General features: G+C 60.2%; 54 protein-coding genes and 1 pseudogene (1 of these 55 only partly in view). 42 read left to right on the top strand and 13 right to left on the bottom strand.

What is annotated here, in order from left to right; genetic code table 11:
• A protein-coding gene (locus NANH_RS26665; RefSeq protein WP_074920833.1) for a winged helix-turn-helix transcriptional regulator crosses the window boundary here: on the bottom strand, positions 1 to 311 show its 5' portion. 61 nt of this gene lie to the left of the window's left edge; 311 of the gene's 372 nt are visible here — the first part of the coding sequence; it begins with the start codon at positions 309 to 311; its stop codon lies beyond the left edge, outside the window.
• Positions 312 to 437: 126 nt separating this feature from the next.
• Between NANH_RS26665 and NANH_RS0119955 the strand changes: the two genes are divergently transcribed.
• The 6 genes and pseudogenes from NANH_RS0119955 to NANH_RS0119925 all read left to right on the top strand — a co-directional run.
• On the top strand, positions 438 to 1,250 hold the full coding sequence (locus NANH_RS0119955; RefSeq protein ID WP_027263659.1) for a DODA-type extradiol aromatic ring-opening family dioxygenase: 813 nt from the start codon (positions 438 to 440) through the stop codon (positions 1,248 to 1,250).
• A gap of 32 nt (positions 1,251 to 1,282) precedes the next feature.
• A complete protein-coding gene (locus NANH_RS28665; protein WP_009820029.1) occupies positions 1,283 to 1,420 on the top strand; it encodes a hypothetical protein in 138 nt (45 codons plus the stop codon).
• Positions 1,414 to 1,902 (top strand): luciferase domain-containing protein, encoded by a 489-nt coding sequence (locus NANH_RS26660; protein ID WP_036050122.1) that lies wholly within the window; start codon positions 1,414 to 1,416, stop codon positions 1,900 to 1,902. Before NANH_RS28665 ends, NANH_RS26660 begins: the two co-directional genes overlap by 7 nt.
• 105 nt (positions 1,903 to 2,007) lie before the next feature.
• A complete protein-coding gene (locus NANH_RS28095; protein ID WP_161631377.1) occupies positions 2,008 to 2,439 on the top strand; it encodes a transposase family protein in 432 nt (143 codons plus the stop codon).
• A 64-nt stretch (positions 2,440 to 2,503) separates the two neighbouring features.
• A protein-coding gene (locus tag NANH_RS28090) for an IS630 family transposase (RefSeq protein ID WP_211237068.1) occupies positions 2,504 to 3,464 on the top strand; the annotation gives its coding sequence in 2 pieces (ribosomal slippage) (positions 2,504 to 2,848 and positions 2,850 to 3,464; 960 coding nt in all).
• 14 nt (positions 3,465 to 3,478) lie between these two features.
• Positions 3,479 to 4,681: pseudogene (locus NANH_RS0119925) on the top strand (ISL3 family transposase); the annotation flags it as partial.
• Positions 4,682 to 5,089: 408 nt separating this feature from the next.
• Here NANH_RS0119925 and adhP read toward each other — a convergent pair.
• The 4 genes from adhP to NANH_RS0119905 form a co-directional block, all read right to left on the bottom strand.
• Positions 5,090 to 6,124, bottom strand: coding sequence for an alcohol dehydrogenase AdhP (gene adhP / locus NANH_RS0119920; RefSeq protein ID WP_027263657.1), 1,035 nt, complete (start codon positions 6,122 to 6,124; stop codon positions 5,090 to 5,092).
• 13 nt (positions 6,125 to 6,137) lie between these two features.
• Positions 6,138 to 7,658: an acetaldehyde dehydrogenase ExaC gene (gene exaC, locus NANH_RS0119915; RefSeq protein ID WP_027263656.1), complete on the bottom strand. Its 1,521-nt coding sequence runs from the start codon at positions 7,656 to 7,658 to the stop codon at positions 6,138 to 6,140.
• Between the two features lie 133 nt (positions 7,659 to 7,791).
• Positions 7,792 to 8,748 (bottom strand): GAF domain-containing protein, encoded by a 957-nt coding sequence (locus NANH_RS0119910; RefSeq protein WP_027263655.1) that lies wholly within the window; start codon positions 8,746 to 8,748, stop codon positions 7,792 to 7,794.
• Positions 8,749 to 8,985: 237 nt separating this feature from the next.
• Positions 8,986 to 10,053, bottom strand: a complete 1,068-nt coding sequence (locus NANH_RS0119905) for a hypothetical protein (protein ID WP_027263654.1) — start codon at positions 10,051 to 10,053, stop codon at positions 8,986 to 8,988.
• A gap of 226 nt (positions 10,054 to 10,279) precedes the next feature.
• Between NANH_RS0119905 and NANH_RS0119900 the strand changes: the two genes are divergently transcribed.
• Entirely contained in the window at positions 10,280 to 11,176 is an 897-nt protein-coding gene (locus NANH_RS0119900; RefSeq protein WP_027263653.1) for a recombinase family protein, read from the top strand.
• Here the strand turns inward: NANH_RS0119900 and NANH_RS0119895 are convergent.
• Together NANH_RS0119895 and NANH_RS0119890 are read right to left on the bottom strand one after the other, a co-directional pair.
• Positions 11,160 to 11,555, bottom strand: a complete 396-nt coding sequence (locus tag NANH_RS0119895; RefSeq protein ID WP_017467198.1) for a PIN domain-containing protein — start codon at positions 11,553 to 11,555, stop codon at positions 11,160 to 11,162. The two genes, NANH_RS0119900 and NANH_RS0119895, sit on opposite strands and share 17 nt — an antisense overlap.
• Positions 11,545 to 11,772, bottom strand: coding sequence for an AbrB/MazE/SpoVT family DNA-binding domain-containing protein (locus NANH_RS0119890; protein WP_009815510.1), 228 nt, complete (start codon positions 11,770 to 11,772; stop codon positions 11,545 to 11,547). The genes NANH_RS0119895 and NANH_RS0119890 overlap by 11 nt, the downstream gene beginning before the upstream one ends.
• Positions 11,773 to 12,085: 313 nt before the next feature.
• On the opposite strand from NANH_RS0119890, the gene repA reads away from it, so the two are divergent.
• The 3 genes from repA to repC all read left to right on the top strand — a co-directional run bounded on the left by repA (position 12,086) and on the right by repC (position 15,699).
• On the top strand, positions 12,086 to 13,273 hold the full coding sequence (repA, locus tag NANH_RS0119885; protein WP_027263652.1) for a plasmid partitioning protein RepA: 1,188 nt from the start codon (positions 12,086 to 12,088) through the stop codon (positions 13,271 to 13,273).
• Complete coding sequence (repB, locus tag NANH_RS0119880; protein WP_027263651.1) at positions 13,270 to 14,286, top strand: plasmid partitioning protein RepB; 1,017 nt, start codon at positions 13,270 to 13,272, stop codon at positions 14,284 to 14,286. Before repA ends, repB begins: the two co-directional genes overlap by 4 nt.
• A 177-nt stretch (positions 14,287 to 14,463) precedes the next feature.
• The gene (repC, locus tag NANH_RS0119875; RefSeq protein ID WP_027263650.1) at positions 14,464 to 15,699 is read left to right on the top strand and encodes a plasmid replication protein RepC; all 1,236 of its coding nucleotides are present in this window, start codon (positions 14,464 to 14,466) and stop codon (positions 15,697 to 15,699) included.
• Between the two features lie 131 nt (positions 15,700 to 15,830).
• On the opposite strand, the gene NANH_RS0119870 is transcribed toward repC, so the two are convergent.
• Positions 15,831 to 17,033, bottom strand: coding sequence for a Fic family protein (locus NANH_RS0119870; protein WP_027263649.1), 1,203 nt, complete (start codon positions 17,031 to 17,033; stop codon positions 15,831 to 15,833).
• A 277-nt stretch (positions 17,034 to 17,310) separates the two neighbouring features.
• On the opposite strand from NANH_RS0119870, the gene NANH_RS0119860 reads away from it, so the two are divergent.
• From NANH_RS0119860 to NANH_RS0119845, 4 genes are all read left to right on the top strand, one after another.
• Positions 17,311 to 17,796: a hypothetical protein gene (locus NANH_RS0119860; protein WP_036050114.1), complete on the top strand. Its 486-nt coding sequence runs from the start codon at positions 17,311 to 17,313 to the stop codon at positions 17,794 to 17,796.
• A gap of 41 nt (positions 17,797 to 17,837) precedes the next feature.
• Positions 17,838 to 18,776, top strand: coding sequence for an ArdC family protein (locus NANH_RS0119855; protein ID WP_027263647.1), 939 nt, complete (start codon positions 17,838 to 17,840; stop codon positions 18,774 to 18,776).
• 45 nt (positions 18,777 to 18,821) lie between these two features.
• Positions 18,822 to 18,944, top strand: a complete 123-nt coding sequence (locus NANH_RS29605; RefSeq protein ID WP_281171033.1) for a hypothetical protein — start codon at positions 18,822 to 18,824, stop codon at positions 18,942 to 18,944.
• Between the two features lie 244 nt (positions 18,945 to 19,188).
• A complete protein-coding gene (locus tag NANH_RS0119845; RefSeq protein WP_161631376.1) occupies positions 19,189 to 19,734 on the top strand; it encodes a c-type cytochrome in 546 nt (181 codons plus the stop codon).
• Positions 19,735 to 19,951: 217 nt separating this feature from the next.
• Here NANH_RS0119845 and NANH_RS29840 read toward each other — a convergent pair whose 3' ends face one another.
• Both NANH_RS29840 and NANH_RS26650 read right to left on the bottom strand, forming a co-directional pair.
• The gene (locus tag NANH_RS29840; protein WP_254774032.1) at positions 19,952 to 20,119 is read right to left on the bottom strand and encodes a hypothetical protein; all 168 of its coding nucleotides are present in this window, start codon (positions 20,117 to 20,119) and stop codon (positions 19,952 to 19,954) included.
• 4 nt (positions 20,120 to 20,123) lie between these two features.
• The gene (locus NANH_RS26650) at positions 20,124 to 20,417 is read right to left on the bottom strand and encodes a hypothetical protein (protein ID WP_367889532.1); all 294 of its coding nucleotides are present in this window, start codon (positions 20,415 to 20,417) and stop codon (positions 20,124 to 20,126) included.
• 243 nt (positions 20,418 to 20,660) lie between these two features.
• On the opposite strand from NANH_RS26650, the gene NANH_RS0119835 reads away from it, so the two are divergent.
• The 12 genes from NANH_RS0119835 (at position 20,661) to NANH_RS0119775 (ending at position 31,619) form a co-directional block, all read left to right on the top strand.
• The gene (locus NANH_RS0119835; RefSeq protein ID WP_027263645.1) at positions 20,661 to 21,050 is read left to right on the top strand and encodes a DUF3768 domain-containing protein; all 390 of its coding nucleotides are present in this window, start codon (positions 20,661 to 20,663) and stop codon (positions 21,048 to 21,050) included.
• A 156-nt stretch (positions 21,051 to 21,206) separates the two neighbouring features.
• Entirely contained in the window at positions 21,207 to 23,189 is a 1,983-nt protein-coding gene (locus NANH_RS0119830) for a ParB/RepB/Spo0J family partition protein (protein WP_027263644.1), read from the top strand.
• Between the two features lie 72 nt (positions 23,190 to 23,261).
• Positions 23,262 to 23,855, top strand: coding sequence for a hypothetical protein (locus NANH_RS0119825; protein WP_025042408.1), 594 nt, complete (start codon positions 23,262 to 23,264; stop codon positions 23,853 to 23,855).
• Positions 23,855 to 24,508 carry a DUF6927 domain-containing protein gene (locus NANH_RS0119820; protein WP_027263643.1) on the top strand — a complete coding sequence of 218 codons (654 nt, stop codon included), beginning with the start codon at positions 23,855 to 23,857 and terminating at the stop codon, positions 24,506 to 24,508. Before NANH_RS0119825 ends, NANH_RS0119820 begins: the two co-directional genes overlap by 1 nt.
• A gap of 125 nt (positions 24,509 to 24,633) precedes the next feature.
• On the top strand, positions 24,634 to 24,960 hold the full coding sequence (locus NANH_RS0119815; protein ID WP_027263642.1) for a type II toxin-antitoxin system PrlF family antitoxin: 327 nt from the start codon (positions 24,634 to 24,636) through the stop codon (positions 24,958 to 24,960).
• Positions 24,957 to 25,475 (top strand): type II toxin-antitoxin system YhaV family toxin, encoded by a 519-nt coding sequence (locus tag NANH_RS0119810; protein WP_027263641.1) that lies wholly within the window; start codon positions 24,957 to 24,959, stop codon positions 25,473 to 25,475. Before NANH_RS0119815 ends, NANH_RS0119810 begins: the two co-directional genes overlap by 4 nt.
• A gap of 100 nt (positions 25,476 to 25,575) precedes the next feature.
• Positions 25,576 to 25,740 carry a hypothetical protein gene (locus NANH_RS28980; protein ID WP_169730253.1) on the top strand — a complete coding sequence of 55 codons (165 nt, stop codon included), beginning with the start codon at positions 25,576 to 25,578 and terminating at the stop codon, positions 25,738 to 25,740.
• Positions 25,730 to 25,882 carry an antitoxin PaaA2 family protein gene (locus tag NANH_RS26645; protein ID WP_009819682.1) on the top strand — a complete coding sequence of 51 codons (153 nt, stop codon included), beginning with the start codon at positions 25,730 to 25,732 and terminating at the stop codon, positions 25,880 to 25,882. The genes NANH_RS28980 and NANH_RS26645 overlap by 11 nt, the downstream gene beginning before the upstream one ends.
• Before the next feature lie 100 nt (positions 25,883 to 25,982).
• A complete protein-coding gene (locus NANH_RS0119795) occupies positions 25,983 to 30,245 on the top strand; it encodes a strawberry notch-like NTP hydrolase domain-containing protein (protein WP_027263640.1) in 4,263 nt (1,420 codons plus the stop codon).
• 121 nt (positions 30,246 to 30,366) lie between these two features.
• Positions 30,367 to 30,753, top strand: a complete 387-nt coding sequence (locus tag NANH_RS0119785; protein ID WP_027263639.1) for a DUF6878 family protein — start codon at positions 30,367 to 30,369, stop codon at positions 30,751 to 30,753.
• A 1-nt stretch (position 30,754) separates the two neighbouring features.
• Entirely contained in the window at positions 30,755 to 31,216 is a 462-nt protein-coding gene (locus NANH_RS0119780; RefSeq protein WP_027263638.1) for a DUF6915 family protein, read from the top strand.
• 100 nt (positions 31,217 to 31,316) lie between these two features.
• The gene (locus NANH_RS0119775; RefSeq protein ID WP_027263637.1) at positions 31,317 to 31,619 is read left to right on the top strand and encodes a hypothetical protein; all 303 of its coding nucleotides are present in this window, start codon (positions 31,317 to 31,319) and stop codon (positions 31,617 to 31,619) included.
• Positions 31,620 to 31,660: 41 nt separating this feature from the next.
• Here the strand turns inward: NANH_RS0119775 and NANH_RS0119770 are convergent, their stop codons facing one another.
• Complete coding sequence (locus NANH_RS0119770) at positions 31,661 to 32,641, bottom strand: IS110 family transposase (protein WP_027263636.1); 981 nt, start codon at positions 32,639 to 32,641, stop codon at positions 31,661 to 31,663.
• Between the two features lie 275 nt (positions 32,642 to 32,916).
• Here NANH_RS0119770 and NANH_RS0119765 point away from each other — a divergent pair, with 275 nt between their 5' ends.
• The 11 genes from NANH_RS0119765 (at position 32,917) to NANH_RS0119715 (ending at position 47,859) form a co-directional block, all read left to right on the top strand.
• The gene (locus NANH_RS0119765; protein ID WP_027263635.1) at positions 32,917 to 33,645 is read left to right on the top strand and encodes a DUF736 family protein; all 729 of its coding nucleotides are present in this window, start codon (positions 32,917 to 32,919) and stop codon (positions 33,643 to 33,645) included.
• A gap of 155 nt (positions 33,646 to 33,800) precedes the next feature.
• Positions 33,801 to 34,337 carry a hypothetical protein gene (locus NANH_RS0119760; RefSeq protein ID WP_240504184.1) on the top strand — a complete coding sequence of 179 codons (537 nt, stop codon included), beginning with the start codon at positions 33,801 to 33,803 and terminating at the stop codon, positions 34,335 to 34,337.
• Positions 34,338 to 34,484: 147 nt separating this feature from the next.
• Positions 34,485 to 35,066, top strand: a complete 582-nt coding sequence (locus NANH_RS0119755; RefSeq protein WP_027263633.1) for a rhomboid family intramembrane serine protease — start codon at positions 34,485 to 34,487, stop codon at positions 35,064 to 35,066.
• Between the two features lie 15 nt (positions 35,067 to 35,081).
• A complete protein-coding gene (locus NANH_RS0119750) occupies positions 35,082 to 36,320 on the top strand; it encodes an AAA family ATPase (protein WP_245601475.1) in 1,239 nt (412 codons plus the stop codon).
• 3 nt (positions 36,321 to 36,323) lie between these two features.
• On the top strand, positions 36,324 to 38,813 hold the full coding sequence (locus NANH_RS0119745) for a S8 family peptidase (RefSeq protein ID WP_027263632.1): 2,490 nt from the start codon (positions 36,324 to 36,326) through the stop codon (positions 38,811 to 38,813).
• Between the two features lie 736 nt (positions 38,814 to 39,549).
• Positions 39,550 to 40,479, top strand: coding sequence for a DUF2493 domain-containing protein (locus NANH_RS0119740; RefSeq protein ID WP_027263631.1), 930 nt, complete (start codon positions 39,550 to 39,552; stop codon positions 40,477 to 40,479).
• A 132-nt stretch (positions 40,480 to 40,611) separates the two neighbouring features.
• Positions 40,612 to 41,628, top strand: coding sequence for a nucleotidyltransferase family protein (locus tag NANH_RS0119735; protein WP_245601474.1), 1,017 nt, complete (start codon positions 40,612 to 40,614; stop codon positions 41,626 to 41,628).
• Between the two features lie 539 nt (positions 41,629 to 42,167).
• Complete coding sequence (locus NANH_RS0119730) at positions 42,168 to 42,374, top strand: hypothetical protein (protein ID WP_007120662.1); 207 nt, start codon at positions 42,168 to 42,170, stop codon at positions 42,372 to 42,374.
• A 562-nt stretch (positions 42,375 to 42,936) separates the two neighbouring features.
• On the top strand, positions 42,937 to 43,530 hold the full coding sequence (locus NANH_RS0119725) for a helix-turn-helix domain-containing protein (RefSeq protein WP_027263629.1): 594 nt from the start codon (positions 42,937 to 42,939) through the stop codon (positions 43,528 to 43,530).
• Positions 43,517 to 45,850 carry a relaxase/mobilization nuclease domain-containing protein gene (locus NANH_RS0119720; protein WP_027263628.1) on the top strand — a complete coding sequence of 778 codons (2,334 nt, stop codon included), beginning with the start codon at positions 43,517 to 43,519 and terminating at the stop codon, positions 45,848 to 45,850. Before NANH_RS0119725 ends, NANH_RS0119720 begins: the two co-directional genes overlap by 14 nt.
• Before the next feature lie 8 nt (positions 45,851 to 45,858).
• Entirely contained in the window at positions 45,859 to 47,859 is a 2,001-nt protein-coding gene (locus NANH_RS0119715; protein WP_027263627.1) for a type IV secretory system conjugative DNA transfer family protein, read from the top strand.
• A gap of 116 nt (positions 47,860 to 47,975) precedes the next feature.
• On the opposite strand, the gene NANH_RS0119710 is transcribed toward NANH_RS0119715, so the two are convergent.
• A complete protein-coding gene (locus NANH_RS0119710; RefSeq protein WP_139236550.1) occupies positions 47,976 to 48,704 on the bottom strand; it encodes a hypothetical protein in 729 nt (242 codons plus the stop codon).
• A gap of 100 nt (positions 48,705 to 48,804) precedes the next feature.
• Between NANH_RS0119710 and NANH_RS0119705 the strand changes: the two genes are divergently transcribed.
• The 3 genes from NANH_RS0119705 to NANH_RS0119695 are packed head-to-tail and all read left to right on the top strand — an operon-like array spanning position 48,805 to position 52,325.
• Positions 48,805 to 50,049 (top strand): CBASS cGAMP synthase, encoded by a 1,245-nt coding sequence (locus NANH_RS0119705; protein WP_027263625.1) that lies wholly within the window; start codon positions 48,805 to 48,807, stop codon positions 50,047 to 50,049.
• Positions 50,050 to 50,085: 36 nt separating this feature from the next.
• Positions 50,086 to 51,849, top strand: a complete 1,764-nt coding sequence (locus tag NANH_RS27565; protein WP_051372515.1) for a ThiF family adenylyltransferase — start codon at positions 50,086 to 50,088, stop codon at positions 51,847 to 51,849.
• Positions 51,846 to 52,325 (top strand): Mov34/MPN/PAD-1 family protein, encoded by a 480-nt coding sequence (locus NANH_RS0119695; RefSeq protein ID WP_074920708.1) that lies wholly within the window; start codon positions 51,846 to 51,848, stop codon positions 52,323 to 52,325. The genes NANH_RS27565 and NANH_RS0119695 overlap by 4 nt, the downstream gene beginning before the upstream one ends.
• 83 nt (positions 52,326 to 52,408) lie before the next feature.
• Here NANH_RS0119695 and NANH_RS0119690 read toward each other — a convergent pair whose 3' ends face one another.
• Positions 52,409 to 53,326: a DMT family transporter gene (locus NANH_RS0119690; protein ID WP_139236552.1), complete on the bottom strand. Its 918-nt coding sequence runs from the start codon at positions 53,324 to 53,326 to the stop codon at positions 52,409 to 52,411.
• A gap of 268 nt (positions 53,327 to 53,594) precedes the next feature.
• Between NANH_RS0119690 and NANH_RS26635 the strand changes: the two genes are divergently transcribed.
• Positions 53,595 to 55,439, top strand: coding sequence for a DNA methyltransferase (locus tag NANH_RS26635; protein ID WP_036050987.1), 1,845 nt, complete (start codon positions 53,595 to 53,597; stop codon positions 55,437 to 55,439).
• 107 nt (positions 55,440 to 55,546) lie between these two features.
• On the top strand, positions 55,547 to 56,066 hold a 520-nt coding region (locus tag NANH_RS26630), incomplete at its 3' end, for a helix-turn-helix domain-containing protein (protein WP_036049747.1).

The raw sequence follows: 56,066 nt of genomic DNA, 5'->3' as shown, positions 1-56,066 counted from the left end.
GTCTTCCATCGTTCCGCGATCTCGCCCATTGCGTCGAGAACGCCGCGCAGGTCGTTGCCGCGCGGCGTCAGGCCATAGGTGACCGCAGGCGGGATCGTCTCGGCCTGTTCGCGCCAGACGACCCCGGCGCGCTGAAGCATCCGCAGCCGCTCGGTCAGCATTCGGGTCGATATTCCCGGCACGGCGCGTTTCAGAACCCCGAATCTTTGTGGCCCCTGATCGCTCAGCACCCAGATGATGTGGGTTGTCCACGGTCCCATGAGCAGACGCAGGATCGAATCCATCGGGCATTGTGGCGGCGTTCTGGGCATGGGATCGGCTCGATTTTATAGTTACTTTTTCGTCCCTACTTTAAATAACGACACAACTCAACTACTCCTTATCCATACAACGAAAGGCAAGGTCTCGAATGGCCTGACCGGTGAGGATGATGCAACATGACCCGTATGCCCACGATGTTCATTCCCCATGGCGGCGGCCCGTGTTTCTTCATGGACTGGAATCCGCCCGATGAATGGGACCGGCACCGGAAATTCCTGGAGGATCTGCCTGCCACATTGCCCGAACGTCCCCGCGCGCTTCTGGTGATTTCGGGCCACTGGGAGGAACCCGCCTTCACCGTGCAAACCAATCCCGCGCCACCGCTTCTGTTCGATTACCGCGGCTTTCCACCGCACACTTATGAATTAACGTGGCCCGCCCCCGGCGATCTGGCGCTGGCAGACAGGGTGCATGAGCTGACCCGCGCCGCCGGGTTTGCCGCTGCGAAGGATGCCACGCGCGGGTTTGACCACGGCGTTTTCGTGCCGCTCAAGGTCGCCTTTCCCGATGCCGACATTCCCTGTGTCCAGCTTTCGGTTGCCAGCGATCTCGACCCCGCGCGCCACATTGCGCTTGGCCGTGCCCTGGCCCCCCTGCGCGACGAGGGCGTGCTGATCCTCGGCAGCGGCAACACCTATCACAACATGTCCGTGCTGATGCAGAGCCTGCGTGGCGGGGCGCGAGACGACATCGTTGGCGGCGCGTTCGATGCCTGGCTGACCGAGGCCGTGACCTGCCCCGATCCCGAGGAACGCAACCGCAGGCTTGCGCGCTGGTCCGATGCCCCGGGCGGCCGCGAGGCCCATCCGCGCGAAGAGCACCTGATCCCGCTGCACGTTGTGGCGGGCGCAGCAGGCGCGGACATTGGGCGCAAGACGCTAGAAGACCCCGTTATGGGCGCTGTCGAAAGCGCCTTTCGGTTCGGTTGAGTTGAAAAGACACGAAAGGAGCACCACGAAAAATGCCCGACATCACCGGACCCAAGCCGGTCAGCCCTGCCAAGATCGCCGGCAGGGAAATTCCCCATGTCCCGACCATGCGCGCCGCCCTGGTAAAGGCGATGAAGGAACACGACCTGCCGGAGGCGATACCGTGCTGAAGATACCGCCGCGCGAGGGGCCTAGGCCTGCGACCACGCCTTGTGCCCCGCATACCCAGATTTCCCAGAACCCGGATGCCGCAACGGTTCGGGCGTTCAGGGAACGGGCCTTTGATTTTCCCTTTGTCATCCGCCAGCCCTCGATGATCTCGGTGCCGGGCGCAGAGGCGCTCTGCCTCGAACACGGGCGCGGATGCGGTTGCCGTGAGGCGTTCATGGTCGGCAGGGAATTCGCCCATGTCCATCCACCGCAGGACGGCAGCCTGCACATGATGCTGCCCGAGGACGCAGTGCCGAAAATCATTGATCTGGGCTGGGCAGAACCGCATCCGATGGCCGCGGCGGGCATGATCCCGCCAACCGCTGTCATGGTCTATGCGCCCAGAAACGCAGCAGAAATCGAAACCGTTCTCGGCCTTCTGGGCCTGTCCTATGACTTTGCCAGTGGTCGGCTCGGACGGGTGGACAACGTCGTTCTGTGACGGGATGCGCCGTTCAATCCGGTTGTCGCGTTGCCCTTTAATCGGTTCTGCCTCACTTTGTGTGGCGCAACTATCCTGAAACTGGAAAATTCAGGAGGTATAGTTGTGAGTTCGAAGAAGCACTGGTCGCCCGGGAGCGATGTTGCCGTTCAAAGCGTTGAGCGAAGTGAAAGAGGCGGGTGGATTGTATCTGGCGTCTTGGCTCCCAACGGCATTTGCCCAGACTGTGGATTGCATTCACGCCGACGTCACGGCTGGCGGCGTCGGCGGCTGCAGGATTATCCCGCGCATGGAGACGAGGTAACGGTTGATCTCGCAATTTGCCGTTGGCGATGTCAGGCACCCGCTTGCCCACGCCGGACATTCTCAGACCAAATCGCCTCGATTGCGCGTCCATTTGCACGTCGTACTTCGCGTGTCGGGGAGATTGTCACCCATCTTGGGCATGCGACCGGCGGACGGCCAGCCGAGCGGTTGTTGCATCGTTTGGGCCTTGGAGTCAGCGATGACACGGTGCTTAAAGCAGTTTGCGTTTGATTTGAATCGAATTGGGATTCACAGGTGCACCTTTGTCTGATTCACTTCTGTTTGGAGGTGGATCATGGGCAAACCTTACTCTTTGGACCTTCGGGAACGGATTTGCGCCTATGTCGCTGCGGGCAACTCGGCGCGTTCAGCTGGGCGGCTGTTCGGCGTGAGCGCGGCCACGGCGGTGCGACTGGCAGCGGAGCATCGTGAACACGGCACGACGGTTCCCAAGCCGCAAGGCCGCCCTGCCGGTCAATTCGGCAAACTCGCCCCGCACCGGGATTTTCTGCTGGAGATCGTGCAGGCCGAACCGGACATCACACTCAAGGAATTGGCCGCCGCCCTGGCCGAGACACATGGCGTGGAGGTGCAGCTCTCTTCGCTGCATCGCGCGCTCGAACGCGCCGGACTGTCATATAAAAAAAGGACTGATCGCGGCGGAACGTGACCGACCGGCGCTGCGCCAGGCCCGCCGTGATTGGATCAAGCGCCGCCAGCCCCGCATGCGCCAGGAGCCGCACAGGCTGGTCTTTATCGACGAGACGGCGGTCAAGACGAACCTCACGCGGCTGCGCGGACGAGCCCCTGTCGGTGAGCGGCTCTATGGCGCGGCACCTTTTGGCAAATGGGGCACGCAGACCTTTATCGCCGGGCTGACGCAGGATGCCCTGATCGCGCCCTGGGTGATCAAGGGCGCGATGAACGGACCTGCTTTCGACACCTATATCGAGACGCAATTGGCCCCGGCGCTTGATCCGGGGACCGTTGTCATCCTCGACAACCTGTCCACCCACAAAAGCCCACGCGCGGCACAAGCCCTGAGAGAGCGCGGCTGCTGGTTCTTGTTCCTGCCCGCATACAGCCCCGATCTCAATCCCATCGAGATGGCCTTCTCGAAACTCAAGGCCCACCTGCGACGCATCGGTGCCAGAACCTTTGACACCTTGTTCCAGGCGCTCGGAGACATCTGCAATCTGTTCGACCCGCAAGAGTGCTGGAACTTCCTCAAAGCTGCCGGATATGCCTCAAATTAAATGCAAAACGCTTTAGGCAGCTGAAGAACCGTGCCCAAGACAGTGGCGAGTCGCCGACAGTCATCGGGATCGACGACTGGAGTTGGCGGAAATCGCAAACCTACGGCACGATCATTGTGGATCTGGAGCGTCGCGTGGTGATCGACATTCTTGAGGATCGAGATGTCGTCAGCTGCACCAACTGGCTGAAGCGACACCCCGAGGTGGAAGTGATCAGCAGAGATCGCTGCGGTCTCTACGCCCAGGCAGCACGGCAAGGGGCACCGCAGGCGAAGCAGGTCGCTGACCGGTTCCATATCGTACAAAACCTGCGGCAGGCCATCGAGGAGCAAATGAACCTTCACGGCCGTGCGACCGGCAGGGCGCTGCTGTCCGACGCCGACAACATCACCGCAGCCGGCAGCCTTCTGAAGTCACGCCTGGCGCATAGGACGTCTCGGGAAGAGATTTTCGCCACCATTCATGCGCTCCGAAATCAGGGGCTTTCATGCAGCGAGATCGGGCGGCGAACAGGGTTCCCGCGTCGCAGCATCGCGAAATGGCTGCAGTTCGAGACACCACCGGACCGCAGGCGGGCCGCTTTGAAGCCGACATCGCCGTGGTACTTTGAAGAGTTCCTGAGCCAAAGCTGGAAGGAGGGCATTCGAACTGGCAGCGCCCTGTTCCGTCTGATCCGAGAGCGCGGTTACGAGGGGAGTCAGTCGCATTTGCAGCGTCTGTTGGCGGGCTGGCGAAAAGCAGAACAGCAAGGGAGCGACTCCAAGGTAGAGCACGAAATCCTTAAGCCAGTCCGGGACCCGGAAACGGGGCACGCGATTTCCCCGGTCATCGCAGCCGCGCTGTGCATCAAACCCCGCGGAAAGCTCACCCCGGATCAAGCGCGGAAAGTCGACGCGCTCAAGGCCGGTTCTCCCGCCTTCGCAACGATGCGAAGTCTCGCCATGCGGTTCAACGGTATCCTGCGCAGCCGCCAAGCAGACCCGCTCCCAGCATGGATCGACAACGCGATCGAAACCGATCTGGCGCCCATCGTGCGCTTTGCCCGCACATTGAACCGGGACTTCGATGCAGTCAAAAACGCCATCGAGATGCCATGGAGCAACGGCCAAGCAGAAGGTCAGATCAATCGCCTGAAGACGCTCAAACGCGCCATGTACGGTCGAGCCGGTCCAGAATTGTTGCGGGCGAGAATGCTACCGTTCCGCCACACAGATTGAGGCAGAGCCCAATTAAGGGCTACGCGACACAAGCTTATCAAGGTGTTGCCGCAAGGCGGAATCCACGTAAGAAATGAGGGCAACGGTTGCGTTGGCTTGGGTGATTCACTCCACTGCCGGTTGTGATAGGTTGCCAGACAACCCACCAGATCGTATCCCTCATGTTGAAATGGCTTGCTGTCTGCGCCCTGTTGTTTCCTGTCACCGCGACCGCGGAACGGATCAGTGCGTCCTCGATCTATGTTGCCGACCGGGCCAGATACACAGAGCTCATGACACTCCCTGTAGCCGGCCATAGATTGACTTGGCCGCGCTGAAACCGCGTCACCCAAACGTCGCACATGGTGTCCGAAAACCAGCATCATAGCGGTCAGCCGGATAGAACTCGGGCCGACCGCTATGGTCAGATCAGGCGGAGAGATCCATGACCATCCGGCCTTCGATCTTGCCGGCCTTCATCCGGTCGAAGATCGTGTTGACCTCGTCCAGGGACGCGGTCTCGATGGTCGCCTTCACCTTGCCGTCGCCCGCGAAATCGAGCGATTTCTGAAGATCGAGCCGCGTGCCCACGATGGAGCCGCGCACGGTGATCCCATTCAGCACCATACCGAAGATGTTGAGCGGGAAGTCACCCGGCGGCAGGCCGTTCAGCGCAACCGTGCCTCCGCGATCCACCATGCCAACGGCCTGCTCGAAGGCCTTTTCACTGACCGCCGTCACCAGGATGCCCTGAACGCCCCCGCCTGTTTCGCGTTTGACCTCGGCCGCCGGGTCCTCGCTTGTGCGGGCGTTCACGGTGATCTTCGCTCCCAGCCGCCGGGCGAGGTCGAGCTTGGCATCGTCTATATCGACCGCGACCACGTCGAAACCCATGGCGGCGGCGTATTGGACAGCCATGTGCCCGAGCCCGCCGATGCCCGAGATGGCGATCGTGTCGCCCGGACGGGCATCGGTCATCTTGAGGCCCTTGTAGACAGTAACCCCCGCGCAGAGAACGGGCGCGATTTCGTTGAACCCGATATTGTCGGGCAGGTGGCCGATGTAGTTGGGATCGGCCAGAACGTAATCCGCAAACCCGCCATTTACCGAGTACCCGGTGTTCTGCTGGCTTTCGCATAGCGTTTCCCAGCCGCCAAGGCAATGGCGGCAATGGCCGCAGGCGGTATAGAGCCACGGTACGCCGACGCGGTCGCCCTCTTTCACGTGGGTCACACCCTTGCCCACCGCCGAGACAAATCCGACCCCTTCGTGGCCGGGAATGAACGGTGGCTTGGGCTTGACGGGCCAATCACCCTCGGCGGCGTGCAGGTCCGTGTGGCACACGCCGGAGGCCTGAATGGCGACCTGTATCATGCCGGGCTCGACCTCGGGGACGGGTACTTCCTCGATCCGGAGAGGCGCACCGAATTCGCGGACCACGGCTGCTTTCATCGTTTTTGACATCTTTTCTTCTCCCTTAGAAAAAACCAAGCTTGTTTGGGTTGTAGCTGACCAGCATGTTCTTGGTCTGCTGATAATGGTCGAGCATCATCTTGTGGTTCTCACGCCCAATCCCCGATTGCTTGTATCCGCCGAAAGCAGCATGGGCGGGATAGGCGTGATAGTTGTTGACCCAGACACGGCCCGCCTCGATCCCGCGGCCCATGCGGTAGCAGCGGTTGGCGTCTCGGCTCCAGACACCGGCACCCAAGCCGTACATGGTGTCGTTGGCCAGCGCCAAGGCCTCGGCTTCGTCCTTGAAGGTTGTGACCGACACGACAGGGCCGAAGATTTCCTCCTGGAAGACGCGCATCTTGTTGTGACCCTTCAGGATCGTGGGCTGGATGTAGAAGCCGCCTGCTATGTCGTCCGAAACGGCGGCCATACCGCCACCTGTCAGCACCTCGGCCCCCTCTTCGACACCTATGGTGAAGTAGGACATGATCTTGTCACGCTGCTCCTCGCTGGCCTGAGCGCCGACCATGGTCTTCATGTCGCGCGGATCACCCTGTTTGATGGCTTTCACCCGCGCGATGCAGCGTTCGATGAAGTCCTCGTAGATGTCTTCCTGGATCAGAGCACGGCTGGGGCAGGTGCAGACTTCGCCCTGGTTAAACGCGAACAGCACGAAACCCTCGACCGCCTTGTCGAGAAACGCGTCGTCCTCGGCCATGATATCCGAGAAGAAGACGTTGGGCGACTTGCCGCCGAGTTCCAGCGTCACCGGGATCAGGTTCTTGGTCGCGGCCTGCATGATCTTGCGGCCGGTCTCGGTCGAGCCGGTAAAAGCGATCTTGGCGATGCGCGGGCTTTCGGCCAGCGCCCCGCCGACCTCGGCACCGTAGCCGTTGACGACGTTCAGCACGCCGTCAGGCAGCAGGTCCGCGATCAGTTCGGCCAGCACCAGGATTGCTGCGGGGGTCTGCTCCGCGGGTTTCAGCACGATGCAGTTACCCGCCGCCAAGGCCGGGGCCAGCTTCCAGGCGGCCATCAGGATCGAGAAGTTCCACGGGATGATCTGGCCGACCACGCCGAGAGGCTCATGGTAGTGATAGGCCACAGTGTCCGCATCGATCTGGGACATGGTGCCTTCCTGCGCCCGCAATACCCCGGCGAAATACCGGAAATGGTCGATCGCAAGTGGAATATCGGCGGCCGTCGTCTCGCGGATCGGTTTACCATTGTCCCAGGTTTCGGCCCGAGCCAGAAGATCGAGATTTTCCTCCAGCCGGTCCGCGATCTTGAGAATTATGGTCGCCCGCTCCGTTGCGGACGTGGCCCCCCATTGCGCCTTTGCGGCGTGCGCGGCGTCGAGTGCCAGTTCCACGTCGGCAGGACCTGATCTCGCGACCTGACAGACTGTCTGCCCGTTGATCGGGGTTACATTGTCGAAATAGGCGCCGTCAACCGGGGCAACGAATTTGCCGCCGATGAAGTTGTCGTACCGGTCCCTGAAGGGCGAGACACGGACGCTTTCGGGTTTGCTCATCTCGTTCATGGTTTTCCTCCGTTGATTGACCGGAACCTCCTCCCGGTCCGATATCAGCATGCCACAGAGGTATTGGGGGGCGAATAGAGCCAAGTATGGCTGATGGGCCGCTGTGTCTCAGCAGTGAGACAGCTGGCCGGTCTTACCTTTCGATTCCGAGCCGGCGCATCTGCCGATAGAGCGTGGCGCGTCCGATCCCGAGCATCCGTGCCGCCTGCGAGACGTTGCCATCTGCGCGGACCAGTGCGCGGACAACCGCAGCCCGTTCAGCCTTCTTGAAGCCCGTGGGGCCGTCGTCCCGACCAAAAAGGTCCACTGTCGGACGGGGTTTGATCTGTCCAGTCGGCTCAAGCCCGAACATGCGGCGCGCGGTACGGGTAGCACCGATCACCAGATCATCTCCGTCCACGGCCAATAGGGCTGTTGCATCGATCCCGTCCGGGCCTGCCATGATTATCCGCGCATTGGGGAAGGACGATCTGAAATGACAGTTCTCGATGACCTGAGCGTACTGGGACACCGTGTTAGACAACAGCCGGTTGAAGCCTTCGGTCTCGTCAACGCGCGCTGATGAGACATCGAGTGCCGCAAGAATGTGTCCATCCGCCCCGAAGATTGGCGCATCCATGCAGCTGAGGGCCGTGTTCCGCGCGAAAAAATGATCCTCGCGATGGATGGTGATCCGGCGCTTTTCGGCCAGGCAGGTGCCGATCCCGTTCGTGCCCTCGTGCGCCTCGCTCCAGTCGGCACCGGGGTGAAGACCCCAGTTGCGAAAGGTTGCTGCATCCGCATCGGCGCATCTGAGGTCGAGCACGATCCCGGTTGCATCGGTCAACAGAACCCCGCAGCCCGAGGCGCCGACAAGCGCGAAAAGCTCATCCAGCTTCGGCGTCGCCATTGCGAGGAGTCTTCCGAGTTCGTCCCGGCGTCGAGCCAGTTCGCTGCATTCGATCAGATAAGGCGCTTTGTCATTGGCGGGATCAAGACCGTGATGCTCCATCGAGCGCCGCCAAGATGCCGCCAGAGGCGAACGCGCCGCGTCCGACCCGGATTCGACCACGCGGATCACCTTCTCTACATGATGCGCCTCCCGTCGCATGATGTGTCCTCCCGTATAAGGCAGGCAGCAAAGGGCGAGAGCAAAGCGCTTGGGGTTGCGCGATCCACGCCCCTCTGAAGTCTTTCTCGCGGATCATAACACATTCAACGGTGATGTCACGTTAACTGGGTGCAACAAATGCATTAACTGCATACGGGTTTCTTCACGCCCTACTGGCGCGCGAGTTATGAAGGTCACCTTGGCCGCCAGCAAAATCGGCGAAGTCTTCTGCGGCCTTCAGTTCGTGGTGCGCCACATCCGATAGCGTCCTTGCCCGGTTAGCTCTCGGACCAGACCCCGCGCTTCCATCCAGGCGAGGTTACGCTGGACCGCGGCGCGGCTCGAGTCTGTAAGGGTCTCAGCCATCGGAGCGGAGACTAGGGGCCATTCGGTCAGCAGGGCGCGCAACGCGCGTGGGGTCTTGCCCGAGAGCGAGGTCATGTCGGCTGCCGCCCTCGCTGACCATGCCTCGATATCGTCGAGGTGTCGCATCGCGGTCAGACACGCCGTCTCCATCCCGTCAAGCCAGCGCGCCAGGCGGTCCGCGGGCGGACCACCGGCGCGAAGCCCCCCTGCCCCACCCATAGCCAGAGGCGCAAAGACTGCGCCTTTGCCCTCGGTGGCCGCGATCCGCACAGCGGTGATTGCCGCTTCCATTCGATCGCCCTGCTGTCCGAGGCCCGCGAGGCTCCAAAAGTGAAAGCCCACACAGGCGCGGGTCACAGGGTGAAGATCGGCGGCTTGTGCCATCAGATCCAGCCAACCGCCCGCGCGATCCGCGAAGGCCTCGGCTTGATCTGCCATGTTCTCGGGATCGCGGCGATCGAGAAAAGCAGACAAGTCCACCTCTGGGCCTGGCCCCCCAGTCAGACGACGCAGCGCCCAACCAACACGCGCGAGTGCCGCGGTGTCGTCTTGCAGGCCGGAAATGCGCATTGAGATCCAGAGCGCCAGCCGATCCGGGCCGATGCGGTCACCCACGAACCAGCTGAGGTCGGCAGCCTCGATCAGGGCTAACCTGTGCCGCCATCCTTCCGGGCCGCGCTTCAGCCGGTCGTCCAGCGCGCCGACGCGACCGGCCACACGGGCAAGTTGCGCGGCATGACCCGCTTCTGCTTTCCGCCAGTCGTCGAGGGCCTCGGCTTCACGCGGCTCGGCCCGTGGTCCCGGGGGCAGATAATCCGGCTCCTCTTCCATGGGACCGGGCAGGAACCAAAGATCGCCCTCGGGCGACTGTTCCACCTCCTCAGCGTCGAGGAAGAGAGTTTCAGATTCATCATGAAAGGCAGGTGCTTGAGGCTTCATATGTGCAAAATACTGGAGTTTTGCATTTTACCCAAGGGTTTTGTCAGAGTGCACCCACGCTTCTTATATAGCACGCACAGGCGATGGTCGACGAGGGCTCTCTGATCGCGCTCGCTGCATAGAAACCAAGGGCTTTACGTTGAGCAGGGCCACAGAGAGCGCCCTTGCATTCGTTTTCAAACGGTCGTTTATTGGAGATATCTTAAATTGCAAACGGCCGGATTTCATGCCCCTGATTGGCTATGCGCGCGTATCGACAGAGGATCAGACACCCCTGCCCCAGTCTGAGGCCCTGCAAATCGCGGGATGCGTCGAAATCTTCGAAGAACACGCCTCAGGCGGCAATCGCGCGCGGCCAGTGCTTGCGCGCGTTCTCGAACGCGTTCAGATCGGCGACACGCTGGTCGTCGTGCGGATCGACCGGCTTGCGCGGTCCTTGTCGCATCTTCTCGAGGTGATCGAGAGTCTGGAGGCGAAGGGTGCCTTCTTCCGCTCCCTGCAAGACCCGATCGACACGTCCTCACCGCAGGGCAAGTTTACGCTGCAGGTTCTGGGCGCCGCAGCCGAGTTCGAACGCGCTCTGATCCGCGAACGCACAAAGGCCGGGCTTGCCTCTGCGCGCGCCAAGGGTCGCGTTGGTGGCAATCCTGGGCTAAGCGCCAAGGATCCCGTCGCGCTGCGCAAGGTGCGGCTGGCGCGACAGGACGGCTACATGGAGCGCCTGAACGAGACCGCGCAGGATTGGGTACCCCATGTGCGCCGCTTGCGCCCCGATATGGCTTGGGAAGACGTCTTGCAGATTATCAATGGCCCCCTGCCCCATGATCGACGCTGGACGCAAAGCCGCTTGCTTCGCGCCGTAAAGGCATATGTGCGCGACGGGTTTCTGCCCGATGAAGTGCTTGGCCGCGCCGGACGCCGCGAAACCGACGATCGCCTGCCTGCCATCGTGGCGGCCATCAAAGGTTCGGACCCCGATATCACGCTACAGGCGATCTGCGACCGATTGGAATCCATGCGTGAGCGGACTCCACGGGGACGTACAAGCTGGCAACCGTCCTCCGTCAGGATGCTGTTGGAACGGGCGGAGCGACTTGGGTTGCTGGTCAGGCAAATGGATTGACGACGCGCAGCCGATCTTCGACCAGCAATCCGTCGTGCATGTCCTCAGTCCATAACGTCGTGCACCCAGCGATCAGCGCGGCAGACACGATCATCGAGTCATAGACCGATAACTGGTACTTCGCTGCCAACGCGCGACCCACTTGATGTGTTTGAATCGTGAGGTCCTCGACAGGGCATAAGGACTTAATACCCTCAAGAAACGCTCCGGTATCTTCCCAACTGAGACCAGCTTTCCGTCGGCAATTTACCATCGCTTCGTTCAGGACCTGAACGCTGATCCGGGGTCCCTGCCCCAGAATTTCCTCCGCCCTCTCAGCCTTTGGACCATCGTCGAGCAGGTAGAGCACAACATTCGTGTCTGCGAATTCAGCGCTCATGCGCGGCGTCGCGGCTTAGACGCGCGTCCTTGGGCAGTTTTCCGCGAAACCGCCTTAGCCCTTGTAGAACTTCATCGGCGCGAGGTTGGCGTCTCACAAGAATGGTTCCATCGTCCTTTACCAGGTCGACCTGATCGCCTTCCTTTAAGCCGAGTTCTCTCACAAGATCCGCGGGTAGCCGGACGGCAAGGGAGTTTCCCCATTTGGCAACTTGCATCTTGTCCTCTCATGCATGGATAAACATCCAATAATGTATATCCAGAACTGCCAAAAGGCAAGCTCTGGTGCGCTCAAAGCCATGCTGGAGCCCTCCGACAAGAGTTCTCCCCTGTCCCTTTTCGTGAGATGCGGTGCGTTACACCATGCAGCAGGAAGCCTAACAGCCTTGTGTTCGGTGACGACCCGCCCACTAGATGTGGAAAAACCTTGCGCGAATCCGACTCTTGCGCCAATAGTCACGGAAACGAGGCAAAAAACGTCAATTTCCGTGAACACGCCAAAGACGCGATGTCTCGGAAGCGAGAGGGCAGATGGATAATACCTTTGTGCATGAGGATCTCAACGCGGTGATCCGCCAGCATTCGGAATGGCTGGCGAACCAGTTGCATTCGCAACGTGAGAGCCTGTTTCCACCCGATGCCGAGAAGACCATGCGCAAATTCACCTCTGGTGAGGCTGCGGCGCTGCTCGGCGTAAACGATTCCTATCTTCGCAAACTCAACTTGGATGGCAAAGGGCCTTCTCCCGAGCTGACCGCCGGCAACCGTCGTCTTTACTCGGCGCAGGATATCCAAGCGCTGCGTGTGCTCCTTGAAAAAACCGCTCGCAAGCCGGGCGATTACGTTCCCGGACGACGAGAGGGTGATCATCTTCAGGTCATCGGCGTGATGAATTTCAAGGGCGGGTCCGGAAAAACAACAACCTCTGCCCATCTCGCCCAACGGCTTGCCCTGCGCGGATATCGTGTGCTGGGTATTGATCTTGACCCACAAGCTTCCTTCACCGCGCTGCACGGCGTTCAGCCGGAATTGGACCTCGAAGATGGCGGCACTCTCTACGATGCGATCCGCTATGAGGACCCGGAGCCGATCCGGTCGGTCATCCGCAAGACCTATATCCCCAATTTGGACTTGATCCCCGGCAACCTCGAATTGATGGAGTTCGAGCACGACACCCCGCGCGCGCTGGCGCAGGGCAATGCCGGACTTTTCTTCTTCCGCGTGAAGGAGGCGCTGGCCCAGGTCGATGAGGACTACGACGTGGTCGTCATAGATTGCCCGCCGCAGCTTGGCTTTCTGACCATGTCCGCCCTGTCCGCGGCCACGGGCGTTCTGGTGACCATCCATCCAGAGATGCTCGATGTGATGTCCATGTCGCAATTCCTCCGCATGACAGCCGACCTCATGGACGTGATTGCCGAGAGCGGCGCTGACATGTCTCATGACTGGATGCGCTATGTTTTGACCCGCTACGAGCCGCAGGATGCGCCGCAGAACCGCATCGTGGCTTTCCTGCGAACAATGTACGGCGAAGCCGTGCTGAATTCGCCCATGTTGAAGTCTACAGCCATCTCAGATGCGGGCCTGACCAAGCAGACACTTTATGAAGTGGAACGCAGCGCGTTCACGCGTTCCACCTATGATCGCGCGATTGAGAGCCTGAATACGCTAAATGACGAGATCGCCGACCTAATCCAGAAAACCTGGGGGCGCACATGACCAGTGGCAAGAAGAAGCGCATGTCAATGCTGGACAGTCTCGCGGCAGCTGGGGCCCCCTCCCCTGCCCCTCAGACAGGTGCTGTGACACCGATGATGACCTCGAATCGCGCCCTTCGGTCCGCCCGCGACGCGGTCGATTCCCATCATGTTTGGGAACTGGACCCGGCGAGCATCGAAGACGGGCGTATGGCGGACCGGCTTGACCCGGCCGATGTAATGGATTTGCGCGATGCGATTGAGGCGAACGGTCAGACTGTTCCGATCCTCGTGCGACGTGCGCCGGGTGAAGATGATCGCTACCTTTTGGTCTATGGGCGACGCAGGCTGGAGGCGATCCGTCAGTCCGATAAGGTTACCAAGGTTCGCGCGTTAGTCACCAACCTGGATGACGACAGCGCTCTGCGTGCTCAGATTTCGGAGAACATGGGTCGGCGCGATTTGTCTTTTATTGAAAAGGCCCTGTTCGCAAAGGACCTTGTGTCGTCCGGCTTCGGAAATCAATCTCAGGTTGCAGAAATTCTTACCGTCACGAAGTCGTCCATATCTATGGCGATCGCGATCGCGGACATGGTCGGGCCGGATCTGGTACGCGCCATTGGCGCCGCCCATGGCATTGGCCGACCCCGATGGGAATCCCTTGGTCGGGCCATCGACGAGAATGGTCTGGACCGCGAGGACCTTATCGGGATCGCGAAAGAGGCACGTGAAAATGCCGAGACCTCCATGGTGGTGGATGACGTTGCCTCTACCAATGACCCGTCCATCCAAACGTTCCTGGCCGTAGAAAAGGCTGTGACCAAGGCGATTAAACCGGCCAAGTCGCCCTCCCCTGCCCCACCTTCCAGCGTCCCGCTGAAGATCGGCGGCAAACGCGGCGGCACGGTCAAACGCACTGTCAAGGGCCTATCGATCGAGTTGGCGGATGGAGACTTCGCCGATTGGGTCGAGACGCAAGTGCATGACATGATTGAAGACCTTCACGAACGCTGGAAGCAGCGGTCGGAAGACTGAGGAAGAGCAGAAATCAAAGAAGGAGGCACGAAAAGGCAAAAGAAAAGGTCCCGCAAAGCGACCACTCCACGAGACCCTAACTTGTTTCTAGCACCTTCAAGGTAGTGTCCGGAGCTATTTTCCGCAAGTCCAAAGTGATTCGCGGACCGGGATATTTTTGTCTTCGTGAATGACAAAATGGACTACACGCCCGTAACGCCGTTCCGGCGAACGATAGATGCTGCCATCCTGAAACATCAGGCAGCGACCCAGGAAGACCTGCCCCCAGTCGGCGCCAACAAGTGGGAGGTCCTGAGGGAGCTCGCTGCCGCTCGAGTCGCGTTCGGCTTGTCCGATCGGGATTTGACGGTGCTTCAGGCGCTGGTCAGCTTTCACCAAGCGACAATTCTCGGAGGCAATGACAGCGAATTGATTGTACATCCGTCCAACAAGGCGATTTGCGAGCGCCTGAACGGCATGCCCTGCTCGACGATGCGGCGCCACCTCTCCAACCTTGTGCAGACTGGCTTTGTTGTCCGGCGCGATAGCCCCAATGGGAAGCGCTATGCCCGCCGCTACGGCGACGAAAAGGTTGCGTTTGGGTTCGACCTCTCTCCGCTCGTTCGACGCTTCCAGGAGGTTTGTGAGGCCGCTGAGACCGTCCGGGCCGCAGAAGAGCGGTACAAGCGCCTACGTGCCACTGTGAGCCTCATGCGGCGTGACCTCGCAGGGCTGGCCGAGTACGGGCGCTCACTTCGTCCGGATCAGGGCGTCTGGGACCAATTCTCTGATCTTGCGGCCCTAGTGGCCCGAGATCTTCGCAGAAAACTCGAAATGGAAGACCTTAGGCGCATCGAAGACTCTTTGGGGTCAGCCTTAGATCACGCCAGAAACCTTCTGGATGGCTGTGAAACAGAAAATATGAGCACCAATGATGCTGTTTCTGAGCAGCACTATCAGAATTCAAATAAAGACTCTTATGATCTTGAACCTCGCTTAGAAAAAGCGCGGGGCGGAGGCGTTGCGCGCGATATTCCAGAAGTTGCCGATAGCCCTCTGTGTTCTGAAGATGAGGCGAACCCAACGGCAATTACTGACGATCAACTGATGCCGAATATACCGCTTGGTCTCGTCCTCGCCTCCTGTCAGGAATTCAAAGCTTATTCCGAGCAGCCTGTTCGCCACTGGCACGATCTGGTCCGTGTAGCTGATGTGGTCAGGCCCATGATGGGTATTTCCCCGTCCGCGTGGGACGAGGCGAAACGCTATATGGGTCCCGAAGAAGCGTCTGTTGTGATCGTTGCAATGCTTGAACGGTTTGCGGATATCCGATCACCTGGAGGCTACTTGAGAACCCTATCTTCAAAGGCAGCAATTGGGGAGTTCTCCTGCGGTCCGATGATCATGGCCTTGATGCGGCGGGATGCTGCATGATGAGTTCACAGCTGTGAACTCGGCTGACAAGTAGGATAGCTCGGGATAGTTCACAGCTGTGAACTTCTTTCCAACACGGTCAGAGGCAGCGCTCGCGGACTTGGCCAGAAACAGGGTGCTTCGGTTGCCAGTCACACGGGCATGTCACCGTCTCCAAAGAGGTTTGGAAAGAGCCGCTCTCGATAATCCAACGGAAACGCCAACCGAACCGGCGTCTTCGGCGAGACGGACGTCATGTATCCGGCGGCGGTCAGTTTACTCAGCGTGTTGCGAGCAGTACGCTCGGACGTCTTGAGCACAATCTGCGCATCGCCTCGTTCCAGTGCCCCATGACGAAGAACCGCCGAGATTAGTTCCGGCGCTCGCTTGTCATCGATGGTATCTGCAACAAGACGACGATACCGTTGGTCCAATCCGCCGAGATCGAACAATCTTGCTGAGAAGCTGATCTGGTCGAGCGTCACCTTTAGGAACCATTCACTAAACGTCTTCAGTGCCGCTTCTGACAGGTTCCCCCGTCCGTCGCGGTCTCCGCGGCGTGGACTGTCGGCCAGATCCATCATCCGTTTGTACTCGCCCCGATCGGTTAGCCCGCGGGCCAGCCCACGTGATACGGACCAGAGCCCTTGGCCACCAATCCCCGCTGTGAGGGCCATGGCATGAGACATCAGTCTGCTGACACGGCCGTTACCATCCGGGAAAGGGTGGATGTAGTTGAGCCGGTGATGCGCAGAGGCGATCGCAATGATCCGTCCGCTCGAAGACCGCGCCGCAATCTGAAATCGTTTGTCGAAGTGGTCCATGAATGCCGCGACGCGCGACGATGAAGGAGGTAGGTGGCGCCCGACCGCAACTTCCCGATCATCATCCTGGCGCATGCGTCCCGGAACGATGGGCTCTTGTGTGCCGTCGGGATGTTCGATGACCCGAAACTCATTCGGCATCTCGTCGTAGAAGCTCTTATGGACCCAAGTCAGGAATTCGACGGATGTGGGGCGGGGCAGGGTGCCCTTGCGATGCATCTCGTCGATGGCCCGTTGAACGATGACGTGCGCCCGGGCCTCAAGGGCGAGGGGACGGGTTTCTTCCTCAAGCTCGGCACCAGCCAGCGCCCTTTCGATATCGCGGGGGCGCGTGTTGTGTCCTTCGATCAGGTTGGAGTAATAGCAGTTCATCACACGGACGAGATCGGCAAGCTCAGCTGCGCTGTCAGGATGCAACCCTTGTCCCAGCCCGGTGGCTTCCCTCTGGATGTCGACCGAAAGGTCTGCCAGTTCTGTAGGAATATGCTCCTCGAAGAAGCAGGGTTCGATCCTGGCGGGTGTTTCCAGCATTTTGCCGATCTTCCATGTTTGCAAAGTATTTGAAAAATAAACACATTTCGTACTTTCAAGCAAGGTTTTGCCGATATGCGTTGCCGATCTTGCCTGCCGATCTGGAATTGCTGCATGAAATCAATGGCTTCGGCAGAAGGGCCGGGCTTTTCGGTTTTGTTGTGTGCCCAAAGGGGCCGGAAAAAGAGAAAGTGTTCTTCGGGTTTTGTGACTGACGGATGAGGGCCTTTGGGGTCCCTCAGATGGGTCCGTGCCGGGTTCCGGTCTGCCGTTCCGGATGAAGGGCATTCCTATCCAATCAGGTGTCTTGCGCGTGCTCCGCGCAACCGCCGCCTCCTGGTGGCGGCATAGAGAGCTGCGCCGAACTGGCCAGACGGCGCTGGCACAGCGGCTCGAACGCCAGACCGTCCTGCGTGATCTCGGCTATCTGAAGCAGGCGGCGTCATTGCCAAACGCGCATGTGATCTGCGGGGAGGGTGGGACATTCCTCCATCTCGGTTGGACCACCGTGTCGACCTTCGCGCCGATCGAGCGCTTTCCCTTGGCCACTCTTGCGGTCGCACGTGGCACGCCGTTCATCGATATCCGACTCGTCACCGATGTCATCGCCTTCGCGAACCTGCCGCGGGTGACGCGGGACGGATCGGTCGACCCTGACTCTTCGGGTCCCGGCAAGTCCGTGTCGCTGACCACCTACATCGACATGGTCGAAGCCCTCGGTGGCAGGATCGCCAACGATCCGCGCCCCTGTCGGTCAACCTAGTCACCACTCCCTCTCACCAAAACTCGAAAAGGAGGCCAGCCATGGCCCGATCCCGTACGCCCAAATTCGATGCCTCAGAGGTCATCACAAACGAAATCATCCGTATCATTGAGCGCGGCGTCCTGCCCTGGCGAAAGCCCTGGACCGCAGGCGGCAGCTCTCGCCCCCTGCGCGTGGGGGGTGAGCCCTACCAGGGGGTCAACAACTTCCTGCTGACGATGCGCACCGTGATGGCGGGCCATAGCTCGCCCTTCTGGATGACGCTGCCTCAGGCCAATGCCTTGGACGCGAAGGTGCGCAAAGGCGAGAAGTCCTCTGTCGTTGTCTACTACGGCCAAAGCCGGAAAGACGCCGATGGCGAGGACGACCGTAGCAGCGGGGATGATCACTCCGAGGAAGCCCGCATCTTCCGCTTCCAGAAATCCTACCGCGTGTTCAATGCCTGCCAGATCGAGGGCTTGCCCGACAGTTTCTACCCTGACCCGGAGCCCGTGCCCGAGCATCCGCCGTCCGAGCCCATCCCGCACATGCAAGCGTTTTTCGATGCCATCGACATCACAACCGTCTTCACGGGCACGGAGGCGTACTATTTGCCCCCCGTGGACAAGGTCTACATGCCGTCCATCACGCGGTTTCAGGACCCGCGCAATTTCTACGGGGTCTGGGCCCATGAGCTGGCCCATGCCACAAAAGCCCCCCATCGGCTGAACCGCGATTTCGGGTTCTCGAAGTTTGGCAACACGTCCTATGCTCGCGAGGAGATCGTCGCGGAATTGACCTCGGTGTTCCTGGGTCAGACGCTGGGCTTTACCGCGCATACGCTCGAGATGAATGCCGCCTACCTCCACAACTGGTTGCGCGTTCTTCGGTCGGACAAGGGCGCGATCTTTCGGCACGCCGCGGACGCGCAACGTGCTTGCGACTACCTGATCGCCAAATCGGAGGTCGGCAGGGCAGGGCGCAGCGCCGAGGCGGCTTAACAGACCTATTGCGGCGAAGCGGAAAATGGCAGGTGTGAAAACGGAATGACGAATGTGGTGATGACCACGAATGGCGGCAATGCGCAGGAAGCGGAGTTTGCAAACTTTCGACGTTTTCCCAAAGCCGCCGTTCAGCCCAAAGACAGCGAATGCCGGGTGAGCGCCTAAACCGACCGGATTTAGTTGTAGCAGTACCCGGATTCAGCGAGCCTTAGTGGAATTACTCGTCTAATCATCGTGTAGAAAAAGCGAACATGGCACTTGAACTTCAACATAGTCCCATGGCTCGGCTCTCCATTTCATAAATTATTTGAAAGCTGGCCAGTGACCTCCAGAAGTTGGCAGATTCGGAATCATCGGTGGCCCAAACAACCCGTCCATGATAGTTGTAATTTTCGAGGAGGAGTATGACATGAAACATTCAACAATGCGCAACTTGGCGATTGGTGCCCTTGTCGGTCTTCTGGCAACCGGCGTCTCGGCACAGCAATATCGAGGTGACTGGTGGGGCCACGGTCATATGGGATCAGGTCACATGGGCTCTGGCGGTATGCATGGTTGGGGCTGGGGACAAATGAACCCCGGACAACAGCAGCGGATGCAGCGGCACTGGACATATATGAACCAAGGTGTCCCCGGCGCATATCGCGGCGCTCGGAGCACGGTTCGCGCGACACCTCAGGTGATCGCGGAAGGTCGGACGCTCTATTCGAACAATTGTGCAAGTTGTCATGGTGCCCAAGGGTTGGGAGACGGCCAAGCGGGGCGTTCTCTCGAACCCTCTCCGGCTCTGCTGCGCCAGTTTGTCCAGATGCCGATGTCTGGCGATGAATACCTTCTTTGGACGATTTCCGAGGGCGGCGAGCGATTTGGAACGGACATGCCCGCCTTCGAAGACAAGCTAGGCGAAGAAGATATCTGGAAGATCATTGCCTATATGCGAGCGGGATTCCCGTAAAAACGTAAAGGGCGTACGGTGACCGCGAAGCATACGGACACGTCAAGAGTTTGAAAGGGCCTCCACCGGCTTAGGCGAGGATATACACATTCTTGCCTTGGCGGGGCACCACTCGCCATTCAGAAGGCTGGGGGCGTCAGATAAACCCGGTTTGGGTGACTGGCGCAAGCAGCGATCAAAACTGAGTTCACAGCGGCCTAAGTTATCTGTTTTCAGATTATTCCAAGGATTGAGCTTCCGTGATGTCATGATTGGCATCACGGACAATCACATACGACGAATGAAGAAACAGAGCGGCTATGGTGAACGCAACGATCAGATCGGGCCACGCAGTGCCGGTCCAAGCCACGCAGGCCGCTGCAAAAATAACGGCTGCGTTGCCAATTGCGTCATTGCGAGAGAAGAGCCAAACAGCCCGGACATTTGCATCCCCCGCGCGATGCGGCAGCTACGTTAACAAACAGCGCAATCAACGCGAAGGCCCCCATAAGCTCGGCTTCAACAGGTTGCTGATCGAAGACGCGCCAGAGGGTGCTGCCCATTACGCCCAATCCGAGCAGGCCTAGGAACACACCTTGGATCAGGGCAGACCGGGCCCGCCATAACAAGCTCCAACCAATTGCGAATACGCCCAATAGGGTGATCAATCCGTCGCCCAGAAAGTCGAGGGCGTCCGCTTTCAAGGCCTGAGACCCCGCGAGGAATCCCCCAATTATTTCTATGATTCCATACCCGATATTAAGAGCAATCACGATCCAGAGTGCCCGCTTGTATCCAACAGTCAGATGCTGCTTCGGGCCGCATATCCCGCACACCTGACTTTTGGATTTATTCGGGCCGGGTAGGTTTGTCTGGGTTCCTCCGCCAAGCAAAAAAGAAAAAGCTGGCTTTGGGAAGGGTGTTTCAACTTTTCAAAGGAAATCCCCATGTCCATGACCGTTCAACCCCTGCCATACCGTCCGGATCCGAGTGTGATCGCGGCGCAAAACGACGCGTTTCGCAAGCTCGCGTGCCTTGGAGTGCCGCCCGCGCAGCCCATCCAAGGCCGCATGCATGTCACCCGCTCGCTCATGGAGGCCGGCGATGGCTTCCTGGCCGAGGCGGTGAAGGCCACCGGTGCGTTTGATACATTCGAGCCTGAGAATGATCCCGAAGGATGGCATGATTTCGGGGCGATCGAGATCCGTGGCGAGACCGTGTTCTGGAAACTGGATTTGTACGAAGCGGATTCCGACTTTCGCTATGGGGCCGAGACCCCGGACAATCCTGCCACCACCATGCGTTTGCTGATCATCATGCTGGCGCGCGACTGGTAGAAGGGCAGGAGACTCCTCCCCCTGACATCTCAGACGATGAAGGCCCGTTGCCCCCAAAAAGGCAAAGCGGGCCTTCTGTCGTTGTGATCCCCGAACCCGGGGATTGGTCGCGCGCGAGCGCGCGGGCCGCATCCCTACCACCGAGAAGGACATCCCATGACTGCAAGCTTCAAACCCATCTCCGTCACCATCGGCGATCTGACTGCCCATCCCGCCAATGTGCGCACCAACGCCCCCGAAACCTATGATCCCGAGAACATCGCCCATCTGAAGGCCAGTATCGCTGTGCTGGGCCTGCTCCAGCCGCTTCTGGTTCAGAAGCTTGACGGCAAATATGCTGTCCTCGCCGGTGGCCGGCGCCATGCAGCCCTGAAGGAGCTGATCGCTGACAAGGCCAGCAAGGGATTCACGGCGAAAACCAAGGTGGACTGCCGCCTCGTGCCGGAGGAGTGCGACGTCACCACGGCCCTGTCGCTGGCCGAGAACATCACCCAGGCCCCCATGAACGCGATTGACGAGTTCGAGGCTTTCGCCCGGATGATGGAGGTCGACGGCCAGACGCCCGAGACCATCGCCAAAACCTTCGGCACCACAGTTGCCGCCGTGAAAGGCCGGTTGCGCTATGGCCTGATCCACCCCGACATCCGCGCCGCAGCCCGCGGCAAGGTGATCACGCTCGATACGATGAAGGCCTTCGCCGAGCACCCGAGCCAGGAGGCGCAGCGCGAGGTCTTCGAGGCGCTCACGAAGGACGGCGGCTATCTGCAGGCCTATACCGTTCGACAAGCGCTAAAATCCCGCGGGGTGCAGGTCAGTGACGATATCGGAGCTTTCGTGCGCGAAGACTACGAGGCGCGTGGCGGTGCCGTCGCGGCTGACCTTCTGAAAGAGCATTCCGTGCTCGAGGATGCGGCGCTGGTCGAGACCATCCTGCTCGAGAAGCTCGGTGCCGCCGCCGAAGAGGCCCGTATGAAGCGAGGCTTTGCCTGGGCCGATGCGATGGTGCGCTATGATTACGCGACCATGGCCGACTATGGCCGCGTCTATCCCGGCCCGATCGAGCCGGATGAGGCCACCCAGAAGCGCATCGATGAGATCAGCGCCGAACTCGAGAAATTGCAGCTCGAAATGGAGGATGAGGGGCTCGAGGACGGTGCCTACAATGCCCTTTACGAGCGCGTGGACGCCTTGGAAGAGGAAGCGCGCGATCTGCAGGAGGCCTACAGCGCCGAGGACCTCGCGCGGTCTGGGGTGATCGCGTCCTGGTCGAACGGGAAGGTGACGCTCCATATGGGCCTCGTGCGCCCGGAGGACACCGTGAAAGAGGAGGGCGCGCGCGGCTCCTCGGGCAACCAGACGGGGGAAGAGGCCCCCGATGCCGGAGAAATCACCTATCCAGCCTCACTGGCTGAGGACCTCAAGACCGAGCGAGCCATGGCGCTTGGGGCCGCGATGGCGCTGCATCCGGAAGCCACGCTCGATCTGACGCTCTTCAAGCTGGTCAGTGACGTTCTGGCCAGCGGCATGAGTGTCACGCAGGCGATCAAGATCGATGCCCGCAAGGAATACCGCAGCCATGCCAAGATGGACGAGATCGACGAGATCTCGCTCGAGCAGGTGGCGGCGGCGCATGATGCGCTTGATCTCTCCTGGCTCGATGACGCCCGCGCGCCCGCCGATCAGTTCGCGGCGTTTCGCGCCCTCGATGCAGGGGAGAAGGCCAAGCTCGTGGCCTATGCCACGGCCAGCACCGCGCAGTCCTGCTTCGCCCGGGATCCTCGGCGCGACAGCCTGATGCATGCGTTCGAGATCGAGATCATGCCCGACATCCGCGCCCATTGGACGCCGAACGCGGCGCTGTTCAACCGCTTCAAGAAGGCCTGGCTTCTCAAGATCCTCGGCGAGGATCTGGGTCTCGCCCAGGAGGCGGTGACGCTGGCCTCGTCGAGCAAAAAGGAGATCGTCGCCTTTTGTGACAAGCTCTTCGCAGAGCCCTTCGCCACGCTCACGGACGCGCAGCGCGCTGCCGTGGCCGCCTGGTGCCCGCCCATGATGCAGACCGCCGGTGTCGCCTGTGATGAGGCGGAGCCCGCTGCGGAAACCCCCGAGCCTGACAGCGAGGTCGCGCAAGCGGCCTGATGCATCAAGTGACCCGCGCGAGGCATTCCCTGCGCGGGTCGACCCTTCCAAACCGAACAGAAAGACATCCCCATGGCTATTCTCAAGTTCTCTGCCTCCGCAGTTGCGGCGCAGATCGCGCATGCGCGCGCCTGCAAGACCTTCCTGCCCAACTGGAACGGGCCCGTGGACAGGCCCGCCCTGATCCTGATCGTCGGCAATGGTGTGCATCTGCGCTCGAACGGCATCGATGGCACGACCACCCGTATCGTTACCACCGAGCAGGCCGATCCTTCCTTCGCCTTCGCCGACGGCATGAACCCGTTTCGGGACACCGACTGGATGGCGCAGCGCCGCATGGCGTTTCGCGATCTGACCGGCCAGTTCTACACCGACATCCTGGATGACGTGCAGGTGCTCATCGACCGGGGGCGAGGGGCCATCCGGCTCGCCACCGATGGCCACAGCATCCGCGTCTTCGTGCGCCGGGCCTCGGATTATCTCATCGGCGGAACCTACGAAGTGCCCTCGGGCCTCGGCGGCACCTTCCGGGTTATCCTCAAGGATGCCTGCGATACCTTCGCGATCGTGCAGAACTGCGGCAATTGCGAGGATTTCGACGCCATGCAGCCCTACCGCGTGCCGCTCGATGCGCTGATGGAAATCGATGACCGGAGGGCGGCGTGATGGGTTGGCTCTTCTATACCGATCGCCGCGTCCAGACCTACGCGGATGAGAAAGCGGAGATTGCCCGGCTCTGCACCTTCGAGAGCGACAGGCGCAAGACGGAACTGGTCAAAGCCTGCAAGGTGGGTTCGACTTGGTACGCGGCGGCAAAGGTCACAAGTATCGATGGCTCGCCGGTCGAGGACACGACCTATGTGACCGATGCGGATGGCTCGATCACGTTCGGGGCTGTCTTCCTCACCCGATACGATGACGGCTGCTGGGGCTACAAGGACATGGAGGAAAGCGCTGGCCCGAATGAATCTCGTGCTCCCCTTGGGCTGATCGAGCTCCTCTCCGACCTGAAAGACCCGGACAGCTACGCCCAGGACTGGCGCCAGCGCTGCCGGGACTGGGCCGCGATCCCTGACTATCAAGAGGGGGACAGGATCAAGCTCGCAGCACCGGTGACGCTCACCGATGGCAGCACTTGCCAGATCGTCACCGCGACCCACTACAGGCGGGGTCGGCAAAAGCGCCGCTGCTACCGCATCGAGGAAACCGGTGGGCTCGTACGCCTGTCGAAGGCCTCGCTTGCGGGTTCGGAGCTGCTCAGCTCCGCGAAAGGTGCTGCTAGCCCGGTGCTGGCGGAGTATCTCGCGGGGCGAGAATAGGTGCTGCGCCGGACAGCTCATCGACCTGCCCGGCGACAGCAGATCCTGCGGCTTGTCTTGACAAGACAATGCAAATGCATTACCTATCGCAGGCAGCAAAGACCACATTCTTTCAGGGGGTTGCCATGACACCGCTCGCACAAGATGTCTCGAAACTCACGGATCGGTATCAGACGACCGTGCCGGCGGGTGTGCGCAAGCAGCTCAAGCTGGGCAAGGGCGACCAGATTCGCTACTGTACCGAGCCGAGTGGCAGGGTCTATATCGAGCCCGTGCGCAGCGACGAGGATGATCCTGCGCTCGGCGCCTTTCTCGATTTTGTCGAGGCCGATATCAAGGCGCATCCGGACCGCATTCGGGCGTTCGATGGGGCTTTGCATGACCGTCTTGCAGCACTGGTCGGAGACGTTGACGTCGATCTGGATGCGCCGCTATCGCCCGAGGATGAATGAGCGGCGATAGCGTGCCCGCAGGGGCGCCCCTTGTCGTAAACGGATGGTCGATTTATGCGCATCCGCTCTTTCTGGACCAGCTCGAAGGGCTGATTGAAGAGGTCGAGGCGCGTAAAGCACGTGATCCTAAGAGCTGGCGCAAGAAAAACCCGACGAAACGGCTGGCCGCCATCTTCAAGCTGGTCACCGAGGCCATACCGGCAGATCCGGGTGCCGCCGCCTTCCGGCAAGGCGGCACACTCGGCGATCACCGCAAGCACTGGTTCCGGGCGAAATTCTTCCAGCAGTATCGGCTGTTCTATCGGTTCAACAGCGATGCGAAGGTCATCGTGGTGGCCTGGGTGAACGACGACAAGACCCTGCGCGCCTACGGCAGCAAGACGGATGCCTATGCGACGTTCAAAGGGATGCTGGAAGATGGCAACCCACCTGACAATTTTGACGCGCTCCTGAAAGAAGCCGCGGCGGCGGACAAGCGGTTCGAAACTTCCCTTGAAGCGGCGCCCGATCGGTAAGTGGCCTAGGATGATTTTCTGCGACCCTAACAGCACCGCCGTTTACGGTATCACGCAAGGTGATGTAACCTCACGCCTTAACACGGTTGGAGAAAACGCAATGGACGAAACGGGAAAGGAAGGGCCACTTCTTGGTCTCGATGAGCAATGCGCGTCCCAGATGAAGCGGGGCCGTTTGCCAGTCGCGGTGCACGTTGCAGACATGCCCCATGGCCTTGGCAAGCTTCTGGATAAAGCTCTCGAGGAGCATTTCCATGGCCGCTGAAGCGAATTCTTATGACGCCTGGTTTTGCGCGCAGGTGCAGGCCGCGCTGGAGGATGCACGCTCGGGAACATCTCAGGTTCAGGTGATGCAGGCCGCACAGGCATTGATTGATGCGAAGCGGCAGGTCGAACCCAAGTCCTGACCAAGCCTTGGGGGCAGCGCGGTCTGACCCCGCCACCCTGAAAAGCAAAAGCGGGCTTTTTGTCCTTTGGAACTCAGACCCTGATCCAAAGGAAAATCCCATGTCCAAGCCCAATCCGGCAAGCCCGGCTCTCTCAACCTCCGACGGTCATCTCGCCTCTGCGCTGGCGCAAGTCGGCGCGGAGATCGACCACCAGCCCCTACGCAGCTCAGCGCTCGCGCGCATAATGCGCGAGACCTTTCTTGGTAGCGATGCTGGTGGCGCCTGGGACTGGCGCATGGCCTACGACCTGATGCAGGCCGCGGCCATCCAGATGCTGCTGCGTGGGGACGGCGCGGCAGGTGACATCGCCGCTGCAAGGCTGCTTGCCTCACGGCTCCTCACGGAAACACGCCGCTCCGAGCAACAGATCCGGCTGCAGCAGTTTTCCACGCCGTTGCCTTTCGCGGCAATGGTCGTGCGGGCGGCAGCCATTCGCAAGGGCGAGACTGTGCTGGAGCCCTCGGCTGGCACCGGTGCCCTGGCTGCTTTCGCCGCCCGGGCCGGTGCCATGCTTGTAATCAATGAAATCGACCCCTCTCGCCAGCGCCTCCTGCGCGCGGTTTTCGGCGGCGAGGTCACAGGCCATGACGGCGAGCATATCGACGATCTGCTGCAGTCGCCGGTTCTACCCGACGTCGTGGTGATGAATCCGCCCTTCGCCTCCTCGGTCGATCGGTCGCGGGACAAGCACATCGCCGCCAAACATCTCATCGCGGCTTCAAAGCGTCTCGCGCCCGGTGGGCGGCTGGTGGCGATCATGCCGCCGGGATTCACGCCCGAACGCGATGCCGCGCATTGGTCCCGCGCCTGCGGTCTCCTGACGCCGCGCTTGGCGCTGACGATGCCGGGGGAGGTCTACCGCAAGCTCGGTACCTCTGTCGAAACCCAACTCATGGTCTTCGACAAGGTGCAGGAAGACGGCGAGATGATCCGCGTCCCTGTGCGGGATCTGGATGAAGCCTTGGCATATGTTGATGCTGTGGCCTCAACCCGGCCCGAGATGCGCCACGTACAACAGGCTGCGGCGATCCCTCATGCTCAGCCGACCGTTCCAGCATCTGCCCCGCGCAAGACCGCCGCTTCGCATGTTGCCGCCTCCAAACCCCGGGCCAATGCCGTCCGTCCGCTCAGCTTCACAAGCTTTGAGACCCCTCGCGACAACACGCCCATCTCGGACATCTATGCGCGCTACCGTCCGCAACGGATCGAGATTGCGGATGCGCAGGAACATCCCACGCCGCTCGTTGAAAGCATCGCCATGGCCTCGGTTGCCCCGCCCATGCCCTCAAATACGGGCCGTGATGGCTTGCGCCTGCCCGCACGGTTGATCGAGGAGGGAGATCTCTCCGAGGCGCAGCTCGAGACCATCATCATGGCGCATGATGCCCATGGGCGTGATCTGCCCGGTCGGTTTACCATCGATGACGACCAGACCAAGCTGACGCGCGCCGATGATGACCCGGATGCACGAGCCTATCGCCTTGGCTATTTCCTCGGCGACGGCACCGGTTGCGGCAAGGGCCGCGAATGCGCGGGGCTCATTCTCGTGAACTGGCTGGCCGGGCGCAGGAAGGCGATCTGGGTCTCCAAATCCGCGACGCTCATCGAGGACGCGATCCGCGACTGGACCGATCTCGGCGGCTCGCCAGCCGACATCCAGCCGCTCTCCAAATGGAAACCGGACCAGCCCATCCCGATGGGCGACGGTATCCTCTTCGTCACCTACGCCACGCTGCGGTCCGCGGGCAAATGCGGCACCACGCGGCTGAGCCAGATCCTCGACTGGATGGGCGAAGATTTCGACGGCGTCCTCGCTTTTGATGAGGCCCATGCCATGCAGAACGCGGCCGGGTCGGAGCAGGGCAGGGGGGTCAAACCCTCCCAGCAGGGCCTTGCTGGCCTGCGGCTGCAACTGGCAGCACCCCGCGCTCGCGTCTTCTACATCTCGGCCACGGGTGCCACGAGCGTCCACAACCTGGCCTATGCCGCGCGTCTCGGTCTCTGGGGGCAGGGCCCCGAATATCCCTTCCCGAGCCGCGAGGGTTTCGTTTCAGCGATGGAAGCCGGCGGCGTGGCTGCCATGGAGGTGGTCGCGCGTGATCTTAAGACGCTCGGCCTCTACACGGCGCGTGCCCTCAGTTTTGATGGGGTGGAGTATGATGTGCTGGAACACGCGCTGACCCCGGCCCAGATCGAGGTCTATGACGCCTACGCTGGAGCGTTTCGCACGATCCACCACAATCTCGAAGCGGCGCTGACGGCGACCGGCGTCAACGACGCCTCGGGCGAGACCAATGCCTCGGCCGCACGCGCCTCGGCCAAGTCCCGCTTCGAGAGCACGAAGCAGCGCTTCTTCAACCATCTCCTGATGGGCATGAAAGCCCCGACCATCATCCGCGCGATCAAGGACGATCTGGCGGTGGGCAAGGCTTGCGTCATCCAGGTGGTCTCGACGGGTGAGAGCCTGCTGAAGCGCCGGCTTGAGGCGATGGACCCGGAGGACGAGCTGGTCGAGGGCGCGCTAACGCCGCGCGACTACGTCCTGGGATACCTCGAACAGGCCTTCCCGATTCATGCGCAAAAGCTCGTGGAGATTGACGGCAACATGGTGGCGGAACCCTTGCGGGATGAGACCGGCGCGCTCGTTGTCTCGCGCGAGGCGCTCGCCCTGCGCGATGCGGCCATGCTGGAGTTGATGACGCTCGCCCCGATCCCCTCGGCGCTCGATCAGATCCTCTGGGCTTTTGGCTACGAGGCCGTGGCAGAAGTCACGGGGCGGTCCATCCGACCCATCAAAGCCGAGGACGGCCATCTCTTCATCGAGAAGCGCGCCGCCAGCAGCAATTCGTCGGAGACCCAAGCCTTTATGGATGGTGAGAAGGATATCCTGATCTTCTCCGATGCGGGCGGGACGGGCCGGTCCTATCATGCGGCGCAAACGGCGAAGAACCAGAAACGGCGGCGGCACTACCTGTTGGAGCCCGGCTGGCGCGCCGATGCGGCCATCCAGGGGCTCGGCCGCACGCATCGCTCTGCCCAGGTCAGCGCGCCCTTCTTCCGGGTCTGCACCTCGGATGTGCATGGCGAGAAGCGCTTTACCTCGACGATAGCCAAACGCCTCGACCAGCTGGGGGCCTTGACCAAGGGTCAGCGCGAGACCGGCTCGCAGGGCATGTTCCGCGAGGAGGACAATCTCGAAAGCCCGATCGCGCGGGCCGCGCTGCGCGGGTATTTCGCCGATCTTGCCGCCGGGCGCGCTGAGGCGATGAGCTACGAGAGCTTCACCGACTGGACGGCCCTGCGGCTGATCGACAAGGACGGGGTGCTCCTTGAGGAGCTTCCCCCGATCCAGCGGTTTCTCAACCGGGTTCTGGCCCTGCCCATCCACATGCAGAACGCGCTCTTTGCCGAGTTCATGAGGCGGATTGCCGATCAGTCTGAGCGGGCGCGCGCGGCGGGCACGCTCGATCTCGGCGTGGAAACTCTGCGTGGCGAAAAGATCGAACAGGTATCCACAGAGGATCTCTGGATCTGCCCGAAATCCGGCGCCGTGACGCGGATCATTGGACTTGAAGTCACCGACCCGGTCCATGTGCTTTCGGCGGATGACGCCCTGTCGCGCAATTTCGATAAGCTGCCGATGGTCAACCGCGCGTCGGGTCGCGCGGCGCTCATCTCGGCGCGGCCAATGCAGATGTATGACGAGGACACTGTCACGCTGATGCGCAAGGCGGTGCGGCCAAACGGGTCGAGCTATCTCGAAGAGGCACGGTTTGAGTCCTCGGCTTGGGAAGAGATCGGCAAGCCTGAGTTCGCATGGCTTTGGGATGCCGAGGCAGCGTCCCTGCCAAAAACCACCACAACCAAGCTCTACCTGCTGACCGGGCTCTTGTTGCCGATCTGGAAGGATATTCCGAACACCAATGAGCGCATCTACCGGGTCACGCCCGATGGGGCGACCGCCATGATCGGGCGCACGCTGAGCGAGGAAGGGGCGGCCGCGCTGCGCGCCCGCTTCCTCGTGTCCAACCCGCAAACACCGCAGGAGATGTTGACCGCCGCCCTCGGCACCACTGCGCCGGTCGATCTGGGCCGGGGTCTCACCCTGACCCGTCGCCGTGTCGCAGGCGAGATGCGCCTTGAGTTGTGCGGCGTTGACAGGGGCATGATTGATGGCCTCAAGGCCCTCGGCTGCTTCACCGAGATCATAGCCTTCCAGCTACGGGTGTTCCTGCCGCATGGGGACGGGATCGACACGGGAAGCATTCTGGCCCGGATCGTGGGGCAGGAAGCCGCCATGACGTCAGAACAAGCCGCCTGAAAAGTCAAAGCGGGCTTCCGGTCGGGCGGCGTGGATCGGGATTTGGCCGATCTGCGCTTTCCGGGCGCGCGCTGACCAATGCCAGGCCCGGCCCCCCAAATTCAGATAAGAGGACAGACCCATGACCAATCCCCAGATCGACTATGCCGCAATGGCGGCTCAGTGGCGTGCAGAGCGCGAAACCACCCTGAAGGCATCCCGAGCGGAGCTGCTTGCGCAACTACGCGCGCTTGGCATCAGCGAGGTCACCGCCGAATACGAAGGCTATGGCGATTCCGGCAATGTCGAGGATGTGACGGTGCAGCCTGCAGAGGTCCAACTGCCGGAGCCGCTTGTCACCGCGGTCGGCGACTTCGCCTGGTCGCTCGCCTATCACCATCACCCGGGGTTCGAAAACAACGAGGGCGGCTACGGCACGCTGACCTGGGACATAGCAGCCGACAGCATCACGCTCGATCATGCGGACCGCTACGTTGAATGCTCGCACAGCTATGACGAGGGACTGTGAGATGGCGCATCCGCTTCATCATGCTGAAAGCTCGGCCCAGAAATTCGGCGGGGTGCCGTCTGACTATCAGTCTGTGCACGATTGGTTTGACGCCTCGAAAGAGCACCTCGCGCTCTTCACGCACCGCGCCATGCGTCACCATGCGCAAGGCCTGTTTGAGGCCCAACGGGTTTTTGGCCTGACACTGACCAATAGTGCGGGCCGCGACATCCCCGTGCGCTGGATCGGCGAGCAGCATATCCGTGAAGACTGCCAAGGCCGCATCCCGAGCATGGCGGACTGGCTGCGACGGATCCAGCCCGAGCCATGGATGGCCAATGGCCACATCGACCGGCATGCTGGCGATGAGCCCTGCGGCGACCCAAGGGTCGCCTGGGCATCTGAAGTCGCCGCCGGAAGAACGGTTCTTGGCCTGAAGGATTGGATGGCGGCGCGCGCGACGCAAGCCACGCAAAGCGCCTGACAGCTCTCGACTGTTTGCCAAACGAATACTGCATGGAAGCCCGGTTGGAAGATCGGGCTTCTTGCGTCGTTTCCCCACCATTCTTCTTGAGGAGGATCGCATGACACTCGAAGACATCAAGGCGGCCGTCGATGCCGGCCAGACCGTGCATTGGGCCAATACCGGCTACGTTGTGCACAAAGACCGGCTCGGTCAGTACCTCATCACCTATGTGCCGAACGGTAGCTGCATCGGTCTGACCGACCGGGGCGGGCACGGGTTGAACGGAAAAGAGGCGGAGTTCTTCATCGCGCGATCGGAGGACGGCGCGGAAAATCCGGGCAGCCAATCAAGACCAGACGGGCAGGGGAGGGGCGTAGCACCAGGAGGCGCGGGGGCATTCCCACTCGGACGGCAGCTCTGACCCGTGGGCGGGGCTGAAAAGGAAAGCATCTGTCTTGAAATTCAAGGCTGCGTTTCTGACCAAAGCCTGTTTTCGCTGAGAAGCGTGTTTGCGAGTATGAGGAGCTTTCTCATCACAGCGGTGATTGCGACTTTGAAAGGTTTGCCCGCTTTCTTGAGGCGCTGATAGAACGCGGCCATGTCCTTGTTCCAGCGGATCGCGACGACGGCCGCCATGTACATGACATCTCTCACTGGTTTGCGTCCTCCGCCTATCTTGCGTTTTCCGCGGAAGCTGCCTGAATCACGGTTCATGGGTGCGACACCGGAGAGAGATGCAATCTGCTTGGCATTGGCGCCGCCCAGTTCGTTGAGCTCGGATATCAGAGTTGCTGCTGTGGTCAGCCCGATACCCGGAATCGATGTAAGGATTTCATGCTTTCGCCTGATGCCATCGTCTTCTTCAATTAATTCGGCCAATAGCTGTTCGAGATCTTTGCAGTGACACTGACACAGAGAAATGCGCGCCGCGATCTGCGCGATCACTAGGTCGTCCAGTGTCTGTGTTTGCTGCTGTTTCAGGATCTTCATTTCATCGACGATTTGCCTGCGAGCGACTGTAATCTCTGCAATTTTTGCTTGCTGCTTGGAAGGCGGTGTACTCGCCGGAGGTCGAACTCTTTCACCATATTCAGCCAGTACTTGCGCATCGATCCTGTCGGTCTTAGCCAGGCGACCTACTGATCTCGCGAAGTTCCTGCTTCGAGCTGGGTTCGCGACAGCAGTCCTAACACCAGCCTCATGAAGCGTTTTATGCGCCATCCTGTGATAGCGTCCCGTCGCCTCGAGGACCACAAGATCGGCATCGTGATCTCGGCAGACGTTGACCAGTTCAGCAACGCCTCCAGCGTCATTTTTGAAGCTGTGATGATTGCCAGCCGGCGAAACATACACGTCCAGCTGATCCTTGCTGACGTCGATCCCCATGACAATGAATGGGGACGTCGCCGTTGTGATGGTCTTCTTTTCTTGTATCCGGGACATCGGTGACTCCCCTCCATCTGTTCAGAACAGTTCCATCTTTGGAAGCCGACCATTCTTTCCTTCGGTACGTTATTACCCGCAGGCTTTCGGTCCGACTTCCCCCGGGATGGTTAGCAATGCCGTTCCCAGATTACGACGTTCCGCTGGGGGAGCCGTCGCACCATTAAAGATACAAGCAAGCTTTCTGATTTGTGATCCCTCAAGGGGTCGAGAAAGCAATCCCGGATGCGCTGGCAAGGACGTCAGACACCGGCCAATCCAAAAGGAACCATCCCATGTTCGCAGGAACCCTCACCCGCAATGTCGAGACCGCAGCCGCTCAGTACACCGGCATGATCCACTCGACGCGTTTTGACATCGCCATCCAGTTGGAAGCGCGGGCAAAGATGTCCGAACGCAGCCCGGATTTTGACGTGACGGCAGTCAACAAATCAGGCCGCAAGGTGCGCATCGGCACGGCCTGGAACGAGACCGGCAATACCAGCGGCAACCCCTACATCTCGATGCAGATTGATGTCGGCTTGGGCCCGTTCCGGGTCAACGCGGTGCAGACGAAAGAGGCGTGTGCGGCCCAAAGCGGCGAATTCGAGATCATCCCGCTGGTCTCGAACGGCCTGATGAAATCCGGCTCGATCTCGGGCGAGCTCACCGCCATGGACGCCGACAACGCCTTCACCGGCTACATCGCGAACATGATGTTCGATCTGGAGTTCATGCTGATCGAGAACAGCTACAAATCCGAAGAGACCCACCCCGATTACCGCATCGAGGTCAGCTCGCCCCGGGGCACACCGATACGCGTCGGCTCGGCCTGGATGGCGAAAAGCAGCCGCACGGGCAATGACTACTTGTCGCTGCTGATCAACACGCCTGATGGGGACCTGCGCGTCAACGCCGTGCAGAACGAAGAGCAGCGCGGCGGGCAGACCTTCTCGATCATCCCGTTCATCGACAGCGGTGAGCAGCCGCAGGACGCGGGCGCGGGGCTGTCGCTGGTCGCGTAGTTAGCGCACGCAGTTAGACGATACGTACCGAAAGGGGAGCCGTGGGACCACGGTTCCCCTTTTCCCATGTCCGTTTGCGTCAAGGACGCCACCCGCTTGCGATCTGCTGACTATGATATACGATAATATATTATTGAATGGACGAGGGTAGGCGCATGGTGGCGAGACTGGGAAAAGCTCCGTGGTTCGAGAGCTTTGATGTAGACGCAGAGGTTGCAGAGCTTCTTGCTCATATCGAGCGTTGCACCGGATTTGCGCTGCCTGAACGACAGCGTGATGTCCTCATGACCCATGCAAGGGCAAAGCTCGACAGGACAAGGCAGGCAGTTCTGGAGGCCAAGGCTGCGGGAAAGCCGGTGTCCACATCGCGGCGTGCGTATCTGACCGACCTGCAGGACACGATCTTCATGGCGATCCCGGAGGAGAATCTCGCGCGGATGCCGCTGCGCGAGCAGGTTCTCAACGACCCGTCATTTTACGCGGATGCCATGCACCGCGCCGCCTCGATTAGCGAAGATGAGCTATTCATGGTGCTGTCCTCTTCGCTGAAAGACATGACCGTTCAAGACGCCCAGGCCTTTGTCTCAAAGCTCTGGCACAGCACGATTGACGACAATGCCCGTAAATACGCCGAAGCCCTGAAGCGCCCCGAGCGTGAAATCATGCCGCGGCGGCCTGGGAACACCGTTTAAGATCGGAGCCATTCTCTTGGCTTGAGCCCTACCGAGGTTGGCCGCCGCGACCCCCTTTCCCGGAGGTGGCACCCTGTGCTGCGCGCGAAAACCATTGAAGGCGCTGTGGTGACGTCTACTGTCGCCAACATGATGAACCGGGATCACATGCGCGTCTTCTTTGGGCGCACCGCGGCGCTTGTCGCCTTTGTAGCGCTGCTCTGGGCGGTCCAGGTCGCCAATTGGATCTTCGGTTACGGTTTGAACCCGGCCTTCGGCCTGATCCCCCGGCATGTCAGCGGATTGGATGGTGTCATCGCCATGCCCCTCCTGCATGGAAGCTTCGCGCACCTGATGGCCAATACGCCGCCGCTCCTGGTGATGGGTGGGCTGCTGGTGGCTACGACCACGCGGGCCTTGCTGGCCGTGAACGCCGTGGTGATCGGCCTCGGCGGCGGTCTTGTCTGGCTGTTCGGAAGCTCGGCCATCCATATCGGCGCGTCAGGGCTCGTCTTCGGCTGGTATGGCTTCCTCGTCGCGCGCGGCCTCGTGGATCGCTCCCCGATCACGCTGGGCGCGGCACTGGTGGTCGGTGTCCTCTATGGCTCCCTTCTCTGGGGCGTTTTTCCAGGCCAACCCAGCGTCTCGTGGGAGGCGCATCTCTTCGGCGCCATCGCGGGCGCGGGCGCTGCGTTCCTAATCCGAACGCATGTACATGCGCCGCGCCTCGGCGGCGTCGATCTGGACTGAAGCCGTACGCCAGACGTGGTCGGCCCCAACCGGACCTTCATCATTGACCGTCATGCTGCGTTGCGGAACGTCTTAGCTGACTTTTTTCGCCAGAGGCGTTACGCTCACACTTTCGCGCTTTTGCTTGGGGTGCCGAATTCCCGTCGACAAATCAGCGAGGATTTGCGATCTTCGCACAAAATCGAGACGGTCCGACAGACTAACCCGTTGGGAAAAAGGAAATCGTCGCAAGCACCAAGGGTCTGGAGCATGTCCAACGCAAAGCAGATACTGGCTATGCTCCAGAGCAAGGCGGACGGTGACGACGAGCATTTCTATTCAATTGCGTTGCAGGTTGCCGCCGCAGAGGCCCGGCAAGGGCGTCGTACACTCGCAGAAGACCTGAGGGCCGCTGTAGACAAGGCGCGGGAGAAGGCGGCGTCGGGCCAAACCGTCGCCGTGCCTTTCGCGTCCCCGCGTGGTGATCTTGCCGACTTGATCGAGATGCGCCCGCCGCGCTTCGATCTTGAAAGCGTCGTCATGAACGCCTCGTTGCGTGCGCGGCTGGATGACGTTGTCTTGCAACAGCACAAGCGTGACTGGCTCCGCGAACATGGCAAGACGCCCAACCGGCGTGTTCTCTTCGTCGGACCACCGGGTTCGGGCAAGACGATGTCGGCGGAAGCCTTGGCTGGTGAGTTGCGGTTGCCGTTGTTCGTAATCCGCCTAGAAAGCCTGATCACGCGCTTCATGGGTGAGACTGCCGCCAAGCTGAGGCTCGTTTTTGACGAAACCGCCCGTCACCGGGGGGTATATCTCTTTGACGAATTCGATGCTGTCGGAGGAAATCGAGGCGCGACGAATGACGTTGCCGAGATGCGCCGCGTGTTGAACTCTTTCCTGCAATTCATGGAAGAGCCGAATTCCACGGACAGCGTGATCATTGGCGCAACGAATTATCCAGACCTGCTCGACCCGGCTCTGTTGCGCCGGTTCGATCTGGTTATGGAATTCTGTCCGCCCACTGACGAAGAAATCCGCACGATCATCAAGTTCAATCTGCGGCCAATGAAATTCCCCAACCTGAAGTGGAAGAGCATTCTTGCATCGGCCCAAGGGTTGAGCCAGTCTGAGATTGCCCGCGCAACAGAAGACGCGGTGAAAAGCGCAATCTTGGCTGAGCGGAAGAACGTGACATCGGACGATCTGCTGCGCAGGCTGAATGACAGGCGAGAAATGCGAGAGGCGTTTCGACCTTCGGCAGTGAACAAGTAGTAGATGGCATCCAAGTACTCCTTACCGCATATCAACATCGAAAGCAGACGGGAGCGCGCGGACTTCAAGTCCACCAATGAGCGTTTTCCCGGAAGCCCTCCTCCTCGGGACCGCCAGCAGCATGGCGCAATGCTCCGAGGGCAGTTCTCGCAGGCAGCAAACGACTTTGAGCAAGATCGTCCGCGCGATGAACGGGTATCTCCCGCTGCTGGTGTCTATTTGGAAGTCGAGCTTAGACCGAACGCCAGCCCGGATAGTCTGGAGAGGAAGAAAAGCCATCTGAAACCGGCTTCTGCAAAGCTGGGAGCTGCCGATACTCGGATCGTTGGCCTGTTTGTTCCTGAAGACGCAAAGCCGGTACTTGAAAGCATTCTGGCCGACTACCAGTCGGGCGAACTGACTGAAAAAGGTCAAAACCCGCCATACAAGTCATTCGTTGAACCGATTGAGGCCATCCGAAAGGCCCGTCTCGAAACCTTCTGGACAGATGATCTGGAAGCGCTGCCGCAAGACCCCAACGATACGATCTGGTGGGAGGTGTGGTGCATCAAGTCGGCAGAGAATGCTCTCGATGCTTTGGCTGAAAAGCTCGATGCACGATGCGCTCCAAAGGAACAGCGTTTGGTGTTTCCAGAACACGTGGTTGTTCCCGTTCTTGCCGCGCGCGCTACCATCGAGTTGATGCTATTTGCGCGGTTTTCAATCACAGAACTTCGACGAGCCACGGATACTCCGCATTTCTTCATTGATGACCTAAATCCTGATGAACAGTTTGAATGGACCGACGATCTTGCGGGCCGGATCGAATGGCCCGGTGCAGAGGTTCCAGCGATTTGCCTTTTGGACAGTGGCGTCAATCGTGCGCATAGTTTGATTGAACCAGCTCTTTCACCCGCTGACCTATACAGTGTTCGTCCGGAATGGGGGGTAGACGATACTGGTCCGCGTCCTGGCCATGGGACTCAAATGGCTGGGATCGCTCTGCATGGCGACCTCGTGCCGAAGCTAGCTGATAAAAACCAGGTTAAACTGGCCCATAGACTAGAGAGTGTAAAAATCCTTCCGCCTCCGGGAATGGGAAAGCCCGAAGAGCGCTTCTACGGTCCGATCACGAAGTCTGCCGTCAGCCTTGCGGAAATCGGGCGACCAGAACGCGGCCGCGTTTTCTGCATGGCGGTTACCAATGAAGACATCTCAGGGACACAGCCTTCAACATGGAGCGCGGCGCTTGATCAAGAAGCGGCGGGCGTCACAATGGACGACAAAAGGGCACCCAGACGCCTTATTGTTGTTTCCGCAGGTAATGCACCCAACCCGATCATGTTAGACGAGGTGCAACCCTCGGACACTTATCCGATTGAGGACCCGGCACAAGCTTGGAATGTCGTAACCGTCGGTGGCTACACTGACAAAATCCACATTGCCGAACCTGAATTGGCCGACCATTCGCCGCTTGCCGAAGCGGGCGACCTTAGCCCTTTCACGAGGACTTCGACGCTATGGACGACAGGGCGCAATAGGCCGATAAAACCCGACATTGTCATGGAAGCTGGAAACCGCGCTGTGGATGCTTCCCGAACCACCGTTGTCGATACAACCTCTCTTTCGGTCGCAACCTCTGGTCCCGAAGTTGACCGGCGTCCGTTGGTACCGTTTCGTGCTACAAGCGCGGCAACAGCCGAAGCTGCGCGACTGGCGTGCCGCTTGATGGCGGCCAAGCCTGAATACTGGCCGGAGACTATCCGTGCCTTAATGGTCCACGGTGCCGAGTGGACAGAAAAGATGCGATTTGCGCTAGACCCCTTAGGGAAAACCGACGCTGCAAAGCTGTTGCGGCACTTCGGATACGGCGTACCCACGTATGAGCGGGCAATTGCTTCAGCTGAGAACCATCTCGCTCTGGTGGCGCAGTCCGAAATCCAACCCTATGGCGTCTCGGGTTTCAAAGACTGCCACTACTACGACTTGCCCTGGCCGCGACAGGCATTTGAAGCGCTAGGGGATGAGGAGGTCAGACTGAAGATCACCTTGTCATACTTTGTTGATCCAAACCCGGGAGCGTTGGCGTCGCTCGATCCATATCGGTATCAGTCGTTCGGCTTGCGGTTCGACTTGAAACGCCGGATGGAAAGCACTGATGAATTCAAAAAGAGGGTGAATGTCGAAGAGCGAGCAGACCCACGACGCAAGCCCCCCACGCAATCGGACACCGACAATTGGCGCTTTCCTGATGGCACGCCGTCCGGATCGCTGCACTGTAACGAATGGAAAGGGCCAGCCGCGTGGCTCTTGGCGCGCAATATTCTCTGCATAAAGCCGGTCGGTGGTTGGTGGAAGAACCGCGCGGATACTGCCACACGTCAGCAAAAGACACGATATGCGTTGGTGGTGTCAGTCAAGACCGCAAGAGAAGACGTGACCTTGCACACAGATATCAACTCGATCATTTTCGGCACCGTGCCGGTTTCCCAAGATATTGAAATAGGAACATGAATTCTGTCCTGCCTCTCGTCGGCAGGACAAGACGACTGTTCGATGCGCAGAAACCACCTGAATGTCCGCTCCTGCCGAGGCCTTCCATCTGAGTTGCGCACGCATCGAATGTCGGCTTCCCACCCTCAGATCGAATGCGTGGAAAAGCAATCTGTGGAATTTGCAGCGGCGTCGCCCCTACATCAATCTTGGTCTGAGCCTTGCGGCCTCCCCAGCTCGGCTTCGCGTGTCGCAGGGGAGAACGGCCCTTCGGTCCGTCGCGCATTCGGCCATGCGGCCTCACCGCGGCGTTGCGCTTGGCGTCCCGGTTTGCCCGCCTCGCGAGCACGTCCCTCCCCAGCCGCTCCGCCGGATTGCGCTCTGGTCTGTTTTGCGCGGCAAAACGATCCCGCCGCTCCATCCGTCTCCCGCGTCCGGTCAGGCCGTTTGCCTGCTCAGGTCGGTCAAACCTACCGTCAACACACACACACACATGAGTGCGGAAGCATATCCTCCGGATGGCCCCCAAATCAGCCCGCGTCAAGGATCGCAAAACTTTTCGGCGAGGGCGGTGCCCGTGGCGGGGGGCGGTCCCGTGTGTGAGGGCGCGCATGTGTCGGGTGCTGCACGCAGAAAACTTTTGCGCCCGGCAAGCCGGCGGCTGCGCCGTCCCTGACCCGGGCAGATTCGGAAACCAGGCATTCGGCCATGCCCCCACACTCACGTGGTGGTCGAACCCAATATCTGGAGAATGAATATGGCTTACGACACAGCAAACACCTACGAGACCATCGAGCTTTTCGGGCTGACCGAGAAGGATGCACAGCTGCCGATCCCGGAAGATCACATCCTGACCGACCGCATCATCCGCGAGAGCTTCGAGGCTCTGCTTGGTCAGTTGCGCGGGACCGGGCTCGAAGCAGAAATCGAACCGCTGGCCCATGGGCTCGCCACGATCCTGCAGCGCCGCAAGGTGGCGCTCGGCAAGGAGGTCGATCGCACCGCCGACAAGATCGGCGCGCTGGCAAAATCCCACGACGGATCGGAGATCGCCGAGACCGCGCTGGAAGAAGCGCAGGCGCGCTTTCTGCAGCTGCGCGAGATTGTCGGCGCAATCGAGGTGATGAGCGAGGCTGCGGCGGAATGCTACGAGATCGAGACGGGTCACGCCTTCATCCCGGCGGCCGGGTCGCGCGCGAGCATCCGGGCGCAGGAGACAGGTGCTGTTTTTGAGGCGCGGCAGCTCCTGGAGCAGCACGACCGCGAGACTGCCGAGAAATCGAAAGTCGAAGGGGTTCCCCTGATCGTCTCAGGCGCCACCGACTGGACCGATGTCGATGTGATCTTCAACACGCTCGACAAGGTTCGCGAACGGATCAAGCAGAACCGCAACCAGGAGATCTTCCTCTGCCACAAGGGTGGCAAGCACGGGGCGGAGATGATTGCGGCTCGGTGGGCCCGGGCACGCGGGATAGCACAGGCGCGCTTCGATCCGCGCTGGTCCGCGCATGGGCGGGCGGCACCGTTCAAGTGCAACGACGAGATGCTAGACGACAAGTTCGCGGCGACGGGGGTTGTGCTCTTCGGCGGCAACGGGGTCGCGCTGAACCTCGGGCAGAAGGCGGAAGCGAAAGGCCTGACGGTCATGCGGGTTGCGGACCCGGCGAAGAAGGCGTCGCAGGATTGAAGAGAGAGGGTCGCCTTCGGGCGGCCCTTTCGTCGTTTCTTATGGGTGTGGACGTTCTCCAAATCACTTTGCCTAGCAATTTCCTGTTTTGATAGGTATATGAATGCCAAGCAAAACTTGGAAATGATAGGCATGACCCCACTCAGCAGCATCGCGATGAGCGCCTATACCGACCTGGTGCGTCTTCTGAAGGACGACGCCTTGTCCGGTGTCGAAGGCAAGCCCACGCTCAAGGAGCGTGGGGATAAGGCTTATTGGTATGCCGCGCGCCGTGTCGGGACGGAGATGCGGTTCATCTATATCGGCGAAGACAGCGACGAGACGCGCGCGCGCATCGACCGGATTGAAGAGCTGCGCGCAACGGCCAAGGATCGGCAGGCGGAACGGTCGCGGCTTGTCCGGCTCTTGCGTGCGGAAGGCATGACGCCCACCGACCGGGCGACCGGTTCCATCCTGTCGGCCATGGCCGCAGCCGGAACCTTCCGTTTGGGTGGCACCATCGTCGGGACAAACGCGTTCCGACTCTATGAAGGCGAGCTTGGTATCCGACTGCCAATTGGCGGTATGGCCAATACTGGCGACATCGACATCGCGCAGTTCGAGAAGCTCAGCGTTGCGTTGCAGGATCAGGTCGACCCGGGTCTTGCCGAGACGTTCTCGGCGCTCAAATTCGATCCTCTGCCAGCTCTTGACCAAGGTCGGACATGGCGATGGGCCCAGGGTGGCAGCGGCCAGTTGGTCGAGTTTCTCACACCGGCGTTCGGAGATGAGACCATCCGTGATCTGCCAGCATTGGGCGTGAACGCCCAAGGATTGAACTATCTCAACTTCCTGATCGCTGAGCCGATCCACGCGGCGGCGATCTATAGATCCGGCGTTCTGGTGCAGGTGCCCCGCCCGGAGCGTTATGCAGTCCACAAACTGATCATTGCCGACCGGCGCCGCGATGGGGCAGGGAGCCTGAAATCCGCGAAGGACCGCGAGCAGGCGGCTTTCCTTATCGAAGCGATGGCCGAGGACCGGCCCGATGATCTGGCTCGGGCCTATGCCACCGCAATGGAGGTTGGGCCGCGCTGGCGGGAGCACATCGGCAACTCGCTGAAGCGAATGCCTGATACCAGCGGGTTGCTCGACAGCTTGGGCGCGTGATGGCCGTAACGGGGTCGCGCTTGGCGCGGCCCTTTCGTCATGTCTCATGGCGCGTGCGATCGGTCACACTTTTTCAGCAACTCGCGGCGGCCAGCACCGTCATCCCTCTACCCAGCCCGTCAGAGTTCGGCCCATCCACATCGGTACGGGCTGGGGATGGTGCGCACCTCGCACATCGTCAGCAGCGCAAGACCGAGGGGGCGAGACGTCGCACATGAGGCTGAAGACCTGCACAACCCTCGGGTGGTGTTTCGGAACATCGCATCCACGCGGGCGGGCGTCATCAGCACCCCGGCCAGGTTCGGCAGGACGTGGACGCGGATGGTGGCGACTGCGTGATAGCACAGGTCAATCGGGTCCCTCCTTTTTGCTATGCATATGGATCGCACGGGGTCGGCCCGTTCGTGCCCTCAGCTCACGCTTTGGCAAGCACAAATACGGCTTCCACGGCGGGGCCGCGGACCCTCCGCATTTGCGCTTGCGACCGGGCCTCCTGCCCCCGTGCTGGGTGATCCCCATCGCAACAAGGAGATACCCAAATGACCAACCACTACGTCGCCACCGTCCCCGTCAAGTTCACCGATACCGATGGCCAGGAGCGCACCCGTTTTCAGCGCGTGGGCGCGATGTTCCGCAACACTCGCAACGGGGATGGATCGGAGTTCTTCAGCCTCAAGCTCGACTTTCCCGTCGCGGTCTCGGAGCTGGTGATGTTCCCGCCGAGCGCGAAGGATCCCCAGGACTAAATCCTCTGACGAGGATGGGCCGCCCCAAGACGATCTTGGGGCGGCCCGATCCCTGTTCCAGGGATGCCGGTTCCGGCGCAGGTGATCGCCGGCAGCGACCTCGCCTTGGTGCCGTTCGCTGCGCGTTCAACGGACGCACTCCCCCCGGAATGATCAGGCCGCGACAGACCGGCCAGTCAGCCTCAAGGGGGCCATCCACAAAAACCTATCGGCCAGGGCCTCCCGGTTTTTGCGGCAGAGATTTGGCAAGCCAAATCTGGCCCTCCTTGACCCTGCCTGTCCGCCCTGTCGGTGGGGTTTGCGCCCGCCCGCGGTTCCGTCCGAACACATGCGTGTTCGTCCAGACCCTCGGGCGGTGCTGGAGAAGGGGCCTTTGAAGCTGGAGGCTGTGCTGGTGGTGAGGGCGGCAGAGCCGCGTCCCTGCGGGCCGCGGCGTGAAGCGGACACCAAGGCTGCCTGAGACCGAAGGCAACGTAAGTATATAATTGACAGCTAGGTATATTATCGTAAGGTGGTGGCAGCCTTGGTGGAAGGTGGCAGGAAATAGGGGGTCTTTCTTCGCATGTCTCGCTCAAAACGCCTCACAGATGCGGACCGCATGGAGATCGTTCGCGAAGCTGCGGAAGGCGTTTCCACTTCAGTGCTGGCGGAACGCTTTGGCGTGTCGGTGCGGGCGATCCAGTACACGCTCAAAGCTGATGCCGAGCGCCAGACGGATGCCGCGATCCCGGTCTCCGCTGTCAGCGTGAAGGTGACGGCTGCGGAGCTTGAGGCGCTCGATGAAGTGTTGGCCGCGGCGGGGATTGAGAGCCGGGCCGAGGGTCTGCGGCGGCTCATCCAAGCGGCTGGCGGAGTGTTCGTTCCGGACGTACAGATAGCAACAGAGATGGCGCGATACAGGGCCTCTTTGCACGAGGTCGGCAATGGGGTCGCGCAGATCGCCAAGCAGATGACGCGGGCCAACCGGATAGGGCGGGGGGCCGATGGTGGTACGCCTGCCGAGTTCTCCGAATTGCGCCTCGCACAGATGCGCGGGCTGGCGCGGTTCATTCTGGATTCCGCTGACGAGATCGATCTGCTACTGCGCCGCCGTCGGGACGCAATGCAGCTGCAGGCCACGGCCGCGCTGAGGGAGTTTGCGCATGCGGCTGAATGATGCCGTCCATGCCGTTACGGGCGAGGTCTTCCGGGACGGCTGGAGCCGGATCCGGGGCTCGATGCAGGGGCTGCATGTCGCCAAGCAGAGCCAGCTTGTGCGCGCGGCGGCAGGGCATCGGCCAGCCGTCTTCAAGGCGATCCGGGGCGGCGGTACGCATACCAAATCGCAGCTTGCAAACCAGCTCGAGTACCTCACCACCAAGTCCACCTATATCGTCGACAGCAGCGGGTTCCTCGATGGCAAGGCGAAGCTCGAGGCCAAGGACATCAAGGATCTGACCGAGCGCTTTGCCAAGCGGTGGGATGCAGGTTTCAAGCCCAAGCTCGGACAGACCACCCACATGCTCATGTCCTTCCCCGTGGGCACGCATGGGGAGGATGTGCGCGACATCGCGACAGATGTGGCGGAGCGGTTCTTCCAGACCGACGCGGGGCACTTTGATTACATCATCGCGGTGCATGAGGACCGCGATCACCCGCATGCGCATCTGGTGCTGAACCGCCGCTCGCAAGAAGGCGAGTTCTTCTTTCTGGGGCGCAACCACCGCTTTAATTATGACGATTTCCGCCTCGCCATGGTCGAGGAGGCGGAGAAGTACGGCGTGCGGCTGGAAGCCACGCGCCGGGTGGATCGCGGCGTCGTGCATTACCCGGCCCGGACCAGCGAGATCTACGCCGCGAAAGAAGAGGGTCGCGCACCCCGCGAGCGCGAACGCGTGGGGGCCGACCTGACCCGGACGCTGGCGGAAATCGCCAACACCAGAACCGTCTACCATTCGCTGGCCGCGGAGGCTTCGCGCGAGGCCCGCGAGGATATTGCCGCGGCGCTCTTCCGCGCGGGCGAGGTGCTGGCGCATGGCGGGCAGGTGGACCGAACAGGAGATGTGTATATGGCCGAGGATCAAAGCTTCGAGGATCTGAGAAGCCTCTATGCGGAAAAGCTCGCGCGGGTGCAGGGCATGATCGCCGAGAAGTCTGACGCGGAACGTCCCGTGCTGGAAAAACGTCTCATCGAGATCCAGACGCAGGTCCAGCACATGCAGCCCTTGGGGCTGCGCTCGGGTTCGCTCTCAGACGCGCCCTCGGAGGGCGGGATCTATTCCGAAGCCAATATCGACGCCAGCCAGCGCGAGCTTCTGGCCGAGCCCGACCTGAGATCGCGCATTGACGCGGCACTACGGGGCACGGGCATCAGCACATCGGAAGTGGTGGCCCGGATCGAGACCGGGGCCTCGAGCGCCGCGCTGGAGCATCAATGGATCGCCAATGATCTCTCCAAAGTGGCAGAGGCGCGGGATCTGAACCTTGAACGCCGCGCCGATCTGGAACAGGCGCGCGACATTCTCAATGACGTGCATGTGGAACTTGGCACGCTGTTGGAGCGCGAGAACGTGCTGCGCCGGGATGGCGTCATGGAAGCGGAACCGATCGGCGAGCGGTTCCATTATCATGAGGGCGCGGTCCGGGCGATGGAAGGGACAATTCGTCAGGAGATGCGCGCAGACGGCCTGACAGCGCAGCAGATCGAGGACCGAGATTGGGAGGTTGTCTCACGGGCGGAGCGCCGGATCGAGACGGAGCAGCGCACGTATCTCGAAGCACACCCGGACCTGCTCGCACGCCCAGCCGATGTGATCGACCGGTCTGAACCCTACAGGGAAACCATCACCGATGCGGCCCGCGCCAGCGCGATCACCCGCGAGGTCGACCGGATCATGGAGGGACGCGACATCCGCACGCCCGTTGCAGATGCTGTCACGGATGACTTGCGCGCGCGCTATCCGGACATGCCGTCGCACCTTGCCCGCGGGCTCGGTGCGACCTATGCGGCCGTCGTCGAGATCCGGGACACGGAGGCCATCAATCAGGTCCGCCGCGAAACCGAGATGCGCGACGGGCTCGGGTTGCGCAAGCGTGACGAACGTCTAGCGACCCGCGATGAAACTGCACCGCAGTTTGACCGGTCCGACCGCCTCGCAGAGGAGATTGCGCGTGTTCTGGACCATGAGCGGGCGGGGGAGTTGTCCGCGCCCTTCGAGACCGACGCGGAGCGCGACGCCTTCCGTGGCGAGATCGCGCGGGTGCTGGACGTTCGCCAACTAGACCGGCTCACATCCGGCGATGCCGATGCGCTGGACAAGGTTCTCGAGGACCGCCTCGACCGGCTCTATGTCGCCAAGGTCTACCTGCAATCCGATGCCGCGACGGCCAACACGGAGGCCCTGCGTCAGGTGGTCGATGAACTGGCCGATGCCGAATTTGAAAAACACCGCGCGACAGACGTGGATGGCGAAACCGAGCGGGGTCAGGTCCATTGAGCGCCGCCATGGGAAAAGCGCGGATCGCCACAGGGGTCTTTCTGGTAACGCTGGTGACCGGGGCCATGGGCTATACCATCGCCTCGGCGGTGCTGACCTACCAGGATCTCGGGTTTGGGGCCGAGATCGACTTTGCCTATATCGCGCAGAACTATCTGGCGATCCTGGACCGCCGCCCGGAGGATGCCCAACTCATCCATCTGATCATCGGCAGCTTCGCCGCCGCCGGCCTGATGCTGAGCCTCGCCCTCTCGGGGTCCGCGCTCACGCGCTTTGGCCAGACCCATTGGCAGAGTGCGCGCGAGATGAAGGCAAACGGGTTTTTCGGGGCGCCTGGGACCGGGTTCATCCTGGGCAAACTTGGGACGCCCGGCTCCCGCGCAAAATACATCTGCTCGAAAGTATTCCCGCATGCGCTGATCGTGGCGCCCACGGGCCGTGGCAAGACCACGGGCTTTGTCATTCCGAACCTGCTGACCTGGCAGGGCTCCGTCGTGACGCTCGATGTAAAGGGTGAGTGTTTCGAGGCCACGGCCCGGCATCGCGCAGCCCAAGGCGACAAGGTCTATCGCTTTGCCCCCACCGATTGGGAGGGCAAGCGCACGCATCGCTACAACCCGCTCCTGCGCATCTTTGAGCTGAAAGATCCCGCGCGCCAGCAGATGGAATTGCAGCTTCTTGCGACGCTCTTCCTGCAGAGCGACAATGACCGGGTGCAGGGCCTCCTCAAAGGCGGAATCGATCTTTTTGTGGCAGCAGGGCTCTTGGCCTTCCAGCGCAAGCGTCCGACCTTGGGCGAGATCTACCGCATCGCCGCCTCGGGCGGAAACAAGCAGAAGGAGTATTTCGCGCGGGGCCATGAGGTGGATAACCGGGCCGCAAAACTGATCTTTACGCGGCTAGCTTCGACCAACAACGATACGCTGACCTCCTATGTCTCGCTCCTGATGACCTCGGGGCTCGATCAATGGCAGAACCCGGCCATCGATGAGGCGACGGCGGTGTCGGACTTTGACTTCCGGACTATCCGCAAGAAGCCCTTTTCGGTCTATCTCGTGGTCCAGCCTCTGATGGTGAAGCCCCTCGCGCCGCTGATCCGGCTGTTCTTTTCCGATCTCCTCTCCGCCATGCAGGAAAAGGACCCCGGGCCGGATGAGCCGTGGCCCGTGATGATCATGCTCGATGAGTTCAATCGTTTGGGCAAGATGCCCATCGTGGTCGAGAGCATCGAGACCCTGCGCACCTATCGCGGCCATTTGGCCGTGGTCACCCAAACCATCCCCGCCCTCGATGAAATCTACGGCGAAAACACCCGCCGCGCGCTGCAGGGCAATGCGGGCGTGAAGCTCTATCTGACGCCCTCCGATGAAAAAACCGTCGAAGAGCTCAGCAAGGCGGTTGGCAAGACCACGAAAACCGTTGTCACGCGGTCGCAGTCCATCGGCAAAAACCCCTTCGAGGGCCGCAGCCAATCCACGCGGACTGAAGAGAGTTCGTTGTTGCCTGAAGATGAAGCGCGCCGCCTGCCGCTCGACGAAATCGTCATGGTGATCGATGCCCAGATGCCGGTCCGGGCAAAGCGGATCCAGTATTTTGACGACCGGCTGTTTAAGGCCATCCATGCGGCGCAGACAGGCGAGTTGCCATTTCCAGAGCCGGGGGGAGGGGGGCCGCAAGGCACGCTGCCGCTGAGCATGCGCGCCATGCCGATGACACCGCCACTGGACGGGTCTGGCGGATCCGAGGCCGACGTTGAGGCCGAACGCCAGGCTGCTGATGGCCAATCGTCAGGGAAAACTGATGTCGCTCCAAAGAAAACTTCGCCGGTCGTTCAAGCCGTTATCGCCGAGGAACAGCGACAGATGGAGATGGATTTTGGGGGCCAGATTGCGGATGCCGAGACAGTGGGCGTGAATGATGAGGCGCAGATGCGCTCTGCAGTCGATGGATTGGACGATATGGAAGCGATGCTACGAGAGGGGGATGGCGAAAAGCTGGTTGGTCGATAGCGTGTTGGGCATGATTTTCTGCTAGTCGGGCGGGTAGCGGAAGTTTGCTGTACCAGCATCCGGTCGAGGTCTCGATTGAGAAAGCAGACGTTGATCGAGGTGCTATTGCCCAGTTACTAGTTTGTCCGTTTCATCGTGATGAGGCCAGCAGCATTCAATCCATGGTTCCAGGACCGATTTTGCCAGTATTGTCCCTGAAGTTCAGTCGCGTCCTCATTCACGGTGAGTACCGCAGAGCCGTGGAACTTCGGCTGGTCAGTAACCGCAAGGCGCTGAGTGTTATCTTGCTTGTTGGTCTGCTCAAAAATCCACGCAATAGACTTCTTCCCACTATCAGACTTGAAGAATTCGACCGAGATTGTTTCGGAACTTAGCAAGGGCGTCTTGTCATTGGGCAGGAACACCACGTCTGTCCGAAACCACGATTGCTTGATCTTAACGTCGAAACTCGCTTCGAGCAGATCGGGAAGCTCATTGGTGAAAGGATCGAACGTAATCCCTTTACTCGCGGCGGCATTCTTCAGGTGCTCCACAATTGGCCAATTGGATTGGATCGTCACAACCCATTTGCCGTTCAGGTCAGGAAAGTAGCGATTTGCGAACCAACGCCCCGCCAAGGGTAGCTTCCAAAGAAGACGCCAGCCTGGTGCGACGATGAACAGTGCAATGCTACCCCAGATGACCCCCGCGACAACTCTAGAAGTCAGAAGGTTGGCAACTGGTGATCCCAGAACAGGCAAGTTGGCGGCAAGCCAAGTCTCGATCCAGCCAACGGCAAGCGGTGAGGCCAAAGCCAGATAGACCGCCAAGGTGATCCAGAACGAAAGGGAAACAAACTTTGCCACGATGCTCAACCTCTGGTATTGAAGACTCGGTCCAGTGCCCCCAAGTATATGGGCAAGCGGCGTCACCACCACAAGATAAGACCAGAAAAGGGACAGTTTAATGCCTGTTAACGCACATAGAGCCTTTGTGTCCCGGCCCTCGGGTTACAAGTTCGCATTGAACCTTTCAGAGGAGCAGGAACAGACACTGCGAAACGCTCGGGATGACATTCGCAGCGAAATCTCCTCTCAGTTTGGGTCATTTGCGAAGGCTCTGGGTGATCAGGCTCTGTTCGAAGATCAAGCGCCAGTACTTGTGCGGAGCTACCAGACACCGAAGTTCAAGATGCAGGGCAGCTTCTCATACCACACGTGCAACCAACCTGCGCATGTGCCGCCTCAGGAGATCGACTTGGACGATGGGCTATTCATGCCCGTTTCCTATTTTCAAAAAGGCGGAGACAGATCCCCTGTGATCCAAAGCGCAGCCTACTTTTTCATTATCGAACGCATCCTAGCGCCCCTTTGCGACAAGAAGGGGTGGCAACTCGTAACGGACAAGCCTTCGTGCATCCGAGTCAAGATTGACAACACCATGCATACCGACCTCGCACTTTACTCGGTGCCGGATACGGATTTTCAGCGCATCGTGAAAGATGCCCAAAGTCGTGGTGTAGACTTCACAGCCGAACTAATGATGGAAGATACTGCGTATAGAATGTTGTCTCACGACGAGATGATGCTGGCGCACCGCAACGAGGGTTGGATGAAATCCGACCCGCGAAAACTCGAAGACTGGTTTGTCGATGCCGTGAAACAATACGGCGAGCAGGTCCGAACCGTCAGCCGCTATCTAAAGGGCTGGAAAGACTTCCAATGGCCCGAAGGAAGATTGGCATCGATTGCCCTCATGGCCGCAGTCGTGTCGGTCTTTGAGAAGGCGTCGGCAGCAATTGCCAGCGATAGGGACGATTTGGCGTTGTTGCGAGTCGCGGAAGACTTGCCCGACTTTCTCGCCAATGGCATTCCAAACCCGGTCGTAGAAGGCGCACGGTTGGATCAGGGTTGGTCACCTGAGGAACGCAGAGATTTCGTTGCGAAGGCCAGAGTGCTTGCTGAGCGTCTGAAAGACGCGCTGACACAGACGTCAGACCGCGCGGCAGCTTTCGAAGCCCTACAAAACCAATTTGGCGGGCGTATCCCAGACGATCTCACCCTCTATGTGCCCGACGCTGGCCTTGAGACAAAGGCAAGCAAGTTGGCTGCACCTGCTGCCCTTACTTTGGGGATTGTGGAAAAGGTTGACGCTGAGCAAAGCAATGACCTCGCCGCTGTGAACAAGCAGGGCGGAGGCCGCTACGGGTAGTCGGCATTGACTGGGCCGTCTGAACCTACGGATCTCATGATAGCTGAGTTATCCCGCTGGGTGCTCGCTCAATGTCCGAATGCGCGAGACCTCACGCAGGGCGAATTGTCTCGATACGAGGCCAAGGACCCAATCCACGGATGGGTTGTCCCATTTGAACATCAAGCTGACCGATTTGATCTGCAAGTGGTGCTCTTGCAGAATTTCCCGTGGACAAAGCCGCGCGTGTACTGCAACGAAAAATTTCGGTTTATGCAATATCCGCACATCGAAAAAGACGGTGCATTTTGCCTTTACCCACCGGGGACAGAGCACAATCCTTTGAACCCCAAAGGGTTAATATGGGGCGCTATAAAAGAAGCCACTCGATTGATCGTCGCTTCATACGACGACGCGTTTATCAGTGATTTCGCGGACGAGTTCGATTCTTATTGGAGCAAAACTGATGGAGGCAAAAACATCGTCAGCCTCCTGTCGCCCGGCGGTCCCTCCCGTCGGGTGTCCCTGTGGTGCAGTACAGGTGACTACTATCTGGCAGATGACCACACGGCCTTGGAGAGTTGGCTTCGCAACCGTTTTCCGGGGAACAAGAAGGACTACAAATTCAACACCGCGACACACATCGCCCTCAATAGGCCTATTCTGCCTTCGGAATACCCGAGGTCGGGTGCGGCGATTCTGCGCTTCTTGCGGGAGCTGGCACCCGAATCCATAGAACTGCTGGAAGACGCGGCTGTAACCGCTGATGACAAGTTCACCGTTTCTTTCGAGGGGCGCACGGATGATGGGCCGGTGTTTTTCGCCGTCGAAGTTATGCCTCCCGTCAAACAGAGTATGAAAGCCGGGCGACGCCCAGACATGGTGCAGCAGGGCTTTCGGCCTGGAAAGGTACCGACCCATATCCGAATGCAGCGGCTGTTCGGGGGGAACAAGGTTGAGCGCCACGAAACTATGCGCGCGGACCCATCGTGGATACATGGGCGTGACACCGCTACAGTCGCCCCGTTGTTTGACAAGCGTGTTCTGATGATCGGCGCGGGGTCACTGGGAAGCGAGGTTGCTTTGCTTCTTGCCAAGACGGGTGTTGGCTCGATCACGTTGGTCGACCCGGAACTCCTGGACTATCCCAATGTTGGGCGTCATATACTCGGGGTCTCGCAAGTCAGGACGTTTAAAGCCAAGTCACTGGCAGAAAAATTGGCTGGTGACTTCCCGCATATGCGCTCAATCCAGTACTTTGCCGAGGACTGGCAATCGCTCTATAGCAAACGTTCTGAGATTTTCCACAACACCGATTTGATCGTGTCCACGGTTGGCAGTTGGGTGGCTGAAGGCAGGCTGAACCAAGTGGCTAGGAACGAAGCGGGTTTCCCCCCTGTGATCTATGGGTGGGCGGAACCTTTTTCTGTGGCAGGACACGCCGTATTGATCGGCTCCAACGGCCCATGTTTTGCTTGCGGCATGGACCATTTCGGGAGGGCGCGACAAACAGTGTGTGAGTGGGACACCGAGACGACGCGCAAACAGCCCCATTGTGGAGCCAGTTTTCAACCATATGGGCCAGTATCGTTGTCAGGGGTAGCGGCCTTAGTGGCGAAGACCTCAACGAAAGCACTGCTTGGTGAGATGCACCTCGGGACAGAGGCCGTTTACTGGGCTTCGAAGGAAGAAATTGCCGAGCAAGGAGGGCGCTTCAACCCGGACTTCCTAAATTGCTTTTCTGACGTTCCTGAGTTCGGCGGAACGAGGAGATTTGAGTGGAGGCAAAAGGTAGACTGTGCTTTTTGCGGAGAAGAATGAGTATTCGCTACCCTGTTGGAGAAAGTGGGCAATTTCTGACCCTAGAACAGGATGTTCTCGATCACCTTGCTAAATGGCGACAGTTGGACCCGAAAATGCCTGAAGCTGGTGGGCAGCTATTTGGCGCGGTCGAAGGTCAATGCATCCAAGTCAAGCTGGCAACCGGTCCGAGGCGGTCCGACCGACGAGGGCGCTTCTTTTTTATCGCAGACCGTTTTGCGGAACGCCGGGAGATCAGCACATTGCACAAATCTGGGCTGCACTATTTCGGAGATTGGCACACTCACCCGCAACCCATTCCCACCCCTTCTGAAACTGACATTTCATCAATGGCTGACCTGTTCGCTCGCTCAAAGCATGAGCTGAATGCATTCGCGATGGTGATTGTCGGAACAGCCGGGCCTCCAAAGGGTTTGCATGTTTCACTTCACAGTGTCAGCGCATGGTCAAGACTTGAGGCTGATACTGGCGTCTAGCATCCAATGTCTGGAGACAAGAACGCCGCAACGCAGCGCGGCGTGGCACCGCAAATGCCCGGAATGGGCCGTAGGTTGCGGTTCTAAGGAGCCGTGATTGGCGGTGGTTTTCTTCGCTTACCCGAAAGCGCATTGCCCGCAATGGCCGCGAGCAGAACAGCACCGCCGATCAACGTATTCGCACTCGCGGTTTCCCCGAGGAACAGCCAGACCCAGAGCGGGCCGAGCAAGACTTCGGCAAGGGACAACAGGGCGAGTTCTGCCGCGGGGAGGCTGCGCGAGCCCAGTGTGTAGAGGATCAGGCCAGCCCCGACTTGGAACACGCCCATGCCCATGGCGATGCCCCCGTCATTGAGGCTCAGAACCAGCGGGAGGCCAAGGCCAAGGCATATCGCCAAGGTGATGGCGATCGCGAAGAGACCCGAAAGAAAGACCGCTGGCAGCATCTCACCGGTTCGCCCCCATCGCAGGGCCACGGTGAAGACCGCGAAGCCAAAGGCCGATCCAAGCGCGGCAAGGCTGCCTTTCAGGGCGACGCCTCCCGACTTGTCGGCGACCATGATCCCGATCCCGCCGATTGCGACGGCAATCGCTATCCAGGTTGCGGCGCGGACAGGTTCTCGTAGCACGATCCATCCGAGCACAGCGGCCATAAACGGTGCGGTCGCAAACAGTAGCATTGCGTTTGCGACCGAGGTGTTCTGGATCGCGTAGATGCCGCCGGAATAGGCCGCGACCAGTGAGAGCCCCGCAATTACGGCGGGGGCGCCGATGCGGCGGATCTGAACAAATGGGCTTTCGCCAGACCGCACGCGGATAAGCACGTAGAGAAACAGCGACAGGCTGATCGACCGGTAGAGCAGTATCTGCCACACGACGGCGTCTTCGATCAGGCGAATACCGAGGCCGACGGTCGACCACAGCACACCCGCCGCAAATACGAAGAGCACACCGTATTTGTGGGCATCCGCAGTGGAAGGGGCTGTGGTGATCGATGTCATGTCCGGCCGATTAAAGATGTCACCTTCTTCAGCTTAGCCTCAGGTCCGGGGTGCCGATCATTCATTTGCGACATTGTCGATGGTTGCTGCACAATGCTGCGCTGGACCAAAATCGCCAGTGATTTCCGATTGGCTCAAATGGCTGCGTAGTATCAACGCACGTTTTTTCATTGGCGAAAGCCGAATTGGGCTGTCAGAGGCGTCGGTCGCTATCGTCATCGCTCCAAAATTTCTGTAGCATTCGTATGAGTTTACCGACGGACCCCAAATGAACCCGACAGAAATCGCAGACGCCCTGGAAGAAATCGCCGCTCGCCCGTTCGACGGCGGCGAGTTCGCGTTTTCGTTCGCGGCCGCCATGGGCAGTCCGCAGGCCACGGTCTCAAAGCTCCGCAGTGGGACAATCAACAAATCGAAGGTGCCCGGCGCGGTCCTGATGAACCGCAAGTTCTATGCCATGGTGACCGACCCTGGCGCGGTGGACCAGGGCCTGTCGATGATCCGGTCGGACAAGAAGACCACCAACCACAAACCGGCGATCCTCCTCGCAACAGATGGCGTTGACCTGTCCGCCGAACATGTCGCTTCGGGCGACAGCTTGCACATCAAGTTCGCGGACTTGCATCATCACTTCGGATTCTTCCTGCCAGCGGCTGGCATGTCGCGCTACAAGGCGGCGGAGGAAAACGAGGTCGACGTCAAGGCGGCGGGGCGACTGGCCAAGCTCTATGATGCGCTTCTCAAGAAGAACCCGGACTGGAAGACACCGGAACGGCGGCATGACCTGAACCAGCTGATGACGCGGTTGATCTTTTGCATGTTCGCAGAAGACGTGGGCATCTTTGAAAACAACCTGTTCTCGCGCCTCATCTTCACCCATGCGGGCGACAAAGGGGAGGAGGCGCAGTCCTGCATCGCGTCGGCCTTCGCAGCGATGAACCTCCCAAAGGGCCAGCGTCAAAAACTGCCGGCATGGGCTGACGCCTTTCCCTACGTGAACGGCGGACTTTTCGCCGATACACTGGATGTGCCGAAATTCGACCGCGGGGCCTATCGCTACCTTCAGGACGCCTGCCAGCTCGATTGGCAAGAGATCAACCCGGACATCTTCGGGTCCATGATCCAGTCGGTCGCCGAACCGGACAAAAGGTCCGAACTGGGGATGCACTACACCTCGGTGCCGAACATCCTCAAGGTTCTGGGGCCGCTGTTCCTTGATGATCTGGATGAGCAGATCGAGAAGGCCGGCGATAGCCGAAAGGCGCTGGTGCGCGTGCTGAAACGGATCGAGGGGATCCGGGTGTTCGACCCGGCCTGTGGATCGGGCAACTTCCTTGTCGTCGCCTATCGCGAGCTTCGTGCGCGGGAGATGCGCGTGCTGGAGCGTCTGGCGCAACTTGATGGCGGGGCATCGGCGCAGATGTTCTCTGGCGTGCGGCTGGCGAATTTCTACGGCATCGAGATCACGGATTTCGCGGCAGAGACGGCTAAGCTGGCGCTTTTCATTGCCGAATATCAGGCCAATGCGCGGTTCGGTGAAATGTTCGGAAATACAGCCCCGGCGCTGCCCCTGCGAGATGGCGGAAACATCGTTTGCGAAAACTCACTGAGATTGAACTGGAACCGCGTTTGCCCACCCCCAAGCGACGGCGAAGAGGTCTTCATCGCTGGCAATCCACCGTTCTTGGGCAAAGCGCAGCAAGAGGCATCGCATAAGGCCGATAAGGATCTTCTCTTTGGTGATTTGGGGGTGAACTATAAGGCATTCGACTACGTGGTCGGCTGGTTCTACAAGGCAGGGCAGTACATTGACGATCGCCCTGCACAGGCAGCGCTCGTGGCAACAAACTCGATTGCGCAAGGCGATGCTGCCTCAACCATATGGCCTTTGATTCTTGGAGGCGGGCGCGAAATCGGTTTTGCACATCGCACCTTCAAATGGCGCAACAACGCATCGGCCAATGCCGCCGTGATGTGCGTTATCGTTGGAATCAGAAACCGCTCCAATGCGCCGAAGGTTCTCTTTGATGGCGATCTGAAGACACCCTCTTCGCACATCAATTCCTACCTATTGAATATGAGTGACATGGTCGTCAGGCGCTTAAACTGTTGATTGTCACTGAGAACTGACCCGGCAACTGCAGAAATTGTCATTGAGAATTGACCCATGTGCAACCTTGCCCCTGCTTGATTCAGCTGGGGGCTATTGGAGTGGTAGACATGGGATTTTTGAGGGTCATTCGGAAATGGGCGCTGCGAGACAAGATGCCCATTCGCGAGATTGCGCGGCGAACAGGCGTGTCTCGCAACACGATCAAGAAATATCTGCGGGCCGGGATTGTCGAACCCGAATTCCAGAGACCGGACCGGCCGAGCAAGCTGGATCCGTATGCTGAGAAGCTGACAGCTTGGTTGCTGTCTGAGCAGCGCAAAACACGCAAGGAGCGGCGGACTGCCAAGCAGATGCATGCCGATCTGGTGCAGCTTGGCTTTGATGGCTCATATGAGCGGGTCGCGGCCTTTGTGCGGGACTGGAAGGGTGAACGGCAACGCGCGTATCACACGACTGACCGCGGGGTCTTCGTTCCGCTGGTGTTCCAGCCTGGCGAGGCGTTTCAATTCGATTGGAGCGAGGACTGGGCCTATGTTGGCGGCGAGCGGATCAAGCTTCAGGTCGCCCATATCAAGCTGTCGCACAGCCGCGCCTTCTTGGTGCGGGCCTATCTGCTGCAAACGCATG

This window comes from Sedimentitalea nanhaiensis DSM 24252 (assembly GCF_000473225.1).
GTDB classification, from domain to species: Bacteria; Pseudomonadota; Alphaproteobacteria; order Rhodobacterales; family Rhodobacteraceae; genus Sedimentitalea; species Sedimentitalea nanhaiensis.
This window is presented reverse-complemented; position numbering and strand designations above follow the sequence as displayed.

What these genes read in the sequence shown, in the direction of transcription:
- NANH_RS0119955 (WP_027263659.1), top strand. Translation starts at nt 438, where the DNA reads ATGACCCGTATGCCCACGATGTTCATTCCCCATGGCGGCGGCCCGTGT.
- NANH_RS28665 (WP_009820029.1), top strand. Translation starts at nt 1,283, where the DNA reads ATGCCCGACATCACCGGACCCAAGCCGGTCAGCCCTGCCAAGATCGCC.
- adhP (WP_027263657.1), bottom strand. Translation starts at nt 6,124, where the DNA reads ATGTCAAAAACGATGAAAGCAGCCGTGGTCCGCGAATTCGGTGCGCCT.
- exaC (WP_027263656.1), bottom strand. Translation starts at nt 7,658, where the DNA reads ATGAACGAGATGAGCAAACCCGAAAGCGTCCGTGTCTCGCCCTTCAGG.
- NANH_RS0119910 (WP_027263655.1), bottom strand. Translation starts at nt 8,748, where the DNA reads ATGCGACGGGAGGCGCATCATGTAGAGAAGGTGATCCGCGTGGTCGAA.
- NANH_RS0119905 (WP_027263654.1), bottom strand. Translation starts at nt 10,053, where the DNA reads ATGAAGCCTCAAGCACCTGCCTTTCATGATGAATCTGAAACTCTCTTC.
- NANH_RS0119900 (WP_027263653.1), top strand. Translation starts at nt 10,280, where the DNA reads ATGCCCCTGATTGGCTATGCGCGCGTATCGACAGAGGATCAGACACCC.
- NANH_RS0119895 (WP_017467198.1), bottom strand. Translation starts at nt 11,555, where the DNA reads ATGAGCGCTGAATTCGCAGACACGAATGTTGTGCTCTACCTGCTCGAC.
- NANH_RS0119890 (WP_009815510.1), bottom strand. Translation starts at nt 11,772, where the DNA reads ATGCAAGTTGCCAAATGGGGAAACTCCCTTGCCGTCCGGCTACCCGCG.
- repA (WP_027263652.1), top strand. Translation starts at nt 12,086, where the DNA reads ATGGATAATACCTTTGTGCATGAGGATCTCAACGCGGTGATCCGCCAG.
- repB (WP_027263651.1), top strand. Translation starts at nt 13,270, where the DNA reads ATGACCAGTGGCAAGAAGAAGCGCATGTCAATGCTGGACAGTCTCGCG.
- repC (WP_027263650.1), top strand. Translation starts at nt 14,464, where the DNA reads ATGGACTACACGCCCGTAACGCCGTTCCGGCGAACGATAGATGCTGCC.
- NANH_RS0119870 (WP_027263649.1), bottom strand. Translation starts at nt 17,033, where the DNA reads ATGCTGGAAACACCCGCCAGGATCGAACCCTGCTTCTTCGAGGAGCAT.
- NANH_RS0119860 (WP_036050114.1), top strand. Translation starts at nt 17,311, where the DNA reads ATGAAGGGCATTCCTATCCAATCAGGTGTCTTGCGCGTGCTCCGCGCA.
- NANH_RS0119855 (WP_027263647.1), top strand. Translation starts at nt 17,838, where the DNA reads ATGGCCCGATCCCGTACGCCCAAATTCGATGCCTCAGAGGTCATCACA.
- NANH_RS29605 (WP_281171033.1), top strand. Translation starts at nt 18,822, where the DNA reads ATGACGAATGTGGTGATGACCACGAATGGCGGCAATGCGCAGGAAGCG.
- NANH_RS0119845 (WP_161631376.1), top strand. Translation starts at nt 19,189, where the DNA reads ATGAAACATTCAACAATGCGCAACTTGGCGATTGGTGCCCTTGTCGGT.
- NANH_RS0119835 (WP_027263645.1), top strand. Translation starts at nt 20,661, where the DNA reads ATGTCCATGACCGTTCAACCCCTGCCATACCGTCCGGATCCGAGTGTG.
- NANH_RS0119830 (WP_027263644.1), top strand. Translation starts at nt 21,207, where the DNA reads ATGACTGCAAGCTTCAAACCCATCTCCGTCACCATCGGCGATCTGACT.
- NANH_RS0119825 (WP_025042408.1), top strand. Translation starts at nt 23,262, where the DNA reads ATGGCTATTCTCAAGTTCTCTGCCTCCGCAGTTGCGGCGCAGATCGCG.
- NANH_RS0119820 (WP_027263643.1), top strand. Translation starts at nt 23,855, where the DNA reads ATGGGTTGGCTCTTCTATACCGATCGCCGCGTCCAGACCTACGCGGAT.
- NANH_RS0119815 (WP_027263642.1), top strand. Translation starts at nt 24,634, where the DNA reads ATGACACCGCTCGCACAAGATGTCTCGAAACTCACGGATCGGTATCAG.
- NANH_RS0119810 (WP_027263641.1), top strand. Translation starts at nt 24,957, where the DNA reads ATGAGCGGCGATAGCGTGCCCGCAGGGGCGCCCCTTGTCGTAAACGGA.
- NANH_RS28980 (WP_169730253.1), top strand. Translation starts at nt 25,576, where the DNA reads ATGGACGAAACGGGAAAGGAAGGGCCACTTCTTGGTCTCGATGAGCAA.
- NANH_RS26645 (WP_009819682.1), top strand. Translation starts at nt 25,730, where the DNA reads ATGGCCGCTGAAGCGAATTCTTATGACGCCTGGTTTTGCGCGCAGGTG.
- NANH_RS0119795 (WP_027263640.1), top strand. Translation starts at nt 25,983, where the DNA reads ATGTCCAAGCCCAATCCGGCAAGCCCGGCTCTCTCAACCTCCGACGGT.
- NANH_RS0119785 (WP_027263639.1), top strand. Translation starts at nt 30,367, where the DNA reads ATGACCAATCCCCAGATCGACTATGCCGCAATGGCGGCTCAGTGGCGT.
- NANH_RS0119780 (WP_027263638.1), top strand. Translation starts at nt 30,755, where the DNA reads ATGGCGCATCCGCTTCATCATGCTGAAAGCTCGGCCCAGAAATTCGGC.
- NANH_RS0119775 (WP_027263637.1), top strand. Translation starts at nt 31,317, where the DNA reads ATGACACTCGAAGACATCAAGGCGGCCGTCGATGCCGGCCAGACCGTG.
- NANH_RS0119770 (WP_027263636.1), bottom strand. Translation starts at nt 32,641, where the DNA reads ATGTCCCGGATACAAGAAAAGAAGACCATCACAACGGCGACGTCCCCA.
- NANH_RS0119765 (WP_027263635.1), top strand. Translation starts at nt 32,917, where the DNA reads ATGTTCGCAGGAACCCTCACCCGCAATGTCGAGACCGCAGCCGCTCAG.
- NANH_RS0119760 (WP_240504184.1), top strand. Translation starts at nt 33,801, where the DNA reads ATGGTGGCGAGACTGGGAAAAGCTCCGTGGTTCGAGAGCTTTGATGTA.
- NANH_RS0119755 (WP_027263633.1), top strand. Translation starts at nt 34,485, where the DNA reads ATGCGCGTCTTCTTTGGGCGCACCGCGGCGCTTGTCGCCTTTGTAGCG.
- NANH_RS0119745 (WP_027263632.1), top strand. Translation starts at nt 36,324, where the DNA reads ATGGCATCCAAGTACTCCTTACCGCATATCAACATCGAAAGCAGACGG.
- NANH_RS0119740 (WP_027263631.1), top strand. Translation starts at nt 39,550, where the DNA reads ATGGCTTACGACACAGCAAACACCTACGAGACCATCGAGCTTTTCGGG.
- NANH_RS0119735 (WP_245601474.1), top strand. Translation starts at nt 40,612, where the DNA reads ATGACCCCACTCAGCAGCATCGCGATGAGCGCCTATACCGACCTGGTG.
- NANH_RS0119730 (WP_007120662.1), top strand. Translation starts at nt 42,168, where the DNA reads ATGACCAACCACTACGTCGCCACCGTCCCCGTCAAGTTCACCGATACC.
- NANH_RS0119725 (WP_027263629.1), top strand. Translation starts at nt 42,937, where the DNA reads ATGTCTCGCTCAAAACGCCTCACAGATGCGGACCGCATGGAGATCGTT.
- NANH_RS0119720 (WP_027263628.1), top strand. Translation starts at nt 43,517, where the DNA reads ATGCGGCTGAATGATGCCGTCCATGCCGTTACGGGCGAGGTCTTCCGG.
- NANH_RS0119715 (WP_027263627.1), top strand. Translation starts at nt 45,859, where the DNA reads ATGGGAAAAGCGCGGATCGCCACAGGGGTCTTTCTGGTAACGCTGGTG.
- NANH_RS0119705 (WP_027263625.1), top strand. Translation starts at nt 48,805, where the DNA reads ATGCCTGTTAACGCACATAGAGCCTTTGTGTCCCGGCCCTCGGGTTAC.
- NANH_RS27565 (WP_051372515.1), top strand. Translation starts at nt 50,086, where the DNA reads ATGATAGCTGAGTTATCCCGCTGGGTGCTCGCTCAATGTCCGAATGCG.
- NANH_RS0119695 (WP_074920708.1), top strand. Translation starts at nt 51,846, where the DNA reads ATGAGTATTCGCTACCCTGTTGGAGAAAGTGGGCAATTTCTGACCCTA.
- NANH_RS0119690 (WP_139236552.1), bottom strand. Translation starts at nt 53,326, where the DNA reads ATGACATCGATCACCACAGCCCCTTCCACTGCGGATGCCCACAAATAC.
- NANH_RS26635 (WP_036050987.1), top strand. Translation starts at nt 53,595, where the DNA reads ATGAACCCGACAGAAATCGCAGACGCCCTGGAAGAAATCGCCGCTCGC.